Here is a 44,565-nt window from a genome sequence, read left to right as displayed (position 1 = left end):
TAATAAGGTAATTATGATTGGAGGTCTTTATATGAATATAAGCATTATTGGTATGCCTCTTTTTTATGGTTGTGATAAACCCGGTGTTGAGCAAGGACCAAAAATACTTAGAGAAAATAATGTTATAGATATATTTGCAAAAAAACATAATGTTATTGATTTAGGTGATATAAGCGTGCCTTTTTTAGATGCTAAGGAAAAATTTTTCACTAATCCTAAAATGAAATATCTAAATGAAGTTATTGAATGCAATACCTCTTTAGCAGAAAAAGTATATCTAGCTCTTAACAATGGCACTATACCTTTTATTTTAGGTGGAGATCACTCACTGGCTTTAGGTTCTTTAGCAGGAGCTAGCAAATATTTTAATGATGATCTTGCTGTTGTATGGATAGATGCCCACGGCGATTTGAATACTCATGAAACCTCACCTAGTGGAAATATCCATGGAATGCCTTTGGCAGCTTCCATAGGATTTGGATATGAATCCCTTACATCAATTTTATTTAAGAAACGAAAAGTAAATCCAGAAAATATTTTTTTATTAGGATGTAGAGATTTAGATAGTGGTGAAATTAAATTAATTAATGATTTAGAAATAAATATGTGGACAATTGAAGATATTAAAAATAAAGGAGCTAAAGCTACAATTGAGGAACTTCTTGAAAGAATGAATAACAGACATTTAAATAATATACATCTTTCTTACGATATTGATTGTCTAGACCCTTCTTATGTTCCTGGTACTGGCACACCAGTAAATAATGGATTAACATTTGAAGAAAGTCAGGTACTTCTTCATGGTATATTTAGTACAAGCCATGTAAAATGTATTGATTTTGTTGAATATAACCCTACTTTGGATAAAGATAACAAAACTAAAGAAACCTGTATACAGCTTATTAGCTTAATGTCTAAAGAACTTCATTAAAAACTCCATATTTATGGAGTTTTTCTAATAATCACAAGTAATTTGTTAATTAAAGCACATTGTGATATTATAAAATCATAATTAAATACATTTGGAGGAAAAAATGAAATTACTTTTTTTTGATACTGAAACAACAAGCGTAAAGCCTGGCCATATATGTCAGTTAAGTTATATTACAGTAGATACAACTACTAAACCTCAAACAACCATTGGAAAAAACTTCTTTTTCACTGTAGATGAAATGGATCCAGGTGCTGAAGAAGTTCATGGATTTTCTCTTGAAAAATTATATGAGCTTTCTGAAGGAATGGAATTTTTAGATCAACTACAAGATTTTATGAAAGATTTCTTTGATGCTGATTTTGTTATTGGACACAATGTGCAATTTGATATTAAATTCTTAAAGCATGAATTAAACTCTCTTTATGAAGTTGGTATGATTGATGAAACATGGGAACCTAAAAACTCATTTTGTACTATGGCATATTATAAAAACATTTGTAATATTCCTGCTCCAAGAGGTAACGGCATTAAAAATCCTAAACTTTCAGAAGTTATTGATTTCTTAAACATATCTCAAGATAAAATAGCTACCAAAGCTAATGAACTATTCCAAGGAAGTGGAAACTACCACGATGCAAGATTTGATACTGCTGCTGCATATTTATTAGTTATAGAAGGTATCAAGCAAAAATATATCAAACCTGGATTTTTCTCAGAACAATTAAAGAAATAGCATCCTATATTAATGGGATGCTATTTCTTTAATTAATATTCAAAACCTTTAATACTTAAACATAGTAAAAATAAATCTATTCTTCTAATTCTAAGAATTTATAAAGTCCCTTACAGGCTTCCTTATCCATAGCTTCTAATCCTTCAAGTCTATACTTAATACCTAAAGTCTCATACTTATTTACACCAAGTAAGTGATATGGAAGTAATTCAACCTTTTCAACATTATTAAGTGTCTTAATAAACTTTCCTAGCTCTCTTATATATTCTTCACTATCAGTTTTTCCTGGAACTACTACTTGTCTTATCCACATTTTAGTACCCATTTTTTTACATACTTCTAAGAACTTTTGTGTTTCATCTATTTCTATTCCAGTCATATCTTTATAACCTTCTCTAGTTAAATGCTTCACATCATATAGAACTAAATCAGTATATTTTAATATTTCTTCATAATCTCCAAATCCTACACCTGCAGTATCTAAAGTAGTATGAATTCCAGCTTCCTTACATAGCTTTAATGTTTCTTTAAGGAATTCAGGCTGTTTCAATGGATCTCCTCCTGAAAAAGTAACTCCACCACCTGATTTTTCAAAGTAACTTCTAAATCTAGATATCTTCTTTACTAATTCTTCTGGAGTGAAATCTAATGCATCTTTATTTCCATCTAAAGTCCAAGTATCTGGGTTATGACAATAAAGACATCTTAGCGCACATCCTTGCATAAATACTACAACTCTGATACCAGGCCCATCTACTAGCCCCATACTTTCCACTGAATGAATTTTCCCTTTAATCATTTGCCATCCTCCAACAAGTCATATTCATATGAATCATAAATATTGCTAGCAAACCGTAGTCTGCTAGCAATAAATTACTTTTTTATTAATTTGCTATTACAATCCACAATTATATAATATCACATTACATTGATTGATGGAATGTTCTACTTATAACTTCTAATTGTTGATTTCTTGTTAATCTTGTAAAGTTTACAGCATATCCAGAAACTCTAATAGTTAATGTTGGATAATTATCTGGGTTTTCCATAGCATCTATTAAAGTTTCTCTTCTTAATACATTAACATTTAAGTGATGTGCACCTTGTGCAAAATATCCATCTAAAATGTTAGATAAGTTGTCTATTCTTGATTCTTCAGTTTTTCCTAAAGCATCTGGAACTATTGAGAATGTATTTGATACACCATCTTGACATACTCCTGAGAATGGTATCTTAGCAACTGAGTTTAATGATGCTAAAGCTCCATTTTCATCTCTACCATGCATTGGGTTAGCTCCTGGTGCTAAAGGTTCTCCTATTTTTCTTCCATCTGGAGTTGAACCAGTTTTCTTACCGTATACTACATTTGAAGTTATAGTTAATACTGATAATGAATGCATAGCTCCTCTGTATAATGGGTGTTTCTTTAACTCATCCATAAATTTATTTGTTAAATCTACAGCTAAATCATCAACTCTGTCATCGTCATTTCCATACTTAGGGAAATCTCCTTCTATTTCAAAATCAACAGCTATTCCTTGTTCATTTCTTATTGGTTTAACTTTTGCATACTTAATTGCAGATAATGAGTCAGCAGCAACTGATAATCCAGCAATACCAAAGGCCATTATTCTTCCTACCTTTGTATCATGTAAAGCCATTTGTCCTGCTTCATAAGCATATTTATCATGGTTAACATGAATTATATTCATTGCATCAACATATAGCTTAGCAACTATTGCCATTGCATCATAGTATGCTTTTTTAACTGTTTCAAAATCAAGAACTTCATCAGTTATTGGTTTTAATCCTTTTACAGCAAGCTTTCCAGTTCTTTCATCAACACCACCGTTAATAGCATATAATAAAGTTTTAGCTAAGTTTGCTCTTGCTCCGAAGAATTGCATTTGCTTACCAACTTTCATTGGAGAAACACAACAAGCTATAGCATAATCATCACCATAAATTGGTCTCATAACTTCATCATTTTCATATTGGATTGCATCTGTATCTATTGACATTTTTGCACAGTATTTTTTGAAGTTTTCTGGTAATTTATCTGACCATAAAACTGTCATGTTTGGTTCTGGTGCAGCTCCTAAGTTAGTTAATGTGTGTAAGAATCTAAATGAGTTCTTAGTTACAAGTGATTTACCATTGATCCCCATACCGCCGATAGCTTCAGTTACCCATGTAGGATCTCCAGCAAATAAGTCATTGTATTCTGGAGTTCTTAAATGTCTTACTAATCTTAATTTGATAATGAATTGATCCATTATTTCTTGAACTTCTGCTTCAGTTAATACTCCTGCTTCTAAATCTCTTTCTGCATAAATATCTAAGAATGTTGAAGTTCTTCCAAGTGACATTGCAGCACCATTATTTTCTTTAACAGCTGCTAAATATCCAAAGTATAACCATTGAACTGCTTCTTTAAAGTTTGCTGCTGGCTTAGAGATATCACATCCGTATCTAGCTGCCATTGACTTCATTGCTTTTAAAGCTCTGATTTGTTCACTTACTTCTTCTCTTTCTCTTACTAATTCATCAAGCATATCACCTTGTAAACCATCTAAATCAGCATTCTTTTCTTCTATTAAATAATCTATACCATAAAGAGCTATTCTTCTGTAATCCCCTATGATTCTTCCTCTACCATATGCATCTGGAAGACCAGTTAATAAACCATTTGATCTTGCAGCTCTTATTTCCTTAGTGTAACAATCAAATACACCTTGATTATGTGTTTTTCTATATGCACTAAAATGATTATCTATACTTTCGTCTAATTTAAATCCATATTCTTCTAATGATTGATGAACCATTCTCACTCCACCAAATGGATTTACAATTCTCTTTAATGGTGCATCAGTTTGTAGACCAACGATAACTTCGTTGTCTTTATCTATATATCCAGCTTCATAGTTATCTATTCCTGATACTCTATCAGTAGCCACATCTATGATTCCCTTTTTAATTTCTTCAATTATTAATTCTTTACATTCAGACCATACTTTCTCAGTTTTTTCTGATACTGGAGCTAAGAATGAAGCGTCACCTTTGTATTCTTTATAATTCTTTTGAATAAAGTTTCTTACGTCAATTCCTTTTTTTATTATTTTTTCTATATTTTAAATTTATTTTTATTCTTTTCAAAATTTTCAGAAAGTTTTTTCATTTCAAAATATATATTTTTTTCTATATTTTTTAATCAATATTGATTTTCATCATCTTTGACCTTGCTGTTTTAGTTATTTTTTTAACAATCACCTTTCTATAGGGTTTAATACTTTTTTTAACATTACTGCTCATATATGTAATATAATAAGAAGTATTGGCTCTTCAAAGCATTTTTTTCCTTAAAAATATTGATTTTTTCTACTTTTATATATATAATATGCTTTGTTTGTTTAGTAATTTTAAACCCTAAGTTTAGTAATAGTTCTACAAACTGAGAGTTATCTTTGGAGGTGAATAGTTTGGAAATTGGTGATAAAATCAAAAGAATGCGTATTGAAAAAGGTCTTACCCAGGAAGAGCTTGCCAATAGATGTGAATTATCCAAGGGATTCATTTCACAACTTGAAAATGACTTAACATCTCCTTCTATTGCAACCTTAATAGATATACTAGAAATACTTGGTACAAATTTAAAAGAATTTTTTAGCGATGATAGAGATGAAAAGATTACATATACTTATGAAGATATGTTTGAAACTGAAAATGAAGAATTAAAGTATTCCCTTATGTGGCTAGTGCCTAATGCACAAAAAAACATGATGGAACCAATTATGATCACATTAAAACCTGGTGGACAATACCTAGAAGAAGATCCTCATGAAGGTGAGGAATTTGGCTTTGTACTTTCCGGTAATATAACGCTACATCTTGGCGATACTAAACATAAGGTAAAAAAAGGCGAAAGCTTCTATTTTAAGCCTAAAGCTAACCATTATATTTCAAACAATGGAAAAACTGTAGCAAAAGTTATTTGGATTAGTACTCCTCCATCATTTTAATTAATATAAATATTAATAATATATGATAATTTTTAACATACAGAAAGAGGTGTTTATATTGAGTCAAAATATAATTGAGATAAAAAATGTATCTAAAACTTATGGTGATAATACTGTTTTAAAGAACCTATCTCTTAATATAAGAAAAAATGAGTTTCTTACTTTATTAGGACCAAGTGGTTGTGGTAAGACAACAACTCTAAAAATATTAGCTGGATTTGAAAGTGGTGACAGTGGTAAAGTTTTATTTAACGGTGAAGACATTTCAAATTTACCTCCATATAAGAGACAATTAAATACTGTATTCCAAAAATATGCTCTATTCCCTCATATGAATGTATATGAAAATATAGCTTTTGGATTAAAAATTAAGAAAGTATCTAAAAATGAAATAGATAAAAAAGTTAGCGAAATGCTAAAGCTTGTTGCTCTTGAAGGTTTTGAAAAAAGAGCTATAGATTCTCTAAGTGGTGGGCAACAACAAAGAGTTGCTATTGCTAGAGCTTTAGTCAATGAACCTAAAGTATTACTACTAGATGAACCTTTAGGGGCTTTAGACTTAAAACTTAGAAAAGAAATGCAAAGTGAACTTAAAAGAATTCAACAAAGACTTGGAATAACATTTATTTTTGTAACCCATGACCAAGAAGAAGCACTAACAATGTCAGATACTATCGTTGTTATGAATAAAGGGGTAATTCAGCAAATGGGCTCTCCAGAAGATATATATAACGAACCTGCCAATGCTTTTGTTGCTGATTTTATTGGCGAAAGTAATATAGTTAATGGAACAATGCTTGAAGATTTAAAAGTTGAATTCTGTGATCACGTTTTCACATGTGTTGATAAAGGATTTAATACTAATGAAGCAGTAGATGTGGTAATAAGACCTGAAGATATAGAAATTACTTCACCAGAAAATGGAATGATCACTGGAAAGGTGAATTCTGTTAAATTTAAAGGGGTTCATTATGAAATAGAAGTATTAGAACATGAACATAAGTGGATTGTACATAATATAAAAAATGCAGAAATTGGAGCTATGGTGGGATTAAATATTTCTCCAGAGTCTATTCATATCATGAGAAAGGTAATGATCTAAAATGAAGAAGAATAATGGTTCAAGTACGCTTCCTGCTTCACCTTATATAGTATGGAGCACATTATTTATTGTAATTCCACTTATCATAATTGTTTTCTTCAGCTTTACACAAGAAACAGCTTCTGGCTATTCTTTTACTTTAGAAAACTTTAAAAGAGTATTAAATTCACAATATATTTCTGTATTTAAAAGAAGCCTTATATTGGCTTTTGAATCTACAGTGTTATGTCTGATTCTTGGATACCCTGTAGCATATTTCATATCAAAAATGAAATCAAATAAAAGAAATATATTAATAATGCTATTCATTGTTCCAATGTGGATGAATTTCCTTCTTAGAACATATGCATGGCTTCCTATATTGGGAAAGAACGGTGTAATAAATAACTTTTTATCTGCTATAGGTTTAAATACTATAAATATACTTTATACTGATGCAGCTGTTCTTCTAGGAATGGTTTATAACTTTTTACCTTTTATGATACTGCCTATATATACAGTATTAATTAAAATGGATAATAGCCTTATTGATGCTGCTGCAGATTTAGGTGCAAATAAAAGACAAATATTTACTAAAGTTATATTTCCACTAAGTATGCCTGGAGTTATTACAGGAATAACAATGGTATTTATGCCTGCCGTTTCAACATTTGTTATTTCAAGACTTCTTGGCGGCGGACAGTACATGCTGTTAGGAAATTTAATAGAAACTCAATTTACAACCATGGGAGATTGGAATTTTGGTTCAGCCTTAGCCATATTTATGATGATCATAATTTTAATTTCAATGGCTATTATGAATAAATTTGAAGGTACAGAAAGTATGGAAGGAGGAAAGTAAATGTTAAATAAGATATCTAGTTTTATAAAAAGGTTTTACCTATTAATAATCTTTGTATTTCTATATACTCCTATAGTAACATTAATGGTTTTCTCCTTCAATGACTCTAAATCTATGGGGCAATGGAAAGGCTTCACCTTAAGATGGTATCAAGAACTTATGCAAAATGATAGAATTCTTCTTGCTCTTAAGACTACATTGCTGATTGCCGTAATTGCTTCAGTTGTTGCTACTATAATTGGAACTTTTGCTGCTATAGGAATACATAAAATGAGAGGATTTAAAAAGAAAGCATTGCTTAATATTAATTATCTTCCTGTATTAAATCCTGATATTGTTACTGGTATTTCACTTATGAGCTTATTTATCTTTGTAACTCCATATTTAAACATTGAATTTGGTTTTACTACTATGCTGTTGGCTCATATTACTTTTAATATTCCTTACGTAGTATTATCAGTACTGCCAAAATTAAAACAAATGCCAACTAACATAGAAGAAGCTGCTTTAGATTTAGGTGCAACGCCTTGGTATACTCTTAGAAAGATAGTACTTCCACAAATAAAGCCAGGAATTTTTGCTGGTATGCTAATGGCCTTTACAATGTCTATTGACGACTTTGTAATAAGTTTCTTTACTACTGGTCCTGGTGTTACTAATCTTTCTATTGAGATTTACTCAATGGCTAGAAAAGGAATAAACCCATCAATTAATGCATTATCTACATTAATGTTTATAATAGTGCTTATACTATTATTAATAGTAAATAGAAAAGATTTTAGTACGAAAGGTGTTGAAAAGTAAATGAAAATAAAAAAATCAATTACTTGTGTTTCAGCTGCATTATTAGCATCTTCTGCTTTTGTAGGATGCTCTGGAAGCTCTGCTGGAGAAAATGGAACTATTAACGTATTTAACTGTGGTGATTATATTGATCCTTCATTAATCAAACAATTCGAAAAAGAAACAGGTATTAAAGTAAATTATGATACTTATGATACAAATGAAATAATGTATCAAAAAGTTAAAACTAATCCTGGAACATATGATATTGTAGTTCCTTCTGATTATATGATTGAAAAAATGATTGCAGAAGATATGGTAGAAGCTATAGATTTTTCAAATATTCCCAACTATGAATATATAGGTGAAGAATATAAGAACCTTTCTTACGATCCTAATAATGAATATTCTGTACCATATATGTGGGGAACTATAGGTATAATATATGATCCTACAGTTGTTACTGAACCTGTAACAAGTTGGGATATATTATGGGATAAGCAATATAAAGATAATGTTTATATGTTTAACTCAATTAGAGATACAATGGCTATTGGCTTAATTAAAACTGGTTCATCTATCAACTCAACTGCTGCATCAGAAATTGAAGCTGCTAAAGATGCTTTAATAGCACAAAGAGATGCAACTAATCCAGTGTATGTTGTTGATGAAGTTAAAGATAACATGATAGCTGGAGAAAAAGCATTAGCTACAGTATGGTCTGGTGATGCAATTTATATCATGAATGAAAATCCTGATTTAGAATATGCTATTCCTGAAGAAGGTTCTAATAAATGGTTTGATGGTTTAGTAATACCAAAAGGTGCTCCAAACAAATCAGGTGCAGAAGCTTTCATAAACTTCCTATGTGATCCTGATAATGCATTAAAAAACGTTGAATATATTGAATACTCAACACCAAATACAGCTGCTTTTGAAATGTTAGATGAAGAAACAAAAAATAATCCTGCTGCTTACCCTTCTGAGGAAACATTAGCAAGATGTAAAATATTCACTAACTTAAATTCAGAAACATTAAAACTATATGAATCAGCATTTACTGATGTACTTTCAAATTAAGGAAATTTAAACTATGGTAAGATACTATATAATATGTGAGGGTAGAGTACAAGGAGTTGGCTTTAGATTTTTCTGTCAAATGAATGCTACAGAACTTGATTTAACTGGTTATGCCCATAATCTTAATAACGGCATGGTAGAAATTGAAGTTCAAGGCTCTGAAGAAAAGATAAATATGTTTATTCATAACATAAAAAAAGGTAATTTCTTCATAAAAGTAAATAACTTAAGCCAAAAGAAAATAGATTTACAACCTTCTGAAAAGAAGTTTGTTATAAGATAAAGAAAAAAGGACTGCTAAAGCAGTCCTTTTCTTAATGATGAGTGATGAATGATAAATTAAGGAATAAACTCCCTTTAGGAGAGTTTAAAAATTATTATCTCAGAAACTCTTCGAGTTTCATCATTAATTCATAATTCATAATTCATCATTTTCTTTCCGCTTTGGTGTCGTAAAGCATTAAATTATAATTCTTAATTATATTAATAAGCTTCTCTGCATATATAAGCTCTCCATCTTCATTTTTAGCAGTGCTATATCCTGCACTTTGAAGTGCTAAAGCTTGACTTCGATAATCTTTTGCTGCAAATACACCATTAACTGTATATCTTTCATTTTCATATAAGAACAGTCCATGATCTTCTATTGACTCTGCTTTGCTAGCATACTTCCTAAAACTAGCTTCAATTACATCGGAATAGTTTTCTTTTGTAACCATTGTTGCTATATCACCACTCCACCTATTATCAGCTTTAATGCCAAATAAATTATTATGGTCTAGTGCTAACTGTGATTTCCCCCATCCTGACTCTAAAATAGCCTGTCCTATAGTTATTGAAGGTAATATTCCATATTTTTTATAATTTTCATATGCTTGTTGCTCTATTGATTCAATAAATTCCATTTTATCATAGTCATAATATAAACCTTCATATAATGAACAATATTTTATTTTCTCTAAATACTCATTAGCTTCAACAATTTGTTCTTCTTGAAATCCCAACTCTTCTAATACAGTTTGAAATTCCTTAATCTTATATGATGAATCTGACTTTTCTAAAAATCGCTCTGCAATCATTTTTAAATCATCATCTTGAATCAAATTTGAATTTCCATCATACAATACCATGGCAATGGTCATAACCTCTTGCCAATTAACTTGAGCTTTTCCATAACTTACGGAATCAGCTATATTTATGTAATCTTCCATTTGTTCTACAGTAAATATTTCCTTTCTTAAGATATTTATATTAAACATATTTATCACTATAGAAAATGTAATTAAAAAAACACTGATAAACAATATTACAAATACTGTTACTGAAGTTGTTTTATTTTTTCCAATCCTATATTTTTCAATTCCATTATAAACACTCTTATTTTGCAAGCTTTCCACCTCCCTCTTAATTATATATATATTCTTATCATTATTTATTACATTACTATTACAAAAACATTAAATATATAATAAAAGGTATTAGCATAAGATATGTATTCCATACTTTGCTAACACCTTTTGTATTTACACTATTTTAAGCTATTTCTAACTTAAACTCTTCTTTTTCAAAGAATTCTTCTGTTTCTTTAATCACTATTTTTCTAAGAGCAATAAGCCCAACTAAATTTGGTAAAGCCATTAAACCATTAACTATATCTGCTATAACAAAAACCATATCTAATGATAAAAAAGATCCAATAGCAACAAACGCTATAAATATTATCTTATATAGTTTTATAATTCTTATACCTGCCAAGTATTGAAGACACTTTTCTCCATAATAATTCCATCCTATAATTGTAGTAAAAGCAAAGAATATAAGTCCTATATTTACAATAAACTTTCCAAGACCAGCTATAGGAAGTGCTGCTTCAAAAGCAGCTGTTGTCATAGCAGCACCTTCAAGGCCACTATTAAATGCTTCTGTTAATACAAGTGCAAGCCCAGTCATTGTACATATTAATATTGTATCAATAAATGTTCCTGTCATTGAAATAAGTCCTTGCTTAACTGGTGACTTTGTTTTTGCAGCAGCTGCTGCTATAGGTGCACTTCCAAGACCTGCTTCATTTGAAAATACTCCTCTACCTACACCTCTTTGAATCACTGTCTGAATGGTAATTCCTGCTGCTCCTCCCAGTGCTGCCTGAGGATTAAATGCACTTCTCACTATTAATGCAATAGCCTCTGGTATCTGTTTAAAATAACATACAAGTACTAGTAAAGCTCCTATAATATAAAGTGATGCCATAAAGGGAACTATTTTTTCAGCTACTTTAGATATTCTTTGAATTCCTCCTAAAGTAACAGCAGCAACTAAAACTGTAATTATAGCTGCTGTAATCTGGGGAGGAATATTAAAACTTATGGTAACTGCATCAGCTATAGATTTTACCTGCCCAAATGTTCCTATTCCTAAAAGAGCTACTGCAACTCCAAAAAAAGCAAATAATTTTGCCAAAAGCTTATTTCCTGTTCCCTTCTCTATATAATACATAGGTCCACCACACATCTGACCCTTTTCATCACATTCTCTATACTTTATTGCTAAAAGCCCTTCTGCATATTTTGTTGCCATTCCTGCAAAAGCTGCAATCCACATCCAAAGTATTGCTCCTGGTCCTCCTGTTCCCACAGCCGTTGCAACCCCTACAATGTTTCCTGTTCCTATGGTTGCTGATAAAGCTGTACATAGAGCTGCAAAGCTAGATATATCTCCTTCTCCTTTAACTTCATCTTCATCCTTTGAAAATAAATATTTAAAAGCAAGTGGAAGCTTGGTTATCTGTAAAAATCTTAACTTTACTGTAAAGTATATTCCTGTTCCTACTAAGAGAATTAGTAGTGGTGGTCCCCATACTAAATCATTCACTAAATTCAAAATGTTTGTTATTGTTTCTAAAAATTTCATAAAAAAACCTCCTATTATTTTTAGGAGGAGATTAATAAAGATACTCTTTATTTAATCCCCTGTCCTTTTACCTGAGAGTTTCAACATTTCTGTCTTGCTCCTTCGGTGCTCAAAAGTTTTGAGTCTCTCCAAGGGCTCGTCCAGTAGCGGTCCTATGAACCTGAAAGATTTACTTCTTCGGTGGATTATAAAATCACTCTCCCACTACCATCAACCGAACATATTATTTTGTTAGTAATAATTATATACTTTAATGTAAATTATTTCAATATTTATTTGTACAATCTATTTATGGCACTTATCATAGCCTTGATAGATGATTTGGTAATATTGCTATCTACACCTACACCAAAAGTTTTTCTAAAACTATCTCTTCTTTCCATATATACATAAGAAGCTGCTTCTGCTTCTGAACCCATACTTAAGGCATGTTCTTTATAATCTAATATTTTAACATTAATTAATTTACTTTTTGACAGCCCATTTAAAAAAGAATCAATAGGTCCATTTCCAATACCCTCAATGGTATATTCTTCATCATTAAAAGTTATTTCTGCCTTTACTCTTGTATTTGCATTTTCATTTCCATCTACAATATCTTCAATAATAAGATTATTAAGATTCATTGGTTCTTTTATATCTAAGTATTGTTTTCTAAAAGCATCCATTATTTCATTAGGCTGTACTTCTCCCTTAAATTCAGAAATTTTCTGCACCACTTCTGCAAATTCTTGTTGCATTGATTTTGGAAGCTTATATCCAAAACAATGATCCATAATAAAGGCTACTCCCCCTTTTCCTGATTGGCTATTTATCCTTACTAAAGGTTCATATTCCCTTCCTAAATCAGTTGGATCTACAGGCAAATAAGGTACTTGCCATATGTTATTATGCCTTTCATTATATTTCTTCATACCCTTATTTATTGCATCTTGATGTGAACCTGAAAAGGCTGTAAAAACTAAGTTTCCTGCATATGGATGTCTTACATGCACAGGAATCTTTACACATCTCTCATATACTTCAATTATTTCATTTATATTTTCAATATTAAGTTCTGGATTTACTCCATGTGAAAACATATTATAAGCTACTGTAAGTATATCTACATTACCTGTCCTTTCACCATTACCAAATAAAGTTCCTTCAACTCTATCAGCACCTGCTAAAAGTGCCATTTCTGCATCAGCTACACCTGTTCCTCTATCATTATGTGGATGTACGCTTATAATAACATTTTCTCTAGATTTTATCCCTCTGCAAATATACTCAATTTGGTCTGCAAATATATTAGGTGTATCCATCTGTACAGTTGATGGCAAATTTATTATAACTTTATTATCCTTATCTGCTCCCCAAGTTTCTACAACAGCATTACATACATCAAGAGCATAATCCATTTCTGTTCCTGTAAAACTTTCTGGAGAATATTCTAAATATATTTTCCCAGGAAATGATTTAACATATTCCTTTACAAGTTTTGTTCCCTCTATGGCTATTTCTTTTACTTCATTCTTACTCATATTGAAAACAACATCTCTTTGTAGTATGGAAGTTGAATTATATATATGAACTATAGCTTGCTTTGCTCCTTTTAAAGCTTCAAAAGTCTTTTTTATTAAATGTGGCCTAGCTTGAGTAAGTACCTGCACAAGCACATCATCAGGAATTATATCCTCTTCAATTAACCTTCTTAAAAAGTCATATTCTATTTTTGATGCAGAAGGAAATCCCACTTCTATTTCTTTAAAACCAAGCTTTACTAATAACTTAAAAAACTCTACTTTTTCATCTACAGTCATTGGATTTATTAATGCCTGATTTCCATCTCTCAAATCTACACTACACCATATAGGTGCCTTATTAATGGTATTATTTGGCCATTTTCTATCCTTCAATTCTATAGTTTCAAATCTTTTGTATTTTTTATAATTTAACATTTAATAGCCCCCTTAGAAATGTTTATATATTTTATTTATTAATAACATGCCCCAAAATGAATTTTACGAAAAAAAGCGCAAAAAGCCCCTATATTGGAGCGTTTTGCGCGGTACCATCCAAAATTTATACTTAATTAATATAACGGTTTTCCGGTAAAAGCTACTATAGTTCACCTTTACAGTTCATGAACTAGTTCAAAAGATATTGATTTATAGGTTCACAGCATCCCTACTCTCTGAGAAATCTTAATCTTTCTAATACTCTCAATCATTACTTTTAAGTATTCTTTTTTATTATATTATCTTATTAATACATTTTTGTCAATATTTTACTCTCTACTTTTCTACTCTATTTCTTTCTTCCCCATTATAAAAAGCCTCTATATTACTTAGTACCTCCTCAAATAATCTTCCTCTAGCTTCAACACTTGCCCATGCAATATGAGGTGATAAAATAAGTTTTTCTTTATCTTTAACTTTTAATATTGGGCTATCTTCCTTTATTGGCTCAATTTCAAATACATCAAGAGCTGCGCCTTTTATTTTTCCTTCATTTAAAGCCTTAGCAAGATCTTCTTCACATACTATAGGTCCTCTACCCATATTTATTAAAATAGCACTTTTCTTCATTTGACATAATGCATCATAATTTATTAATTTATTAGTGTTTTCATTTAATGGTGCATGAATAGATATTATATCACTTTCTTTTAATAATTCATCAAATGAAACCCTTTCAAAGTCCTTAGATGAATTTTTACCTGATGTAGAATAGTAAACAACCTTTGCACCAAAAGCTTCTGCTATCTTAGCAACTCTTCTTCCTATGTTTCCTAAACCTATTATTCCCCATGTTTTTCCTTCTATTTCATTAAAAGGTTTATCTAAACATGTAAAGAATCCACACTTAGAATATTCACCACTCTTTACAAATTTATCATAATAAAGTACTTCATCCATTAAAGCCAAAGCTGTGGCAAAGGTATGTTGAACTACAGTACTAGTAGAATAACCTGCAACATTTGTTACAGCTATACCTCTTTCCTTTGCATATTCTATATCTATATTATTAAAACCAGTAGCAACTTCACAAATTAACTCTAAATTTTCTGCTGCTGCTAAATTTACTTTATCAAGTACAACTTTATTAGTAAATATTATATGTGCATCCTTAATCCTTGTGCTTACTTCTTCATAAGAAGTTGTATCATAATAAGTATAGTTCCCATACTTATTTAGTTTTTCATAAGATATATCACCTAAGCTTTTACCATCTAATATAACAATATTCTTATTCATTTTATTCTCCTTTATGTTAAATTTAAATATTTCTCCAATACTTAACATTATATCACTATATTTTTTATTTCTCATTCTTTTTTAATGATGACAATACTCTTATGATAGTATCTATATCTTCATCACTAAGTTCTTCATAATTATCTAACTTTTCTTTTATATCTTCAATAATATGATTTTTGTAATTATCTGCACTATTATGTCTTCCTGAATTTACTATATACAATGTTATTGTAGTGGTTATTACTCCAATTACCCCAATACCAATTATCATAAGTATAACGGCAAAAATTCGTCCTAACTGTGTTTTTAAAAGTACATCTCCATAACCAACAGTAGTAAAGGTAACAAAACTCCACCAAAGTGCATCTTCAAGACTTATCCCTTCTATGGTAGAAATAATTACTGCACCAATAACAATTATTATCACTGATATAACCAGCAAAAAGTTGAATTTGTTTTTTCTTATTTCATCTCTTACCTTAATTTTAAATTTTATAATATTTACTATGACTATAAATACCTTGCATATCTTAATTATCATATATGCAGGAATAATTCTTGTAACTCTTATTACTTTAAAACATTTTAAATACATCCTTATGGAGATAATTGATAAAAGGTCAATAATGTTTTCCTTAAAAAAATCCTTTTTATCTTTACTTAATGCTAATCTCCCAATGTAATCACCTATAAATATAAGCCTAATAATATTTTCTATATAATAAAAGGATAGCCGCACTTCTTGGGGAATGCTTACAAATATATCTATAACAATGATTAAGCTTAACATCAATGCTAACAATCCTATAAAATAATCATATACGCTCTTTCTATTCATATGCATCTTCTCACTTTATAAAAGATAATATATTAATTTATATGTAATCTACATAATTATAATTCTATATATAGTTTCTATGTTTTAAAAATATTTATTATATTCTACCCCAAGCATATGTAATTATTACTTCTAACATCTTCTCATTCATCATTCATAATTAGAAAAAGGTGCCGTATTAAAAACACAGCACCTTTTTGATTCTATTTATTTTCTGTTCTCTTTACATCCCATATTTCATCTGCATATTGAAGTATTGTTCTATCACTAGAGAATATTCCTGCATTACATACATTTAAGAAACATTTCTTTGCCCAAGCCATTTTATCTTTATAAGCATTAAACACTTCATCTTCTGTCTTTTTGAAGCTTTCAAAATCAGCTAATAAGAAATATTGATCTCCTTCTTTCATTAATGAATCAAATAAATCATCAAAATCTCCTGTTCCTCCATCACTTAAAGTTCCATCCACTAGAGTATCCATTACTCTTCTTATGGAAGCATCACTTTCATAATATGATTTTGCTTTATATTTTCCTTGAATTTCTTGAATATCCTCAACCTTTAATCCAAAGATAAAGTTATTTTCTTCTCCACTTTCTCTTACTATTTCTACATTAGCTCCATCTAATGTTCCAAAAGTAGGTGCACCATTAAGCATAAACTTCATATTTCCTGTTCCTGATGCCTCTTTTCCTGCAGTTGAAATTTGTTTTGAAAGGTCAGCTGCTGGGAATAGTTTTTCTGCATATGAAACTCTATAGTTTTCTACAAAATGAACCTTGATTTTCTTGCTTACTTCTTCATCTTCATCAATAAGTCTTGCTATTTCATTGATGAATTTAACTATTGACTTTGCTCTTCTATATCCTGGGAAAGCTTTAGCTCCAAATATGAAAGTTGTTTTTGGTATATCCATTTCAGGATTTTCTTTAATTCTAAAGTATAAATCTAAGATATAAAATGCATTAAGAAGTTGTCTCTTATATTCATGCATTCTCTTAATTTGAATATCAAACATTGAATCTGGATCTATTTCTACCCCTTCAGTATCCTTAATATATTTTGCTAATTGTTCCTTCTTTGTATGTTTTATCTCCATAAATCTTGTTAGAACTTTTTCATCATCTGCATATTTTTCAAGGTTCTTTAATAATGATAAATCTCTTACCCAATCTTCATTACCTAATAATTCTGTAATTAATTCTGATAATTCCTTATTACATAATCTTAGCCATCTTCTTGGAGTTATTCCATTAGTTTTATTTTGGAATTTTTCTGGATATAATTTATACCAATTATTTAATTCTGTGTCTTTTAAAATATCAGTGTGAAGTTGTGCTACTCCATTTACTGCATGTCCAACATGAATAGCTAAATTAGCCATTCTAACTGTGTTGTTATTGATTATTCTAAATTCTTGAATTTCTGCACCAGTACATCCTTTATCTTTTAATTCTTCTACAAATCTCTTATCAATTTCTTTTATGATATCTAATATTTCTGGAAATAATTCTTTAAATAAATCTCCATTCCATTTTTCTAAAGCTTCTGCTAAAATTGTATGGTTAGTATATGCAAATACTTTATTTGCAACGCTTAAAGCTTCATCAAATTCGAATCCCTCTTCTTTTATTAATATTCTTATAAGCTCAGGGATTGCAATTGTAGGGTGAGTATCATTTAATTGTACTGCAACCATATCTCCTATAGCTTCTGTTACCTTACCATGTTTCTTTTTATAGCTTCTTACTATATCTTGAAGTGATGCACTTGAGAAGAAATATTGTTGTCTAAGTCTAAGCATCTTACCTTCTTTATTAGAGTCATTTGGATATAACACTCTTGAAATATCTTCTGCTCTATTTTTATCTTCTAATGCTGCATCATATTTTTGATCATTAAATAATGTAAAGTTAAAATCTTCTACTGGTTCGCACTTCCATAATCTTAATGTATTTATATTTTTATTTCCATAACCAATGATTGGAGTGTCATAAGGCACTGCTTTAACTTTCATATCTTTAAAATTTACAATAACTGTATCGCAGTCTTTTCTAATGCTCCAAGGATCTCCATATTTAAGCCAGAAGTCTCCTGTTTCCTTTTGCTCACCATCTTCAATATATTGAGAAAATAATCCATTGCTATATCTAATTCCATAACCTGTAAGAGGTATTTCCATTGTAGCAGCTGAATCCATAAAGCATGCTGCAAGTCTTCCTAATCCACCATTACCAAGTCCTGCATCTTCTTCAATTTCTTCTATTTTATTTATATCAATATTAAGCTCTTCTAAAACTGCTTTTACATCATCATATAATCCAGTTGATATTAAGTTATTACCTAATGCTCTTCCCATTAAATACTCAGCAGACATATAAAATGCTTGCTTTCCATCACCATATAATTCTTTTGTATCATTCCATTGATCAATTATTTCTTCCATTATTGTAAGGGATACTGCATTGAATATTTCAAATTCCTCTGCATCTTCAATTTTTTTTGCGTATTTTACCTTTAAATATCTTTCTATTCCTTTTCTTATTTCTTCTCTTACCACTTTTATTCACACCTTCCATACATTTTTGTATATTTATATATTTTATCTGCTAAATCACAGTTTAAAATATCCTCTTTAACTCTCCATTTCCAATTTTCACCTAAAGTTGATGGTAAATTCATTCTTGATTCATTTCCTAAATTCAAGAAATCTTGCATAGGTGCTATGGCCAAAATTCCAACACTAGACCATGCTCCTCTTATAAAGCCCCAATTATATCCTTCATTGCTATTCAGGACTAAATACTCCTTACAGTATTCAATATCTTCCTTAGCTCCTGTTTTTTCATACCATCCTCTGAAGGTATCATTATCGTGAGTACCTGTATACACTATGCATTTGTTTATATAATTATGTGGTAAATAATCACTTTCTTCTCTTGCATCAAAAGCAAATTGAAGAACTTTCATACCTGGGAAATCTGATTCTTTTAAGAATTCTATAACTTCCTCAGTGAGATATCCTAAATCCTCTGCTATTATATCTACTTTACCTAATTTATTCTTTATGGCTTCAAAAAGCTTCATTGCAGGTCCTTTGACCCACTTGCCATTTATTGCTGTTTTTTCTCCATATGGCACACTCCAATAACTTTCAAAGCCTCTAAAATGATCTATTCTAAGAACATCATATAACTTTAAGCTTTCTTCAACTCTTCTTATCCACCAAGTAAATCCATCTTCCTCCATTGCCTTCCAATTATATAAGGGATTTCCCCATAATTGTCCTGTTTTTGAGAAAGCATCTGGTGGGCATCCTGCTACAGCTTTAGGTTCTAATGTATCTTCATCCACTAAATAATTCTTTGGATTACTCCATACATCAGCACTATCTATAGCCACATATATAGGCATATCACCTATTATCTTAATTCCTTGCATATTGGCATATCCTTTAAGTTTGTGCCATTGCTTAAAAAATAAATACTGTATAAAGCTCCAATATTCAATTTCATCTTTTAGAGCTAGCTCATATTTTTCTAAAGCTTTTGGATCTCTTCTTTTAATATCATCATCCCAGCTAAGCCATGATGTTAAACCAAAGTATTCTTTTATAGCCATATACAATGAATAATCTTTCAACCATTTTTTATTAGCTTTTTTAAATGCTTCAACTTCATTTCTAATTCTAAGATTGCCGCTTTCTTTATAATTTACAAAGGCTTTCTTTAAAATTTTATATTTAGTTTTAAATAATAATCCATAATCAATACTTTCTTTATCTTGGCCAAAATCTTCATTTTCATAATCTGACTTTGCTAAAATTCCTTCTTCATTTAACATATCAAAATCTATAAAATACGGATTTCCTGCAAAGGCTGAAAATGATTGATATGGTGAATCTCCATATCCAGTAGGTCCAAGAGGAAGTATCTGCCAATAAGTTAATCCTGTCCTACTTAAAAAATCAACAAATTTATATGCTTCCTTGCCAAATGTACCTATACCAAACTTACCTGGCAGAGAAGAAATATGCATTATAACTCCTGCACTTCTATTCATGATTATCCTCCCTTAAGAACAAATAATCTATAGTAAGAGAAGCTCTTATTTTATTATATTGCCACAAGATTCTCGTTCAATGAGCTCTGTTTCTAAGACTAAATGTTTATTTTCACATTCTCCTTTTAATAAATCAAATAATAATTCAATACTCTTTAGTGCTATTTCCCTCTTTGGCTGTTTCACTGTAGTTATTCCTGGATTATAAAATTCACTTATATCCATTCCATCGAATCCTACTACAGATATATCTTTTCCTATTTTTAATCCTAAATCACATATAGCTTTTGCTACCCCTGTTGCCATAAAATCTGATATGGCAAATATGGCTGTAATATCTGGATTTTCCTTTAAATATTTTTTTGTTTCTTCATAAGCTATCCTTGTATCATAGTTACCTATTAACAAGTTATCTATATTTTCTTCTAAATTGTTTTCTTTTAATGCTTCTACAAAGCCACTATATCTCCACCAACTTATTCCAAAGTCATTTTTTTCACCAATCATCATGGCTATTTTCTTATGTCCTTTTTTGATTATATATTGAGTGGCATCGTATGCTGCCTTAACATCATCAATACCCACTGAAGAATAACTTCCCTTTCCTACCTTACTTATGGTACTTACCGATGTGATTACTATAGGTATGCCTAAGTTTTCAAAACTATTTTCAGTTACATCAATAAAGTTTCCTCCTAGGCATATTATCCCTTGTAATCTTTTTTCCTTCACAAAAGATATAAGCATATCAACATCTTCTGCCAATGCATAATCATTTTGTTGTAATATCATTGTATATTTAGATTCCTCTATTTTGTTTCCTATTACACTGATCATTTCAGAAAAGAATGGGTTAAAAACCCCTTTTGCTAAAACGCCAATATTTTTAGTATTATTTTGCTTTAGTATTCTAGCACTGTTATTAGGTATATAATTGCTATCTTTAATAATCTCTAAAACTTTTTCTCTTGTACTTTCTTTTACATCTGGATGATTATTAAGCACTCTTGAAACTGTACTTACTCCTACCCCCGCTAACTTAGCTATATCTCTTATATTCATTTTTGACCCTTCTTTTGGAACTGATACCGGTAACGGTTCCGTTAATTTTCATAAACAAAACCACTACTCATAAAATTATAATTCTAATTTTTTATAGTGGTTGTTATTCTATCGAAATTTTACCATACTTTTCCATAAATGTCCAAAAAAATTTTAACCTTTTACAGCTCCAGCTGTTAAACCTTTAGCCATAAATTTTTGATTAGCTAAGAATAAAGCTACTATTGGTACTGAAGACATTACTGCTGCTGCAGAATATTGAGTCCAGTTTGCTGAGAATTTATCTCTTATAAATGTTCTAAGTCCTGTAGCTAATGTTTGATTAGCAGTATCTTTCATAAGTGCTGAAGTAAACATAAATTCACTATATGCATTAATAAATGATAATAAGAATATTACTGCAATCATGCTCTTCATAAGAGGAAGGATCACTTTTATGAACGCTTGGAAAGTAGTTGCTCCATCAACATATGATGCTTCAATTAGTTCATTAGGAATTCCATCTATATATCCTTTCATTAACCATATGTTATATGCACTTCCTGCACATTGTATTAATATAAGAACTAAAAAGCTATCCATACCCTCTATCTTATATGCCACTGCAAGTATTGCAGGTAAAGCCATTGTTGCTGGGAACATTTGAAGTATTATAAGCATAAGAAGACCTTTGCTCTTAAATTTAAACTTTAATTTTGAAAAAGCAAATGCTGCTGGTATTGTAATTAATAGTTGTATTATTGATACTGAAAAACATATTATAAGTGAGTTTTTCATCCAAATTAGAAAATCTGTATTTTCAATTACCTTTTTATAGTTATCAAATGTCCAGCTTTCTGGAAGCAAAGTACTTTGTACAAAATTAGTCCCTTCTGAAAAAGACGCTGTAACTATTGCTATTATAGGAAATAAAGTTATTAAACATACAAAGATTAAAACTGCTCTAGCGGCCCATGCATTTACCTTTTGGGCTGTTCTTAGTTTTTTCTTATATTTTAAATTTTCAGTTGCTTTAGTTTTAATAACTTCTTCTCTTACTAAACTATTATCCATATTAATCTACCTCCGAAAATTGTCCTGATTTCTTTAATTGGAAGAAAGATATTGCAGCAAGTAATATAAATATTAATATACTTATGGCTGATGCTGTAGAATATTTTCCGGATACAGTTATTAACTTATAATTAACTGAAGCTAAAATGTCTGTATATCCTGCAAACTGAGTAGTTGTTCTTGCTGGATTACCATTAGTTATTAAGTATGCTGATCCAAAGTTATTAAAATTAAAAGCAAATGATGAAATTATTAATGGCCATGCTGTTTGAGCTATTGAAGGTAAAGTAATCTTAAAGAATTGTACTAACTTACTAGCTCCATCAACATCAGCGGCTTCATAATATTCTGTTGGTATAGCATTTATTGCTCCAATACATATATTCATCATATATGGGAATCCAAGCCATATATTTACCATAATAAGAGCAAATCTAGCCATATTAGGATAAGTAAGCCACATAATAGGCTCTTTTATTATATGAAGATTTAATAATAACGTATTAATTTGTCCATAATTTCCATTTAATAATCCTTGGAAAGATAAGATTGCAATTGTTACTGGTAAAGCCCATGGTAATATAAGTATTGCTTTATATATAGCTCTTTCTTTTATATTTGGATTTTCAACTAGTAGAGCTAAAAATAATCCTACTAAAAAACAACCTGCGGTAGATGCTACGGCAAATATTATTGTCCATCCAAATACAGGTAGGAATATCGGTCTTAAATTACCTGTTAAAACACTTGTGAAGTTTTCAAGCCCAACAAAATTTATATTTCCCTTAGAATATAATGAGTAATCAGTAAATGATATTATTATTGTAAAAATTATTGGTGCTATGGTTAATATTGAAATAGTCACCAATGCTGGTGTCAAATATGCCAATGCTTCACTTTTCTTCTTTTCCCTAGCTACTTCCATTTTTACCCCCCATTCGGATCAATATCGAAGGCTAGAAGACTTTCTAGCCTTCATGTTAAATATTATTCCATTTCAGCAATAGCACTCTTTATTTGAGTAACCATATTTTTTCCTGCTTCTTCTGCAGTTAATTCTCCATTTAATACAGATTTAATATTATTTGCACATGGATTCCATACTGTACTCATTTCAGCTATATTAGGTGTTGGTGTACCATTTTCAGCTTGATCTAAGAATCCTTGAACATAGTCTGCTGATTTAAACCAATCGCTTTCCATTGCTGATGTTAATACAGGAAGTCTGCTTCCTTCTTCAAATAATACTTGTGAAGTATTTTCGCTTAAATATTTAATTAATTCCCATGCTAAATCTTGATTTTTTGATTTTGAAGGAACAAAAGCTGATTGAATAGTTGTTAAGTTACTTAACTTATTTCCATTTAATGTTGGAAGCTCAGCTATATCAAAATTAACATTTGCATCCTTTGTAGAATCTACATTCCAAGGACCTGAAATATAGAATGCTGTTTTACCTGCTTGGAAATCTGATTTTGCTATATCATCAGTAATATCTGATGCCATTAATCCTTCATCTACTAATTCTTTTAAGAATTCTAAACCTTTTATTGCATCAGAACTATCTAAACCAATATCATTAACATCTAGTGTTCCATTATTGTTTTTGAATATATATGAATCTCCATTTAACAAGAATCCTGCTGCATAGTAAAAATTAGTAAGGTCAAATTCAAATCCTTTTTCTTTTCCTATTTTAATTAACTCTTCAAAAGTTTCTGGTACTGATGAAACTAAATCCTTATTGTAATATAATGCTATTGATTCTTGGCATACTGGAACACCTATTCTGTCTCCATTTACTGTAACTGAATCAAATAAATTCTCTGAAGAATAAAGACTTTCATCAATTAAATCATCTGGACATGTAGCTAAAAGTCCAGCCTTATATAATTTTCCTAAATTATCATGTGGATACCCTAATACCACGTCTGGACCTTTTCCAGATTGTAAAGCTTGGCTCATAGCATCAAACTCACTGCCATCATATTTCAAATCAACCTTTACGTTATTTTCTTCTCCCCATTGTTTAACAACATCTTGTAGTGCATCAACTTCATTTTGTTGGAAATGTGACCATACTACTAATGTATCTTTTCCATCAGAAGATGAATTATCACTACCATCTGAAGTTTCATTACTTGAACCACAGCCTACCAATACACTTGTAAGCATTGCTCCACTCAACAAAACTGAAAGTAATTTTGAACGTTTAACCATATAAAACCTCTCCTTTATAAATACACAATAAATATTATATATAAAACTATTTAAGTTTTATTATCTTTGAAACCCATACTGGTAACGATACCAAAATTTATTAAAAAATAATTTTAACAACAACTTAGAAAAATATAATTTGTAAAATTATTTACATTTATTTCTATATTTATATTATATTACCATTTGTAACTGTTTTAAAGAGTAAATTTATTTATTTTTTTCTTTCCAAATAAAAAATACAACTTTAAATAACACTGCATTATTAAAATTGCGTATATCATAAGCAGTATATTTTTCTATCTTATCAAGTCTATATATAAGTGTATTCCTATGAATGTATAACTCCTTAGCTGCATCACTTAAGTTCAAACCGCAACTAAAAAACACTTCTATAGTTCTTATCATTTCATTATCAAGCTTAGAAAATCCCTCATTAAATAACTTATATATCTTTTCCTTTTTTTCTTCTGATACTGAATCTATAATTCCTTCTAAAATCATTTTTTTTTCGTCAATAATACTTTCACTTACTTTGTATTTATTAGCTAACATAAGTCTATATTCACACTCTTCAAAAGATTTTTTTAAGCCTTCATAATTTTCTACCTGACAATAACTTATATAATATCTACCTGTAAAATTATTAAGTAAAGCATCTTTTATTCCTATAATATGATCATATATTTCTTTTACTTTAGCTATTAAAAGTAACTTATCATTACTTAGAATAACTTCTACATCACTATCATCATATAGTTCTTTTATATATAGATAAGCATCATATGATTTACTTTCTATGTATATATCTATTAAATAAAACCTGCCTAAAAGAGTAGGCCATACTGCCAAAATTACATCTTTTTCTATATTTTTCCCTGCCAATAATGATGTAATTATACTTTCCTTGTGAATCAAAATATCTTTTAGCTTATTTTCTAAAGAATATGCTAATAAATTTAATATATTACCAAATGCTGCTTTTGTTTTTAAGCAGCATTTGGTTCCATTAAATTTAATATTTTTACTTATTATTTGATCACTATCATCATATTCTGAAGTTTCATAAGCTCCTAAGCTTTCAATTGACAATTGGAAAGGTATCTTACAACATTCATAAATATCTTTAACCATGTTCTCAATACATTCCACAATATCACCTCTTAAGTATTTATCTGTAGCTTTAGCTTATATCACTCTTAAAGTTGTGTCCTTATCAAATACATGTAATTTATCAACATTTAAGTATATCTTAGCTTTTTCTCCTACTTTTAAGTTTGTAGTTCCCTCTATTCTTATAGTTACTGAAGCATTTCCACACTTAGTATAAACATAACTTTCAGCTCCCATATGTTCTACAACTTCGATATCTCCAACAATAGTTGAATGTGGATTATTTGCTATAAGTTCTTTATCATCACTTAAGCTTTGAGGTCTTATACCAAAAGTAACTTCTTTTCCTATATAAGATTTTAATGCATCATATTTATTTGCTGGGAATTTAATCTTATTTCCATTGAAAGATGCAAATAAATCATTTCCTGATTTTTCAACAACACCATCTATAAAGTTCATTTGTGGGCTTCCCATAAATCCTGCAACAAATAGATTTGTTGGATAATTATAAATATTTTGTGGAGTATCAACTTGTTGAATTATGCCATCCTTCATAACAACAATTCTTGTACCCATTGTCATAGCTTCCACTTGGTCATGTGTAACATAAATAAATGTTGTTTGTAATTTTCTATATAATTTACTAATTTCAGTTCTCATTTGAACTCTTAACTTGGCATCAAGGTTAGATAATGGCTCGTCCATTAAGAACACCTTAGGATTTCTTACAATAGCTCTTCCTAAAGCAACCCTTTGTCTTTGACCTCCTGATAGAGCCTTTGGTTTTCTCTTTAATAAATGTTCAATGTCAAGAATTTTTGCTGCTTCTGTAACTTTCTTCTCTATTTCATCCTTTGGCATTTTTCTTAATTTTAATGCAAAAGCCATATTGTCATATACAGACATATGAGGATATAAAGCGTAGTTTTGAAAAACCATTGCTATATCTCTTTCTTTTGGTTCAACATCATTTACTAATGTATCACCTATATATAATTCACCTTTTGAAATATCTTCTAATCCTGCAATCATTCTTAAGGTAGTTGACTTACCACAACCAGATGGTCCAACGAAAACTATAAATTCTTTATCTTCTATTTCTAAGTTGAAATCTTTAACTGCTGTTACATCTCCTTGGTAAATTTTATAAATATGTCTTAATGATAAACTTGCCATATATATTACCTCCATAAAACCTTTTTAAACTCTTAATATATTTATATTGTAATCCTTGAAATTGTTTTCATCCATATGTAATTGTCACAAATTAACATATTGTTTTTTGTAATAATATCCAATGTGTTAATTTATTACAAAAAAGGGTTTACTTTGTAATAATAACATAACATAAAATCAATTTTCAATGTATTTATTAAAATAAGGAGCTGCATCAAAATAACTTTCCATACAGCCCCTTTTAATATTATCATGTATTTATACAATCCCCAACTTTAATAAGCTTAATTTTATCTTTCAAATTTTTCTTAATCTTGCTATATGCATCCTCACCAGTACAATGGCAACAATAAAGAAGTGTTTCTTTATCTTTTAATGCCTTTGAAATATTCTCAATTAAATTATCGTCTTCATATTTCTTATTAGCATAATTATATAGATGTAAGCCCCCAAAAAAGTAATCTATTGGTGATCTACTTATTCTCTCTGCTTCCTTTAATATATTAATAATGCCTCTATGTCCACATCCAACAAATAAAACGCTTTTATTGCCTTCATTTAATAATAAATTCTGCTCATGTGAAAAATCATCTTCTACATAAGCGTTTCTCCTCTTTTTCAGTAATTTTTTATTTGAAAGAGGTACAAATTCCTTTCCTCGTATTTTATTAAAAAGCAAAACTCCGTCATCTACTTTATATAATCCATTAACTAAAACCACTCTATCATTCCATTTATAATCTTTATTTAGACCTATATTATGTTTAATATTACCAAACATTCTTAAATAGTAATCATTAAAAGCAAATCTATTTACATATATCTTTGCCTTATTATTTATATTAAGAAAACTTTCCAATCCTCCGCCATGATCTCTATGCCCATGTGATATAACAACAGTATCTACCTCTTTTAAATCAATATCCATCCTTTTTGCATTTCTTATAAATGTATCATTGGGACCTAAATCAAAAAGTATTTTTTTACTTTCAGTTTCAATATACAAACATAATCCGTGCCTTTTCTCATACTTACACTCTCTAGCTAAATCATCAACTAAAACAGTAACTTTCATTCTTTTCACCTCCACCTTAAATCTCTTACTAATATCTTATTCTATTGTTTTTATTAATAATATATTTTCTTTGTGAATATTTAATAATTTATAAAACAAACTAATATTAAATTATCACTTATTAATTTTAAGAAGGTGTAAATTTGAAGTCTTTATTTATTAAATGTTTTTTATACTTTTGTTTATTTTCCTTATTGCTTTCATGCTTTAATTGCGTATACACCAATGCTGATGATGAAATCAACTCTAAAAAAGTTGTGTATTTGACCTTTGATGATGGGCCTAGTAAAAATACTCCTAAGATTTTAGATATCCTTAAGGAAAATGATGTACATGCAACTTTTTTTGTAATTTGTCCTTACATAGAAGCTCATAATGCTTTAATAAAACGTGCTTATGATGAAGGCAATGCCATTGGCAATCACACTCATAATCATGAATTTAAATATATATATATATCTGAAGAAGCTTTTTGGGATAACTTTAATAAACATCAAAACTTCCTTAAGGAAGTAACTGGGAAAGATTGTACAATATTCAGATTTCCTGGTGGATCTCATAACACTTTAGTTAGAAATGCTCATGGAAGTTCTTTTACAGAAAATATCATATTAAAGTTAAATGAACAAGGTATAAATTGCTACGATTGGAATGTTGATTCTGGTGATGCCAAAGGAAACAATATTCCTGCTGCAACTATTTATAACAATGTTGTTAAGGAATCAAGAGATAAAAATGGTGAGTTAAAATCACCAGCTATCGTCCTTATGCATGATTGTATGACTAAAACAACAACTGTGGAAGCATTACCGAAAATAATCCAATATTTTAAAGAACAGGGTTATAAATTTGATACTTTAAATTAAAATAGGAGCTTTAATTAGCTCCTATTTTAGTATTAATTTTATTATCTCTTTTTGTATTTCATCATTATATTTTCCTGATCTAACTTCTTCTACTATGGCCTTTCTCTCTTCTTCATTTTTGCCATTAATTTTTTCTCTTACAACTTGAGGAAATTCTATATATTTTCCTTTCATTTGCTTTTTCTCATCCAGTTTTATAATGGTAGGAATTCTACATTCACCTGATAATTCTTGTAATAATTCTTCTTTACCTTCTTTTTTTAAAAAGTTCACATGTATCTTAGAATTTAATTCTGAAAGTTTCATTAAAAATGGCATAGTGGTAGCTGAATCCTTACAAAAAGTATCAGTTATCACTAATATATTTATATTTGATTTTATATTTTTTATATCCTCTACCCCATGTGAAACTAACCTTCCTTGTTTATATAATTCATCTATAAATAATATTTCTTCTTCTTTAGCTGTGCTTATATATTCTTCATATGATATACATTTATCTAAATTAACCATATTTCCTCCTGAATTATTTACCTACTCTTATTTCATCAGTTATTATTAAATTAAAAAACCAGTTTACCAATTTAATGGAATTACCGGTTTATATATTATCATTTATTTTTTTCCAATTCAACCAATATTTATTTCTATAAATCAAAATTCATATTGGCATTATATTGACCAGTTGACATAAGATATCTTTTTAATACTTTAGAAGAATACACTTTAAAGGGAAGTAAGTCACTTATATTAATAGAATATTCTTCTGACTTTATAACTTTTCTTATTTCTTCCACAGTAATACATTCTTTATTTAAGGTAGTAAATATGGCACCTATCTGTAAAGGTGTATGACTATCGCTTCCTGTAACTATATTAACACCAAGCTTTTGCGATAGCTCTATAAGTTCACTTTTAGCTTTTATTTCCCCTTTTCTAAATATATCTTTAGCATTTAAATCAATGGCATCTAGTCTTTTTAAACTTTCTTCTGAATGCTTAAAAAGCTTGTGTCCCTTCCTACAAGGATGAGCTCCAATCTTCAAACAGTTATAAAGATCCGCCATATCTAGTAATTCATCAAACTCAATGAAATTTTCTTTTTCCATGTATTGTTCTAAAATCTTATGGATATCCATTATGTCATCTCTATCTCCTGCTATTATAACGTGTCCTTTTCCTTTTACATTAACCTCTAATGCTGGGAATACAGACACTCCATCAATCATATATCTATTACCTTCATAGATATAGTTTTCTTCTAAATAATTATAAATTATCTTGAAAGAAATAGCATTGAAATGTTCACATAAGATTATGCCATCTATACTATTTCTCTTGGCATATTTTATTTCATTCAAAAAGAATTTTTCATTAAAATCTTTTCTTTTACTTAGCAAACCATGAACATGAAAGTCTATGTTCATAATGATTTTCTCCTTATTAATTATTTTTAATTTTTAAAAATCTTTAATTTTTATTTTATTATATGTATATGCTTAATATAAGTTTTCTGCACACATAGTATAATAATAATTATTATATTTTCATATGTTTTTCTTTTACACTTTACAAATATGTCTTTTTATATAATAATTATTATTATATAATTCTATATTTTAAGGAGGACTTATGGAAAATATCATTTTAGAAGAAGGAATGAAAGCACCGGATTTCATACTTCCTGGTTCAGATGAAAAAGATCATAAATTAAGTGATTACTTAGGGAAAAAAGTTGTTTTATATTTCTATCCAAGAGACAATACACCTGGATGTTCAAGAGAAGCAGAAGCATTTAGAGATAATGCTGAAGAATTTAATAAAAATAACGCTGTAATACTTGGTGTTAGCAGAGACACTATAGCTTCACATAATAAATTTATAGCTAAATATGATTTACCTTTTGTACTTTTATCAGATAGAAATGAAGAAGTTTGTAAATTATATGATGTCCTTAAAGAAAAAACTATGTGTGGTCGTACAGGAATTGGTGTAGAACGTAGTACTTTTATCATTAACGAAGAAGGAATAATCACTAAGATTTATAGAAAAGTAAAAGTTGCCGGCCACGTAGATGATGTAAAATGCAACCTTTAGGAACTCCAATGGAGTTCCCTCCTCAATTTTTCATTCTTAATTAAATTTCGTTCCTTCTTTAAGCATCTCTTTGAATTTGTTCCACTCTACAAACTCTCCCCCCATACTCTCAAGATGATTGGTATGCATTTGACAATCTATAAATAAAAACCCTTCTTCTTCTAGCTTCTTAGCTAAAGATATCAGTGCAGCTTTTGAAGCATTGCTTACCTTTGAAAACATACTTTCTCCAAAGAAACATTTCCCTATTTTAACTCCATAAAGACCACCTACTAACTGCTCATCTTCATATACTTCAACACTAGATGCTAATCCTAAGTTATGTAATTTTATATATGCTTCTTTCATATGGTCTGTTATCCATGTACCTTCTTGACACTCCCTAATCTCCTTGCAATTTGAAATCACGGCAGCAAAATCATTATCAAAAGTTATTTTAAACTGATTCTTCTTTAAAATTTTCTTCATGGAATTTGATATTTTAATTTTACTTGGGTAAATAATAAACCTTGGTTTAGGGCACCACCATAATATTTCCTCTCCTGGATTATACCAAGGAAATATTCCATTACAATATGCTAGTATTAATCTTTCTACAGATAAATCACCGCCTATAGCTAATAATCCATCTTCTTCTGATAATTCAGGATTTGGAAATACTATTTCATTATTTAATCTAAATACTGCCATTTTCTTTTCCTCACTACTTAATTTTTTATTATATGTTGTATTATACCGTATTTCATCTGTTATAATATATAAAGAGGTGTAAAAATATGAAAAATTTATCAAAAGTACTTATAGGTATACTGGTAGTAATAATAATCATAGCTATACCAGTAGTTAGTGGCTACAATAACTTAGTAGCTTTAGAGCAAAAAGTTGATACTGCTCAATCTAATATTGATACTCAACTTCAAAGAAGATCAGATTTAATTCCAAATCTAGTGAGCACAGTAAAGGGATATGCTAACTTAGAAAGCGAAATTTATACAAATATCGCTGATGCAAGAAGTAAATTAGCAGGTGCTTCTACCATCCAAGAAGAAGCTGCTGCTGACCAGGAGTTAACTAGTGCTTTATCAAGACTTCTTGTGGTTGTAGAAAACTATCCTGATTTAAAATCAAGTTCAAATTTCCAAGACTTAGCTATTGAACTTGAAGGCACAGAAAATCGAATTACTATAGCCCGTCAGGATTATAATGATGCTGTTACTGAATATAATACTAAGAGGAGAAGGTTTCCAAGCAATATAATTGCTTCTATTTTTAATTTTGAACAAAAGCCATTATATAAAGCTAGCGAAGGTGCTCAAACTGCTCCTTCTGTAGATTTTTCAAGTTAATATATAATGAAGCTTTTTAAAAAGGTATTATTAATTTCTTCTCTTTTATTAGTATGTATTTATTCTATTACCTTTGCGGCAAATACCAAATTCCCTTCAGTTACAACCAATAAGTATATTAATGATTATACTGGAACAATTTCAAAAAATTATACTGAAAAAATTATATCAATTGGTAAGGAACTTGAAGAAAAAACAACTGCACAATGTGTTATTGTAGTAATAAACTCCACTAATAATGTACCTATAGAGAAATATGCAAATGAATTATTTCGCTCATGGGGTATCGGTACCTCTGAAAAAAATAATGGTCTTTTAATATTATTAGCTATGGATGATAGAAATTGGAGAGTTGAAGTAGGTAAAGGTCTTGAAGGTGCTGTACCAGATGTACTTAGCAACAAAATTATGACTTCTTATGGAAAGCCTTATTTTCGTGATGGAAATTATAATGACGGTCTCTTGAATTGTTATTATGAATTTTCTAATAAAATTGCTGAAGAATATGGAGTTTCCTTAACTTCCCTAGAAAATATAAATGTTTCTTCTAAAGATTACAACAATAATAACTCTTCATCTAATACTTCCAATAAGGTTATTCCTGGAATTATTATACTACTTATCTTTTTAGATATCATTTTAAATAGAGGAAGAGTATGCCGTACTTTTTTACAAATGATAATTATCTCTAGTCATCATCGTGGCCCTAGAGGCGGTGGTGGCGGATTTGGTGGTGGCAGCAGCGGATTTGGTGGTGGAAACAGTGGTGGAAACGGCGGATTCGGTGGTGGCTCTTCCAATGGTGGAGGTTCTTCAGGTTCATGGTAAAATTTTTACCCAATAATAAATAATTTTTAAATAAAAAAAATAACCATAAGAGAAATCTTATGGTTATTTTTTATATTATTTTCTTAATTATTTGCTTAATTGAGCTTTAGCAACTTCTACTAAATCAGCAAATGCTTTTGGATCGTTTATAGCTATTTCAGATAACATTTTTCTGTTCATGTCGATTCCAGCTAATTTCATTCCGTTCATGAATTTTGAATATGATAATCCATTCATTCTTGAAGCAGCATTGATTCTAGCAATCCATAATCTTCTGAAATCTCTCTTCTTTAATCTTCTTCCAACATATGCATTTCTTAATGCTCTTATTACAGTTTCGTTAGCAGTTTTGAATAATCTGCTCTTTCCACCGTAGTAACCTTTAGCAAGTTTTAATACTTTTTTATGATTTTTACGTGAATTAACCGCTCTTTTAACTCTAGCCATTCTTAGTTCCTCCTAGGTAATAATATTATAGGTATGGTAATAATTTCTTCATTGCTTTTTCTTGAGTAGTTGAAACATAAGTACCTTTTCTTAAGTTTCTCTTTCTCTTAGCGCTTTTCTTAGTTAAGATATGGCTCTTAAAAGCTTTAGCTCTTTTAAGTTTACCTGTACCTGTCTTTCTAAATCTCTTTGCTGCACCTTTATGTGTCTTCATTTTTGGCATGATAGTAACTCCCCTCTACTTTTGTTTTTTGGCTTGTCTATTATATGCAAACCTCTTTATGAAAAAAATAGAGGCAGCATGAAGCCGCCTCTACTATTTATAAACACTAGAACATCTCTTTCTAGACATAATTCAATAGCTCTATACCTTACTAAGCTCTGCCGTAAGGTGAGAAACGGCTGGTTTCTACTTGACATTGATTATTGTAGCATCTTTCTTTTAACATGTCAATTCTTTTTTTAAATCTAATTAATTGAATACATTTTTTATTAATGTTAGACTTATTTATATACACTTTTTACCAGGAGGTGCGTGATATGGGATTTTTAAAGGCTAATTTTCAAAAGGAAGGTAAAGGCATTTCCAAAGATACACCTGAAAAGACAGGTTTTGCTTTGTTTCTAGAAACATTGATAAGAGAATTGGGGAGTTTAATAAAACTAAATTTTCTATTTTTGTTATTTTCAATTCCAATTATAACTATACCAGCTTCTTTTGCTGCTTTAACAAATGTATCTATGAAAATTGCTCGCCAACAACATGTATTTGTATTTTCCGATTTTAAGGAATCATTTAAAAAGAATTGGAAACAATCTTCACTTTTAGGCATATTTTTTTTATTATTATTTTCATTAGTAACAATTTCATTGATTTTTTATTCTAATGCATTACCCAATAATAACTTCTTGTACGTACCTTTATTTATTTGTATTTTTATTAATTTACTATTACTTTTTTCATTTATATATAGTTTTCCCTTGTTAACAACTGTAAAATTATCCTTAAAAGATACTTTAAAAAACTCATTCCTTTTAAGTATAATTTCTTTAAAAAACACTTTAATAGCTATTGTCTTTACTATTATAATCTTTTCAGTAAGTATATTTTTATTCCCATTTACAATTTTTGCAATTCTCACTTTAAGTTTTAGCCTAACTGCTTTCATAAATTCATTTTTCAGCTGGCCAGCAATTCAGCAATATGTAATAAAAAATTAAAAGCAAAAAGCAAATGAGTATTATTAGGCTCATTTGCTTTTTTAAATATTACTAAATATTATATTTTGTACTTATCTGCTGAATATTTCTTAACATGCTTTTATATTCTGGAAAATCCTTGATAATTCTCTTTATAATCTTTTGGCAAAATTGCCTTCTTAAAGTATCATCAATATTTAAAATCCGTTTATATCCCCATAAATGGGTATAATTCTTTTGCTTTCCACTTAATAATCTATCTAATGTTTCCATTTCATAAATCTTCAAATTCATTTTATCTGCAACCATAGATATTATTCTTTGCTCAGCAAAAACCATATTAGTTATCCTATTATCATCCACCTTTGCATTCTCCATAAATTCTATAGATGCCTTGGTATATTCTTTGATAAACTTTTCATCATTAAAATAAGCAAATGCTGTGTTGCATGGTTCTACTTCCCAGTTCCACTGATTATCAAAATTATATCCATCCTTAAGATTAAAATAATCCTTATCTGGGTAGACAAAAGGATCTATTCCTTCTCTATGAATAACAGCTAAGCTACTTTCTTTTATACAGGTATCTAGCGACTGCCATATAATAAAATCTGTATCAATCATTGCTATAGGACCTTTTTCCATGGATAAAGCATAAATTTTCCCTGCTGCCCAGAATATTTCGTTATTTACTAAATGATTTATACTATCCAATTTACATTCTATTCCTAAATCCCATATAGATTCTATACCTATTTTTTTATAATAACTTTCTCCTACCCTATCAGTAATCATCTTTATACTGCCATTTTTTTCTCGCCATTTCAATGCGGATAATATGGTCGTCAATATTTCATAATCCTTCATTTCATAAAGGCTACTATTTATTAAATATGGTGCTGTCCAATTTGAATGAAATGCCTTCATTAATTAAATTACCCTCTTATATCAGCTCTACTCCATAGCAACAGTAAGAAGACTCTACTTTGGAACCTTCTTTTTTTACTTCACTTGTAGAATAAAGTTTCTTTCTTGTATTTTCTTCTCTCATTATAAATATCTTTTTTTGTTCTTTTATTGTATATATAATCTTTTCATCATCTAGTCTTATTGGATACCTTAACTTATTATTCATAAATTATATTCTCCTATAAAGATAGTAATGCTATTTTAATAAACTTCTAATTATTCTTGTAGCATCCATATATTTTGCTATTGACTTACCATAATTTAATCTATTTATTACTCTTGATAAGAATTCAGACATGTCAACAGCATTAAACCATTTTGTTTCTCTAAGTTCTGGTGAAATATATGTTAAATTAGTTGAATATACTTTAGAAATTATTCCATCACTATAATATTTATTAAACTTTTCAAGTCCTTCCGTAAAGAAAGCAAATGTTGTTGCAACGTAAACATTTTTTGCATTTCTCTTCTTTAATTCTAATGCTATATCAAGCACTGATTCCCCAGAAGCTATCATATCATCAACAATCAATACATCCTTACCTTCAACTTCTCTTCCCATATACTCATGGTCTACAATTGGGTTTTTTCCGTTAACAACTGTAGAATGATCTCTTCTCTTATAAAATAGCCCTACATCTACACCTAGTACGCTAGAATAGTATATAGCTCTATCCATAGCCCCTGTATCTGGACTTATGACTAATAGTTTTTCTTTATCTAATTCTAAAGTATCTTCATTAGATATTAATGATTTTACTATATCGTAAGTTGGATATAAATTTTCAAACGATAATAATGGAATTGCATTTTGCACATTAGGATCATGAACATCAAATGTTAATATTTCATCTACACCTAATCTTTCTAACTCTTGTAATGCTAAAGCACAATCTAAAGATTCTCTTCCTTTTCTTCTATGTTGTCTTGATTGATATAAAAGTGGCATTATAACAGTAATTCTTGCAGCCTTTCCTCTTATTGCTGATACTGTTCTCTTAATATCTTGAAAATGTTCATCGGGACCTTTATGATTAGTAAATCCAAACATCTTATATGTACAACTATAATTTCCTACATCGCATAATATATATATATCTTTTCCTCTAACTGTTTCTGGAAGCTTAACCTTACCTTCTCCATTTGAAAAACGTATTTCATTTGTTGGTATTAAGAAAGATTCTTCAGTATTTCTCTTTTGCTGTATAATTTTATTTACCTGCTGACCTAGTTCTCTACAACTTTCTAAAGCAATTATTCCTAATTCATGATTTATTTCGTTCATTTTCTACACCCCTTGTTATTCCATTCTATTACCCTTTAGTAATTATATACTATTTATGCATATTTTTAAATAGATTTTAAAATAAGCATTTTTCACTTTTTTAACTATTGTTAAACATTCTTTAATTTTACTATTCCTTAAATTTATATTAATTTATCATTTCTTCTTTTATTAGTCTTATTAATTATGTTAAAGTTATTTATATATTTATTTTAATTAGGAGGATAAAATGAAGATAGATTATGATAAAAAACTACTGACTTACTCTATATATGTGATATTTACTGTTATAGCCATATTTATTGCCATTAAATTAATGTCCAATTTGGGGCTAATATTTAAAACTGCTATATCTTTATTAGCGAGCTTTCTTTCGCTAATTAAACCACTATTAATTGCCTTAGTTATTTCTTATTTATTATATCCAATAACTAAGTATTTAGAAAAAGTATTTAGAAATAATAAGCTATATAAAATAAAGAAAGAATCTAATAGAAGAGTACTTTCTATAGTTTTATCTTACGTATTAGTGATTGGATTATTTTTTGCTTTAATATGCGGTATATACTTTATGATAGGAGGTCAACTATCTAAAAACACTACCATTGTAAATATAATCTCAGATATTAATAATTATATTAACAGTAATTCCCTTTCTAGCACTACTATTCCACAGGCTATTAAATCACTTAATATACCTTTGCTAGATACTTTGGAACCATATATAGTGGATATACTGGCTTCTATTCAAAATTACTTAATTACTAACCTTGGAAATATGACTGCCAGCATAATGTCTATAGGTAGCAGTATTGCTTCCTTTTTAATTGCTATTGTTCTAAGCATCTATCTTCTTAAAGATTCTGAATACTTCATTGGCTTATGGAATAAACTTTATTATTTAGTATTCAGAAAAAGTAAAGCTGGCATATATACCAAGAAAATATTCTTAATAATTCATGATGTATTTTCAAAATTTATCCGTGGACAATTATTAGAAGCAGTATTTGTAGGTATATTATCATCTATTGCTCTTACTATTGTAGGTATTGACTATGCTATTGTAATTGGTGTAATTGCTGGAATATGCAATATGATTCCGTATGTGGGCCCTATTGTTGGTACAGTTTTAGCAGCTATTATGGGACTTCTTAGCGGTCGTCCTATTAAGATAATATATGCTATTATTGCAATGCTTATAGTGCAGCAAATTGATAATAATCTGCTAGCTCCTAAGATTGTTGGTGAAAGCGTAGGCTTACATGCAGTCTTTACGATGCTTGCCATAATAATTGGTGGAAATGCTTTTGGTCTTATAGGAATGCTTATAGCTGTTCCTTTAGCTGCATCTTTTAGGATATTATTTAATTTATGGTATGAAAAAAAAATTAACCAGTTATAATACTGGTTAATTTTTTTATTTATACACATACAAGTATATGTCTTTTAAAATTTCCTTTTGGTACAACACACTTATCTATAACGGAAAATCCCGCTTCAACAATAAATTTTTCCATATCTTCAAAAGTTACTATAACCATTTTTTCACATATATTTCTTGCTGTATGTATTATTGCTTTCTGTTCCTCTAATGTTACTGGAGAAAATAATCCATAAGGAATATCAATAATTGCTGAGTCATATTTATCTTTTATCTTATGCATATCATAACAGACTATCGTATCTCTAAGATATCCTAAAAACTCTACATTTTCTCTAGCATTATATGCAATTTGCTTACTTATTTCGCACCCCTTAACCTTTATACCTAAATCTAAAGCTTCAATAACTACTGTACCTACACCACAGCACGGATCTATAAGTGTTCCTTCTTCATTATCTTTCATTGCTATATTTACTAATGCTCTGGCCATCCTTAATCCCAATGCATTTGAATATGAATATGGTTTATCATTATGTTTTTGCCACTTAAAATCATTTCTTTCATATTCTCCAAAAATCCACAAACCATTGATTTTAGTAACTGCTAGTGGATTTCGTGGTTTGTGCATATCTGGATATCCATTAACTACAAAGCCTATTTTTCTAGTAGCTTCTAACCTATCCTCATACTGAACATCGCCTTGCTCAGACTTTACATAGCTTACTTTAAAGTCGTCATAAGATAAATTATCTTCTTTAATTTTTCTTACCATTCTATCTAAGGATTCATCACTATAGATTATTTTAATTTTACTTTTAATAAATGGGCTTTTAGACGCATTTATATCTATATCCGAAAAAAAGTATTTTTCATTAATCTCTCTATTAAAAAGGCATCTCATTTCCATTTTGCATAGTTCTCTTTCATTATCCTGATAATTAATGAAATATAAAAAACTACCGTTAATATTTTTATACATAATTTACACCTCTTATAATATAATAACATAAAAAGCATCAAGATAATCTAAGTTATCTTGATGCTTTAAATTATTGTGCTAATCTTGCAGTATCTCTTGCTATCATTAACTCTTCATTAGTTGGTATAACATATACTTTAACTCTTGAATCGTCAGTTGATATTTCACCAATTTCTCCTGCTATTTCATTTTTCTTAGCATCTAAATTGAATCCTAAGAACTCTAATCCTTTTAAGCTTTCACTTCTAACTAAAGCTGCATTTTCACCAATTCCTGCTGTAAACACTATAACATCAATTCCTCCCATTGCACCTGCATATGCTGCAATTTGAGTTCTAATTTTATAATGGAATATATCTAAAGCAAGCTGTGCTCTTTCATTTCCCTCTTGTGCCGCTGCTCTTACATCTCTAAAATCTGATGAAACTCCTGAAACTCCTAAAACTCCTGATTTCTTATTTAACATTTCATCAACTTGTTCTATTGTATATCCTTTTTCTTCAATTAAGAAAGATATAACAGATGGATCTATGCTTCCTGCTCTTGTTCCCATCATTATTCCTGCTAATGGTGTGAATCCCATAGAAGTATCTATTGATTTTCCACCTTTAACTGCTGCTAAAGAACAACCATTTCCTAAGTGGCATGTAACTATCTTTAAATCTTTAATATATTTTCCCATTACTTCAGCAACCTTATTTGAAACATATTTATGTGATGTTCCGTGGAATCCATATTTTCTTACACCATATTTTTCATATAACTCATATGGTAATGGACAAATATAAGCATTCTTTGGCATTGTTTGATGGAATGCTGTATCAAACACTGCTACCATTGGAATATTTGGCATTAATTCTCTACAAGATTCAATTCCTATTATATTTGGTGGATTGTGTAAAGGTGCTAAAGCAATACAATCTCTTATTGAATCTAAAACTTCATCAGTAATTAATACTGATTCTGAATATTTTTCCCCACCATGAACTACTCTGTGTCCAACTGCTGAAATCTCATCCATTGATTTAATAACACCATATTCTTCATTTACTAATGCTTCTAATACTAATTTTATTGCATCTTTATGATCTTTTATTTCTGTATTAATAACATGTTTACCTTTTCCTGGTGTCTTTTGTGTTAAAGCAGAACCTTCAATCCCTATTCTTTCAACTAAACCTTGAACCATTGATTCTTCATTACTCATATCGATTAATTGATATTTTAATGAAGAACTTCCACAATTAATAACTAATGTCTTCAACTCTCTTACTCCTTTTTCATCTCACTTTTAATCTAATAACTATGTTGTACTCAGCTATTATTGTACTATAAATTTTTAGAAATTAAAAATAATTCATTATTCTAACCTTTCAGAATTGTCAGTCAATTTTACTACTATATACAGTATTAAATATTATTTAGCCATTTTATATATTCTTTATCACTGCTTTCATTTGTTAGCTTTTCTTTTAATGCCTTCAGCTCATTATCCATACCATATATTTTGTAAATTTCCGGTATTAATCTCTTCTTAATTTCTTCATTCTTACTCTTCATCATCACTGTTAAAGTTTGCTTTTTAAATTCTAAATATACCTTTGATCCGTATTCCTTGCTTTTTTCAATTCCTGAAACAAGCATCATCTTAATTGCTTCATTTTCTGGATAAGCCATAACCATATTTAAATACCAATTAAGTATATTTCTTTCACCTAAAAGTAAATCTTTATCTACAAACTTTCCTTGAATTAAAGTTTGAGTTAATGAATGTCCTAATGATGCTAAATAATGTAGCACTTCCTTATCTTCAGCAAGCTTATAGAATTTATTATTACTTTGATCATATCCACCTAATTCACTTCTTAACTCTTTTATCATCTCATTAAATCTATTACCAAAGTTCTCTTTTTGAATGAACATCTCTATTTTCTTTGATGATTTATCATTCATATTATAAATAGTATTTTTTATTAAGTATCCTATTTCTGCATTCATTACACTTCCTGTAATAACTATATCAGCATTTATTTTATTACCTATATCTTCAAGAGCAGCTTCATTATATTGCTTATTTGTTATAACCGGTCCAAAATCTCTTACAAATGGCATTACTACCTTATTATTATAATCTGTATAATAATTTATCATTTCACTTACATATAGAGGAATCCCCCTTGATAACATACTTGTTTCATTATCTTTTTGATAACCTTTTATTTCTTTTTCCCTTATAGTTTCATCTGCGTAAGGAAGAACTGCTATATTACCCTTTACTTCTTTATTATTAATAAACCATTTACTTGTTTTAAGACCATGCCCCCAAACTGGATTATCTAGTACCATCATATTTATCTGTACATCTTTTTTTGGTGTAGATGCTTTTTCTTCAATCTTAAGCTTATCAAACTTATTAGATATTTTAAGTAGTGCATTTTTTAAATCTGGTCTCTCTAGCATCATTAACTTATTTAACAGGTTTTCCCCTTTTTCAATTTCTTTATTTTGAAGATATGCCTGTAATAAGTTTAAACCTACTCTAATATCATTTTTATTAAAATCGTATACTGGTTCCACTAATTCTATTAATTCTTTACTATAACCTTTAGCTCCTAACTCTCCTGAAATCACAAGTAACGCTTCTTGTGTCACATGACCTTGACTTAAAGCAATTTTTAGAAATTCTTTTGCACTTTCAATATTTTTTTCATTTAACTCATGTCTTGCTAAAAGAAATTGTGGAAGCCAACTTCCCTTTATTTCACTTGCTCTTCTTAAAGCATCTATATATCCTTCCATTCCATCTTTATCTTTACATATAGATGCATACCATGGAAGACCGTTGTTTTGATTTGGATTAATAGTAAGTCCTTCCCATAAAACTTCCATTGCCTTTTCTTTTTCATCTTTTCCATAATAACTCTTAGCTAAATTAGTAAGTATTGTTCCTGTCTTTGGATTACTTTCTAGATATTCTAATAATAATTCATTAGCTTTATTAAACTCTTTATTTTTTAAATAAATTATTGCTAATGTATTATAACCTCTTTCCTTTATTGTATCTATTTCTTTCAAATGCATTGCTGCATCTTCCACATCACTTATAAAATTGTTTTGAATTGCCTTTAGTACATCGTTATATAACAAATTAGCATTATCCCAATGATTTTTTAAGGCAATTGGTAGAACTTTTTCTCTCCACTCATCCATAGTAATCTGTATTCTTTTTCCATTTTGGTCAATAATATTCATCATCTTTACATTTTCTTTAGAAGATTTATCTATTGAAATATTTGTTATCTTACTTTCTCCACTATCAGTGGAGCTATTAATCTTCTTCACATTTAAATCATTTACATCTTTTTTTTTAATTTCTTCATTAGTTTTTGTACCCTGTTCTTTTTTCCCTAATATTTTATTAAATAAACTCATCTAAATACCTCACTAAATTTTATATTATACACATTTATTGTACCATAATATTACAACTTTTTCTTTTATTAATTAATTTTTATTTATTACTATAAAAAACATTAAAGTTAAAGTTTTTTTACGTAAAAAAAGGACCTAAACTAGATCCTTCTTTTAAATATTATTTTCTCTTCTTATAAATTCCTAAACCACCTAATAATGATAGTACCCCAATTGCTTCCACTGGTATTGGTGCACCAGTATTAGGCAATGTTGAAGTTGATGTTCCCTTAGTACTACTTAATGTTGTAGGTGTAGTTGATATCTTATTAGCACTTCCTAAGCTTCCAATTGTTCCACCTGTTGTTCCGCCTATTGTTCCGCCTGTTGGCCAATTAATTGATGGCCAATTACCTGATGGTTTATTTATACTTATATCTATATTAATGTTATTATCATTACCAATATTAATGTCAGTATCAATATTAATATCGTTATCAGTATCTGGTAAATCAACATCTGGAAGTTCATTTTCTCCTAAAACCCTTACAACTGCTTTTCTAGTTCTACAACTATCAGCTGTAGAAACTGTAATATATGCTTTACCAGGTGCTATAGCAACTACATTTCCATTTCCATCAACTGTAGCTACTTCTGGATTACTACTGGTAAATACTACTTCACCAGGTGAATGTAATACATTGATTGTATAGCTTTCTCCTACATGAACAATCCTTAATATATTATCAATTACAAAAGGTTGTATTAATACATCTTCATTTATACTACCTGAATCTTCTGTAATGTCTGGTGTAACAGAAATATCTGGTGCTTCTGAAGTTTCTGGGGACTGTACTGATGTTTCAGGAACAGTTATTTCAGGAAGTTCACTTACAATTTGCTCTACTGCATCTTTATAAACATTACCTGCATTATTTACATAATCGCTCCAATTAAAATCAACTGTATTATTAGTTGTACCTTCTGTTGCACTTTCATCGGCATTATTAGTAAATGAGTAATTATTAATATACTCTATCATCTTATTTTGCACATTAGATAAGGCTTCATCATTTACTGCTGCATTGGCTTCTATTGAAAATCCGCTAAAAGCAATTATTGCCATTAAAATTAATTTTCTTTTCATTCTTATTCCTCCCACAAATTAAAATTAAGCCTGCTTTAAATACCTTCATCCCCTTTAAACCAACTTTTATTTTTTAATATAGATTCACTTTCTATAGTTTATATTACCATATTTTATATTATTTTCCAATTATTTTTTTTATTCCTTTTTTAGAAAAAAGAACTGTAGCACTAAATAATTAGTGCTCAGCTCCTTTAAATTATCTATAGATTTTTAAATTTAGCTAATAATTTACTAAAAAATCCTTCATCATCTGTTTTAACTGTTTTTTTATTCTCTACTTTACTACTCTTTTTATTTTCTGCTTTTATGGCTTCTGTCCTCATAATAAATTTAATATTGCCAGTCATATTTTC

43 protein-coding genes, 1 riboswitch and 2 other annotated features (1 of these 46 only partly in view) are annotated in these 44,565 nt (G+C 29.3%); of the genes, 14 read left to right on the top strand and 29 right to left on the bottom strand.

Annotated features, from left to right (window positions below):
- Nucleotides 1-31: 31 nt before the first annotated feature.
- Nucleotides 32-931 carry an arginase gene (rocF, locus tag Q5O44_RS04835; RefSeq protein WP_022167263.1) on the top strand — a complete coding sequence of 300 codons (900 nt, stop codon included), beginning with the start codon at nucleotides 32-34 and terminating at the stop codon, nucleotides 929-931.
- A gap of 103 nt (nucleotides 932-1,034) precedes the next feature.
- On the top strand, nucleotides 1,035-1,667 hold the full coding sequence (locus Q5O44_RS04830) for a 3'-5' exonuclease (protein ID WP_022167262.1): 633 nt from the start codon (nucleotides 1,035-1,037) through the stop codon (nucleotides 1,665-1,667).
- A gap of 76 nt (nucleotides 1,668-1,743) precedes the next feature.
- On the opposite strand, the gene pflA is transcribed toward Q5O44_RS04830, so the two are convergent.
- Both pflA and pflB read right to left on the bottom strand, forming a co-directional pair.
- Complete coding sequence (gene pflA, locus Q5O44_RS04825; RefSeq protein WP_022167261.1) at nucleotides 1,744-2,466, bottom strand: pyruvate formate-lyase-activating protein; 723 nt, start codon at nucleotides 2,464-2,466, stop codon at nucleotides 1,744-1,746.
- A 124-nt stretch (nucleotides 2,467-2,590) separates the two neighbouring features.
- Complete coding sequence (pflB, locus tag Q5O44_RS04820) at nucleotides 2,591-4,795, bottom strand: formate C-acetyltransferase (RefSeq protein ID WP_302637422.1); 2,205 nt, start codon at nucleotides 4,793-4,795, stop codon at nucleotides 2,591-2,593.
- A gap of 351 nt (nucleotides 4,796-5,146) precedes the next feature.
- Here pflB and Q5O44_RS04815 point away from each other — a divergent pair, with 351 nt between their 5' ends.
- From Q5O44_RS04815 to Q5O44_RS04790, 6 genes are read left to right on the top strand one after another with little or no spacing between them, the layout of a single operon-like run.
- Nucleotides 5,147-5,686, top strand: a complete 540-nt coding sequence (locus Q5O44_RS04815; RefSeq protein ID WP_022167259.1) for a helix-turn-helix domain-containing protein — start codon at nucleotides 5,147-5,149, stop codon at nucleotides 5,684-5,686.
- 22 nt (nucleotides 5,687-5,708) lie between these two features.
- Complete coding sequence (potA, locus tag Q5O44_RS04810; protein ID WP_366934295.1) at nucleotides 5,709-6,788, top strand: spermidine/putrescine ABC transporter ATP-binding protein; 1,080 nt, start codon at nucleotides 5,709-5,711, stop codon at nucleotides 6,786-6,788.
- A gap of 1 nt (nucleotide 6,789) precedes the next feature.
- A complete protein-coding gene (locus Q5O44_RS04805; protein ID WP_022167257.1) occupies nucleotides 6,790-7,629 on the top strand; it encodes an ABC transporter permease in 840 nt (279 codons plus the stop codon).
- Nucleotides 7,630-8,433: an ABC transporter permease gene (locus Q5O44_RS04800; protein ID WP_022167256.1), complete on the top strand. Its 804-nt coding sequence runs from the start codon at nucleotides 7,630-7,632 to the stop codon at nucleotides 8,431-8,433.
- Entirely contained in the window at nucleotides 8,434-9,492 is a 1,059-nt protein-coding gene (locus tag Q5O44_RS04795) for a PotD/PotF family extracellular solute-binding protein (protein WP_022167255.1), read from the top strand.
- A 13-nt stretch (nucleotides 9,493-9,505) separates the two neighbouring features.
- Nucleotides 9,506-9,775: an acylphosphatase gene (locus Q5O44_RS04790; protein WP_022167254.1), complete on the top strand. Its 270-nt coding sequence runs from the start codon at nucleotides 9,506-9,508 to the stop codon at nucleotides 9,773-9,775.
- Between the two features lie 145 nt (nucleotides 9,776-9,920).
- Here the strand turns inward: Q5O44_RS04790 and Q5O44_RS04785 are convergent, their stop codons facing one another.
- The 14 genes from Q5O44_RS04785 to Q5O44_RS04720 all read right to left on the bottom strand — a co-directional run bounded on the left by Q5O44_RS04785 (nucleotide 9,921) and on the right by Q5O44_RS04720 (nucleotide 28,250).
- On the bottom strand, nucleotides 9,921-10,880 hold the full coding sequence (locus Q5O44_RS04785; RefSeq protein ID WP_022167253.1) for a glycoside hydrolase family 73 protein: 960 nt from the start codon (nucleotides 10,878-10,880) through the stop codon (nucleotides 9,921-9,923).
- A 145-nt stretch (nucleotides 10,881-11,025) separates the two neighbouring features.
- Nucleotides 11,026-12,402: a sodium:alanine symporter family protein gene (locus tag Q5O44_RS04780; protein ID WP_022167252.1), complete on the bottom strand. Its 1,377-nt coding sequence runs from the start codon at nucleotides 12,400-12,402 to the stop codon at nucleotides 11,026-11,028.
- 49 nt (nucleotides 12,403-12,451) lie between these two features.
- Nucleotides 12,452-12,544: riboswitch (glycine riboswitch) on the bottom strand.
- Nucleotides 12,545-12,674: 130 nt separating this feature from the next.
- On the bottom strand, nucleotides 12,675-14,342 hold the full coding sequence (gene leuA / locus Q5O44_RS04775) for a 2-isopropylmalate synthase (RefSeq protein ID WP_022167251.1): 1,668 nt from the start codon (nucleotides 14,340-14,342) through the stop codon (nucleotides 12,675-12,677).
- A 91-nt stretch (nucleotides 14,343-14,433) separates the two neighbouring features.
- Nucleotides 14,434-14,623 (bottom strand) — a binding site (T-box leader).
- A 55-nt stretch (nucleotides 14,624-14,678) separates the two neighbouring features.
- A complete protein-coding gene (locus Q5O44_RS04770; RefSeq protein WP_022167250.1) occupies nucleotides 14,679-15,641 on the bottom strand; it encodes a D-2-hydroxyacid dehydrogenase in 963 nt (320 codons plus the stop codon).
- 64 nt (nucleotides 15,642-15,705) lie between these two features.
- The gene (locus Q5O44_RS04765) at nucleotides 15,706-16,482 is read right to left on the bottom strand and encodes a potassium channel family protein (RefSeq protein ID WP_022167249.1); all 777 of its coding nucleotides are present in this window, start codon (nucleotides 16,480-16,482) and stop codon (nucleotides 15,706-15,708) included.
- Nucleotides 16,483-16,685: 203 nt separating this feature from the next.
- Nucleotides 16,686-19,046: a glycogen/starch/alpha-glucan phosphorylase gene (locus tag Q5O44_RS04760; RefSeq protein ID WP_022167248.1), complete on the bottom strand. Its 2,361-nt coding sequence runs from the start codon at nucleotides 19,044-19,046 to the stop codon at nucleotides 16,686-16,688.
- Nucleotides 19,047-19,048: 2 nt separating this feature from the next.
- Nucleotides 19,049-20,548, bottom strand: coding sequence for a 4-alpha-glucanotransferase (gene malQ / locus Q5O44_RS04755; protein ID WP_022167247.1), 1,500 nt, complete (start codon nucleotides 20,546-20,548; stop codon nucleotides 19,049-19,051).
- Between the two features lie 45 nt (nucleotides 20,549-20,593).
- On the bottom strand, nucleotides 20,594-21,610 hold the full coding sequence (locus Q5O44_RS04750; protein ID WP_022167246.1) for a LacI family DNA-binding transcriptional regulator: 1,017 nt from the start codon (nucleotides 21,608-21,610) through the stop codon (nucleotides 20,594-20,596).
- A gap of 153 nt (nucleotides 21,611-21,763) precedes the next feature.
- Nucleotides 21,764-22,663 (bottom strand): sugar ABC transporter permease, encoded by a 900-nt coding sequence (locus Q5O44_RS04745; protein ID WP_022167245.1) that lies wholly within the window; start codon nucleotides 22,661-22,663, stop codon nucleotides 21,764-21,766.
- Between the two features lies 1 nt (nucleotide 22,664).
- A complete protein-coding gene (locus Q5O44_RS04740) occupies nucleotides 22,665-23,588 on the bottom strand; it encodes an ABC transporter permease subunit (protein ID WP_022167244.1) in 924 nt (307 codons plus the stop codon).
- Nucleotides 23,589-23,650: 62 nt separating this feature from the next.
- Entirely contained in the window at nucleotides 23,651-24,883 is a 1,233-nt protein-coding gene (locus Q5O44_RS04735; RefSeq protein ID WP_022167243.1) for a maltose ABC transporter substrate-binding protein, read from the bottom strand.
- A 210-nt stretch (nucleotides 24,884-25,093) separates the two neighbouring features.
- Nucleotides 25,094-26,035, bottom strand: a complete 942-nt coding sequence (locus Q5O44_RS04730; RefSeq protein WP_022167242.1) for a CdaR family transcriptional regulator — start codon at nucleotides 26,033-26,035, stop codon at nucleotides 25,094-25,096.
- Between the two features lie 36 nt (nucleotides 26,036-26,071).
- A complete protein-coding gene (locus tag Q5O44_RS04725) occupies nucleotides 26,072-27,175 on the bottom strand; it encodes an ABC transporter ATP-binding protein (RefSeq protein ID WP_022167241.1) in 1,104 nt (367 codons plus the stop codon).
- A gap of 250 nt (nucleotides 27,176-27,425) precedes the next feature.
- Nucleotides 27,426-28,250, bottom strand: a complete 825-nt coding sequence (locus Q5O44_RS04720) for an MBL fold metallo-hydrolase (RefSeq protein WP_022167240.1) — start codon at nucleotides 28,248-28,250, stop codon at nucleotides 27,426-27,428.
- Nucleotides 28,251-28,393: 143 nt separating this feature from the next.
- Between Q5O44_RS04720 and Q5O44_RS04715 the strand changes: the two genes are divergently transcribed.
- Nucleotides 28,394-29,116, top strand: a complete 723-nt coding sequence (locus Q5O44_RS04715) for a polysaccharide deacetylase family protein (protein WP_022167239.1) — start codon at nucleotides 28,394-28,396, stop codon at nucleotides 29,114-29,116.
- Between the two features lie 21 nt (nucleotides 29,117-29,137).
- Here the strand turns inward: Q5O44_RS04715 and Q5O44_RS04710 are convergent, their stop codons facing one another.
- Both Q5O44_RS04710 and Q5O44_RS04705 read right to left on the bottom strand, forming a co-directional pair.
- On the bottom strand, nucleotides 29,138-29,629 hold the full coding sequence (locus Q5O44_RS04710; RefSeq protein WP_022167238.1) for a thioredoxin family protein: 492 nt from the start codon (nucleotides 29,627-29,629) through the stop codon (nucleotides 29,138-29,140).
- A 134-nt stretch (nucleotides 29,630-29,763) separates the two neighbouring features.
- Nucleotides 29,764-30,543 (bottom strand): PHP-associated domain-containing protein, encoded by a 780-nt coding sequence (locus tag Q5O44_RS04705; protein WP_022167237.1) that lies wholly within the window; start codon nucleotides 30,541-30,543, stop codon nucleotides 29,764-29,766.
- Between the two features lie 205 nt (nucleotides 30,544-30,748).
- Here Q5O44_RS04705 and Q5O44_RS04700 point away from each other — a divergent pair, with 205 nt between their 5' ends.
- Nucleotides 30,749-31,213, top strand: a complete 465-nt coding sequence (locus tag Q5O44_RS04700; RefSeq protein ID WP_022167236.1) for a peroxiredoxin — start codon at nucleotides 30,749-30,751, stop codon at nucleotides 31,211-31,213.
- A 36-nt stretch (nucleotides 31,214-31,249) separates the two neighbouring features.
- On the opposite strand, the gene aat is transcribed toward Q5O44_RS04700, so the two are convergent.
- A complete protein-coding gene (aat, locus tag Q5O44_RS04695) occupies nucleotides 31,250-31,903 on the bottom strand; it encodes a leucyl/phenylalanyl-tRNA--protein transferase (protein WP_022167235.1) in 654 nt (217 codons plus the stop codon).
- A gap of 86 nt (nucleotides 31,904-31,989) precedes the next feature.
- Here aat and Q5O44_RS04690 point away from each other — a divergent pair, with 86 nt between their 5' ends.
- Complete coding sequence (locus Q5O44_RS04690; protein ID WP_022167234.1) at nucleotides 31,990-32,559, top strand: LemA family protein; 570 nt, start codon at nucleotides 31,990-31,992, stop codon at nucleotides 32,557-32,559.
- A 6-nt stretch (nucleotides 32,560-32,565) separates the two neighbouring features.
- Nucleotides 32,566-33,387, top strand: coding sequence for a YgcG family protein (locus tag Q5O44_RS04685; RefSeq protein ID WP_022167233.1), 822 nt, complete (start codon nucleotides 32,566-32,568; stop codon nucleotides 33,385-33,387).
- An 87-nt stretch (nucleotides 33,388-33,474) separates the two neighbouring features.
- Here Q5O44_RS04685 and rplT read toward each other — a convergent pair whose 3' ends face one another.
- Together rplT and rpmI are read right to left on the bottom strand one after the other, a co-directional pair.
- Nucleotides 33,475-33,834: a 50S ribosomal protein L20 gene (rplT, locus tag Q5O44_RS04680; protein ID WP_022167232.1), complete on the bottom strand. Its 360-nt coding sequence runs from the start codon at nucleotides 33,832-33,834 to the stop codon at nucleotides 33,475-33,477.
- 25 nt (nucleotides 33,835-33,859) lie between these two features.
- A complete protein-coding gene (rpmI, locus tag Q5O44_RS04675; RefSeq protein WP_022167231.1) occupies nucleotides 33,860-34,057 on the bottom strand; it encodes a 50S ribosomal protein L35 in 198 nt (65 codons plus the stop codon).
- Nucleotides 34,058-34,112: 55 nt separating this feature from the next.
- Nucleotides 34,113-34,255, bottom strand: a sequence feature (ribosomal protein L20 leader region).
- A gap of 119 nt (nucleotides 34,256-34,374) precedes the next feature.
- Between rpmI and Q5O44_RS04670 the strand changes: the two genes are divergently transcribed.
- Nucleotides 34,375-35,055, top strand: a complete 681-nt coding sequence (locus tag Q5O44_RS04670; protein WP_022167230.1) for a YesL family protein — start codon at nucleotides 34,375-34,377, stop codon at nucleotides 35,053-35,055.
- Between the two features lie 51 nt (nucleotides 35,056-35,106).
- Here the strand turns inward: Q5O44_RS04670 and Q5O44_RS04665 are convergent, their stop codons facing one another.
- Genes Q5O44_RS04665 through Q5O44_RS04655 form a run of 3 tightly spaced genes read right to left on the bottom strand, consistent with a single transcriptional unit; the run spans nucleotide 35,107 to nucleotide 37,288 of the window.
- The gene (locus Q5O44_RS04665; RefSeq protein ID WP_022167229.1) at nucleotides 35,107-35,961 is read right to left on the bottom strand and encodes a DUF6734 family protein; all 855 of its coding nucleotides are present in this window, start codon (nucleotides 35,959-35,961) and stop codon (nucleotides 35,107-35,109) included.
- Nucleotides 35,962-35,977: 16 nt separating this feature from the next.
- Nucleotides 35,978-36,169 (bottom strand): hypothetical protein, encoded by a 192-nt coding sequence (locus tag Q5O44_RS04660; RefSeq protein ID WP_022167228.1) that lies wholly within the window; start codon nucleotides 36,167-36,169, stop codon nucleotides 35,978-35,980.
- 30 nt (nucleotides 36,170-36,199) lie between these two features.
- Nucleotides 36,200-37,288 (bottom strand): ribose-phosphate pyrophosphokinase, encoded by a 1,089-nt coding sequence (locus Q5O44_RS04655; RefSeq protein WP_022167227.1) that lies wholly within the window; start codon nucleotides 37,286-37,288, stop codon nucleotides 36,200-36,202.
- Nucleotides 37,289-37,517: 229 nt separating this feature from the next.
- On the opposite strand from Q5O44_RS04655, the gene Q5O44_RS04650 reads away from it, so the two are divergent.
- The gene (locus Q5O44_RS04650; protein WP_022167226.1) at nucleotides 37,518-38,690 is read left to right on the top strand and encodes an AI-2E family transporter; all 1,173 of its coding nucleotides are present in this window, start codon (nucleotides 37,518-37,520) and stop codon (nucleotides 38,688-38,690) included.
- Nucleotides 38,691-38,709: 19 nt separating this feature from the next.
- On the opposite strand, the gene Q5O44_RS04645 is transcribed toward Q5O44_RS04650, so the two are convergent.
- The 5 genes from Q5O44_RS04645 to Q5O44_RS04625 form a co-directional block, all read right to left on the bottom strand.
- Nucleotides 38,710-39,651, bottom strand: a complete 942-nt coding sequence (locus tag Q5O44_RS04645; RefSeq protein WP_022167225.1) for a TRM11 family methyltransferase — start codon at nucleotides 39,649-39,651, stop codon at nucleotides 38,710-38,712.
- Between the two features lie 70 nt (nucleotides 39,652-39,721).
- Nucleotides 39,722-40,915, bottom strand: a complete 1,194-nt coding sequence (locus Q5O44_RS04640) for an acetate/propionate family kinase (RefSeq protein ID WP_022167224.1) — start codon at nucleotides 40,913-40,915, stop codon at nucleotides 39,722-39,724.
- 146 nt (nucleotides 40,916-41,061) lie between these two features.
- A complete protein-coding gene (locus tag Q5O44_RS04635; RefSeq protein WP_022167223.1) occupies nucleotides 41,062-43,083 on the bottom strand; it encodes a lipopolysaccharide assembly protein LapB in 2,022 nt (673 codons plus the stop codon).
- A gap of 160 nt (nucleotides 43,084-43,243) precedes the next feature.
- Nucleotides 43,244-44,209, bottom strand: a complete 966-nt coding sequence (locus Q5O44_RS04630; protein WP_022167222.1) for an Ig-like domain-containing protein — start codon at nucleotides 44,207-44,209, stop codon at nucleotides 43,244-43,246.
- 203 nt (nucleotides 44,210-44,412) lie between these two features.
- Nucleotides 44,413-44,565, bottom strand: the final stretch of a protein-coding gene (locus tag Q5O44_RS04625; protein WP_022167221.1) for a hypothetical protein. The gene runs 2,349 nt beyond the window's last position; only the last 153 of its 2,502 coding nucleotides appear in the window; its start codon lies off the right edge, out of view; its stop codon occupies nucleotides 44,413-44,415.

It is taken from the genome of Clostridium sp. CAG:221, assembly GCA_000435835.1.
In the GTDB taxonomy this organism is placed as follows: domain Bacteria; phylum Bacillota; class Clostridia; order Clostridiales; family Clostridiaceae; genus Clostridium.
The sequence above is the reverse complement of the archived record's forward strand: the minus strand, read 5'-3'. Positions and strand labels throughout refer to the sequence as shown.

What these genes read in the sequence shown, in the direction of transcription:
- Q5O44_RS04780 (WP_022167252.1), bottom strand. Translation starts at nt 12,402, where the DNA reads ATGAAATTTTTAGAAACAATAACAAACATTTTGAATTTAGTGAATGAT.
- Q5O44_RS04830 (WP_022167262.1), top strand. Translation starts at nt 1,035, where the DNA reads ATGAAATTACTTTTTTTTGATACTGAAACAACAAGCGTAAAGCCTGGC.
- potA (WP_366934295.1), top strand. Translation starts at nt 5,709, where the DNA reads ATGATAATTTTTAACATACAGAAAGAGGTGTTTATATTGAGTCAAAAT.
- Q5O44_RS04720 (WP_022167240.1), bottom strand. Translation starts at nt 28,250, where the DNA reads ATGAAAGTTACTGTTTTAGTTGATGATTTAGCTAGAGAGTGTAAGTAT.
- malQ (WP_022167247.1), bottom strand. Translation starts at nt 20,548, where the DNA reads ATGAATAGAAGTGCAGGAGTTATAATGCATATTTCTTCTCTGCCAGGT.
- Q5O44_RS04740 (WP_022167244.1), bottom strand. Translation starts at nt 23,588, where the DNA reads ATGGAAGTAGCTAGGGAAAAGAAGAAAAGTGAAGCATTGGCATATTTG.
- Q5O44_RS04700 (WP_022167236.1), top strand. Translation starts at nt 30,749, where the DNA reads ATGGAAAATATCATTTTAGAAGAAGGAATGAAAGCACCGGATTTCATA.
- Q5O44_RS04645 (WP_022167225.1), bottom strand. Translation starts at nt 39,651, where the DNA reads ATGTATAAAAATATTAACGGTAGTTTTTTATATTTCATTAATTATCAG.
- Q5O44_RS04790 (WP_022167254.1), top strand. Translation starts at nt 9,506, where the DNA reads ATGGTAAGATACTATATAATATGTGAGGGTAGAGTACAAGGAGTTGGC.
- Q5O44_RS04710 (WP_022167238.1), bottom strand. Translation starts at nt 29,629, where the DNA reads ATGGTTAATTTAGATAAATGTATATCATATGAAGAATATATAAGCACA.
- Q5O44_RS04650 (WP_022167226.1), top strand. Translation starts at nt 37,518, where the DNA reads ATGAAGATAGATTATGATAAAAAACTACTGACTTACTCTATATATGTG.
- Q5O44_RS04670 (WP_022167230.1), top strand. Translation starts at nt 34,375, where the DNA reads ATGGGATTTTTAAAGGCTAATTTTCAAAAGGAAGGTAAAGGCATTTCC.
- Q5O44_RS04805 (WP_022167257.1), top strand. Translation starts at nt 6,790, where the DNA reads ATGAAGAAGAATAATGGTTCAAGTACGCTTCCTGCTTCACCTTATATA.
- Q5O44_RS04665 (WP_022167229.1), bottom strand. Translation starts at nt 35,961, where the DNA reads ATGAAGGCATTTCATTCAAATTGGACAGCACCATATTTAATAAATAGT.
- Q5O44_RS04745 (WP_022167245.1), bottom strand. Translation starts at nt 22,663, where the DNA reads ATGGATAATAGTTTAGTAAGAGAAGAAGTTATTAAAACTAAAGCAACT.
- rocF (WP_022167263.1), top strand. Translation starts at nt 32, where the DNA reads ATGAATATAAGCATTATTGGTATGCCTCTTTTTTATGGTTGTGATAAA.
- Q5O44_RS04750 (WP_022167246.1), bottom strand. Translation starts at nt 21,610, where the DNA reads ATGAATATAAGAGATATAGCTAAGTTAGCGGGGGTAGGAGTAAGTACA.
- Q5O44_RS04705 (WP_022167237.1), bottom strand. Translation starts at nt 30,543, where the DNA reads ATGAACATAGACTTTCATGTTCATGGTTTGCTAAGTAAAAGAAAAGAT.
- rpmI (WP_022167231.1), bottom strand. Translation starts at nt 34,057, where the DNA reads ATGCCAAAAATGAAGACACATAAAGGTGCAGCAAAGAGATTTAGAAAG.
- Q5O44_RS04800 (WP_022167256.1), top strand. Translation starts at nt 7,630, where the DNA reads ATGTTAAATAAGATATCTAGTTTTATAAAAAGGTTTTACCTATTAATA.
- Q5O44_RS04660 (WP_022167228.1), bottom strand. Translation starts at nt 36,169, where the DNA reads ATGAATAATAAGTTAAGGTATCCAATAAGACTAGATGATGAAAAGATT.
- Q5O44_RS04725 (WP_022167241.1), bottom strand. Translation starts at nt 27,175, where the DNA reads ATGGCAAGTTTATCATTAAGACATATTTATAAAATTTACCAAGGAGAT.
- leuA (WP_022167251.1), bottom strand. Translation starts at nt 14,342, where the DNA reads ATGTTAAATTATAAAAAATACAAAAGATTTGAAACTATAGAATTGAAG.
- Q5O44_RS04770 (WP_022167250.1), bottom strand. Translation starts at nt 15,641, where the DNA reads ATGAATAAGAATATTGTTATATTAGATGGTAAAAGCTTAGGTGATATA.
- Q5O44_RS04795 (WP_022167255.1), top strand. Translation starts at nt 8,434, where the DNA reads ATGAAAATAAAAAAATCAATTACTTGTGTTTCAGCTGCATTATTAGCA.
- Q5O44_RS04765 (WP_022167249.1), bottom strand. Translation starts at nt 16,482, where the DNA reads ATGAATAGAAAGAGCGTATATGATTATTTTATAGGATTGTTAGCATTG.
- Q5O44_RS04630 (WP_022167222.1), bottom strand. Translation starts at nt 44,209, where the DNA reads ATGAAAAGAAAATTAATTTTAATGGCAATAATTGCTTTTAGCGGATTT.
- Q5O44_RS04685 (WP_022167233.1), top strand. Translation starts at nt 32,566, where the DNA reads ATGAAGCTTTTTAAAAAGGTATTATTAATTTCTTCTCTTTTATTAGTA.
- rplT (WP_022167232.1), bottom strand. Translation starts at nt 33,834, where the DNA reads ATGGCTAGAGTTAAAAGAGCGGTTAATTCACGTAAAAATCATAAAAAA.
- aat (WP_022167235.1), bottom strand. Translation starts at nt 31,903, where the DNA reads ATGGCAGTATTTAGATTAAATAATGAAATAGTATTTCCAAATCCTGAA.
- Q5O44_RS04635 (WP_022167223.1), bottom strand. Translation starts at nt 43,083, where the DNA reads ATGAGTTTATTTAATAAAATATTAGGGAAAAAAGAACAGGGTACAAAA.
- pflA (WP_022167261.1), bottom strand. Translation starts at nt 2,466, where the DNA reads ATGATTAAAGGGAAAATTCATTCAGTGGAAAGTATGGGGCTAGTAGAT.
- Q5O44_RS04655 (WP_022167227.1), bottom strand. Translation starts at nt 37,288, where the DNA reads ATGAACGAAATAAATCATGAATTAGGAATAATTGCTTTAGAAAGTTGT.
- Q5O44_RS04690 (WP_022167234.1), top strand. Translation starts at nt 31,990, where the DNA reads ATGAAAAATTTATCAAAAGTACTTATAGGTATACTGGTAGTAATAATA.
- Q5O44_RS04735 (WP_022167243.1), bottom strand. Translation starts at nt 24,883, where the DNA reads ATGGTTAAACGTTCAAAATTACTTTCAGTTTTGTTGAGTGGAGCAATG.